This window comes from Bradyrhizobium sp. RD5-C2 (assembly GCF_019972155.1).
Lineage (GTDB): Bacteria > Pseudomonadota > Alphaproteobacteria > Rhizobiales > Xanthobacteraceae > Bradyrhizobium.
Genome location: NZ_BOVL01000020.1, coordinates 453,658 through 511,328 on the forward strand (window position 1 = coordinate 453,658; position 57,671 = coordinate 511,328).

Genomic DNA, 57,671 nt, shown 5'->3' on the forward strand with positions numbered 1-57,671 from the left:
GCGGAACGCCAAGGCAACCTTCTGGATCGGATTGCTGGCTGGAAGCTGCTCGGCCGCGGTCACCGGCCCGGTCGGGCAGATGATTCCGTTGGCCGTCTTGCCGGCCAGCCGCAGGAAATCGGCGCTGATGAGTCCGTGGTTGCCATAGAGCGGTCCCTTGTAGCCACGCTCCGACAAGGCGATCACCGGCAGCGCACCCGGCGTTCCCGTGCCGCCGAGCATGATCGCGTCGGGGTGCGCCGCCGACGCGCGCAGCACCTGGGCGGTCACCGATGAATCCGACCTAGCGTATCGTTCGTTGGCGATCACCTTGATGTCGGCCGCCTTGGCGCTTTGCGACAGCGAATCGTACATGAGGTCGCCGAAGGCATCGGAGAAGCCGATGAACGCGACGGTCTTCAACCCGCGCGTCTTCATGTGGTCGACGATGCCCTGAACCAGAAGCGGCGTCGGTTGCGGCGTCTGCACGACCCAGGGCCCGCCATCGCCCGGCGGCACCGGCGCGATCGGCGACACCGCGATCATTGGAATCTTCATTTCGATCGCGGCCGTCGCCATCGCCAGCGTCTGCGGCGCCCCCGAGGTGCCGATCAGAATGTCGACCTTCTCCTGCTCGACGAGCTTGCGCGCATTGCGCGCCGACGCCGTCGGATCGGAAGCGTCGTCGAGTTGGATGACGCGGAGCTTCTCACCGCCGACTTCGCCGATATAGGCCTCGCCGGCCGCCAATCCCTTTGCGTTCGGAATCCCGATCGACGACACCGGCCCGCTGAGGCCGGTGACAAATCCGACCAGGATCTCCGCCTGCCCGACCTGCGGAACGGCAACAAGCAGCGCGGCCGAAGCCAGCAGCGTCTTCATCGAGATCATGGCACCTGTCCTTGTTGATTTGCGTTTCTTCTGTCGGGCAAGCGCCATCCGCTCGTTTCAGTTCGCCGAAACCAACGCGATCACGCGCAGCGGGCTGCCGGAGCCGTTCTGGATCTTCAAGGGCGAAGCCACAATGACGGCGCCGGTGGCGGGAAGCTCATCGAGGTTGCAGAGACACTGAAGGCCATAGCGGCCGGCGCCATGCAGGAAGTGATGCGCCGGATAAGGCGGCTCGAAATGGCCGGCCTGCCCCGCGTCGGTGCCGATCGTCTCAGTGCCGAAGCCGATGATGCCGCGCTGCTCCACCAGCCATTTCATGACAGCCGCGTTCGGGCCCGGCGTGTGTGCGCCGTCGTCCCTGAGGTTGGCGTAGTCGCGCCAGCCCTTCTTCGACCAGTCGGTCCGCAGCAGAACCCAGTGCCGCTCGGGAATCCGCCCGTGCTTGGCCTCCCAGGCTTCGACCAGCGGAACGGTCAGCAGGAAATCCGGATCCTGCGCTGCGCCAGCCGAGCAGTCGATGACGCACGCCGGAGCGATCATGTCCTTGGCAGGCATGGTGTCGACGGAATTGTTCGGCAGATCCTTGCCGGTGAACCAGTGAATCGGCGCATCGAAATGCGTGCCGGTGTGCTCGCCGAAGGTCACGTTGTTCCAGTACCAGGCCGGACCGCGACCATCATAGCGCGAAATCTCCTGGATCCGGACCGGAGCTGCCTGGCCAAATTCCGGCGGCAGCACGATGACCGGAAAATCCGGACTGAGCGTGAAGGTCAGATCGACGACGCGCACCGCGCCGGACGAGACCGCACCTGCGAGCTCCAGGAGATTCTTGCTTTGCATCGTCACGTCCTCCCGCTTGGTTGAAATCCTGATCTTATTTGTCGAGCTCGCGCTCGACCGCTTTCGGATTGGCGGCAAGACGCTGCCTGATTTCCTCGGCGACGTCTCCGACATACATCTCCTCGAGCCCGCCCCTGAGCCCGGACATGATCGCCTGTGCAACAGCGCGCGGCGCGACCTTGGGCGGCGGCACGGTCTGGAACCACTCGTTGTCGACCGGCCCCGTGAACAGGTTCAGCACCTTGACGCCGCCGGGCCGCAGTTCCGCGCGCAGACAATGCGACAGCGACAGGCAGGCGGCCTGCGATGCCGAGTAGGCGCCAAATGCGGGCCAGTTCGCCAGCGCATGGACCGACAGGATATTGACCCAGGCGGCACTGCTGTTCACGCCGTCCGCACCTCGCATCCGCATCGCCGGACCGAAGGCCTGCGCGAGGTTGATGAAGCCGAGATAGGCTTGGTCGATCTCGTCCCGCGCGATGCTCGTGCCCCTGCGGTCGAGCAGGCCGCCGGGCCGCACATATTCCGTGGTGTTGACAAGGATATCGACCTTGCCGCCGATGTCCGCCGCAAGATCGGTCACAGATTTCTCGTCGGACGCGTCGAGCGTCACGAGTTCGATCCCCTGCTGTCCGCGCAGCAATTGCTCGCCGGCAAACGGCCGCCACGGTTCGGCAACGCCGACGAACACCGTCTTCGCACCGGCGGCCTTTAGCGCTGCAACGGCCTCCTGGCCGATCAGGCTACGGCCGTTGGTCACGAGCACACGCCGGAATTTCGGATCAGCCGTCATTTCCCGCCACTGCCTGTCGTCTGCCATGTTGGGAGTCTCCCCCTCGGGGCGGGCAAAGGCCACCGCCTGACCGCTCTTGTCGAGCTGAAACGACATCAGGACGGGCGCGCCCTCGACGCAGTCGGCATGCAGATGCGCCACCATCGTCGGACCGCAGTCCATCTTGACGAGACCAATGCGCCAGGGCGCCCGCTCGCGGAAATAGACGTCGCTCGGTACCCGCGCCGTCGTCTCGGCCAGCAGCGCGCCGCGGCGCGGCGCATCGACGAACGCGAGATCGACCGACAGGCAGGCGGGGCACGCCTCGCGTGCCGGATAGGCAAAGGCGCCACAGGCCTCGCAGCGCTGCAGCATGAAGCGTCCTTCGGCGGCGGCGCGCGTGAACCCGTGCGATGTCCTGCTGCGCGCCCGCGGCGGCGACGCCGGAAGTCGCGTCCGCAGCAGCGGGTTCTTGCGCCGGGGTGGCTCGATCGGATCGATCATCGCGCGGGCCCTGCAAAGATCACGGCGCCCGAGGCCAGGCCGCGGTCATAGTTGATCATACCGAAGCCCGAGGCCAAACCGAGCTTTGCATCCTTCACCTGTGTGGGACCGGCTTCTCCCAGAACCTGCCGTAGTCCTTCGACGAGCCCGAGATAGGCGCCGGCGGCGCCGGCCTGCCCTGCCGAGAGCTGGCCGCCCGAGGTGTTGTGCGGAAAGTCGCCATCGACCGTCAGATCGTGCTGACGAACGAAGGCCGCCCCCTCACCCTTGTTGCAGAAGCCGAGATCCTCGAACTGCATCATCGTGATGACCGGATAGTCATCGTAGGTCTGGACGATATCGAGATCATCAGGCTTCACACCGGCCATCGCGTAGAGTTCGCCGACATCCATTGCCCAGCCGCCGCGCACCTGCATCGGATCGTCGGCGAAGGCGTTGTGCCGCTCGATCGTCGACAGCAATCGCGCCGCCGGCAGGCCAAGCGAAGCCGCCGTCTCGTCCCGCATCACAAGGAAGGCCTCGGCACCGGCGCACGGCATGACGCAATCGAACAGGTGAATGGGGTCGGAAATGGGACGGGCCGCCAGATACTGCTCGATTGTCAGCGGCGTCTTCATCAGCGCATGCGGATTGCGTAGCGCGTTGGCACGCTGGGCGACCGCGATCCTGCCGACGTCCTCGCGCGTGACGCCATAGGTCCGCATGTAGTTGCGCGCGATCAGCGCGAAGCTCGCATTGGCGCCGCCTGCGCCATAAGGATAGACCGCGTCCTGGTTGAAGCGCGAGAAATTCTCGAGCGTCAGGCGGAAGGAATCGACGTGGTTGGTATCGCCGGCCACGCAAGCGACGATATCGGCATCGTGCGCCTGCACCGCGCGCGCCGCCTTGCGCAAGGCCGCGATGGCGCTGGCGCCGCCGAGCGGGATGGTGTCCAGCCATCTGACGCACAGCCCGAAATGCTGCGTCAGTCCGATCCCGCTGTCGGTCCCCATGGTGAAGCTGGAGACGCACAGACCGTCGATGTCGGAAGCCTTGATACCGGCCCGCGCGACCAGCGCGCTTAGCGCACGGCCGATCCACCATTGCGCGCTCTCGATCGAATAGCGCGCGTAAGGGATCGTGACGGGAGCCGCCATCACGATGCCTTCATACGGTGTGCGCAACGAATTCTTCACCAGCCGCCTGCCTTGCCTGCCCGTCTCAAGTCATTTCCAGCTTCACATCGATACTGCCACGAGTCGTATTCGAACAGGGGCACCTTCTCGGGTCTCGTCACGTCTGGCTCTCCAGAACTGGGCGGCTGTTCAGGCGCTAGCGCTTGTTGCGCGCGAGTATCGCCCGGAAATCGTCACGTGCCTGTGCACTGGCTCGCTTGAAGCTCGGCCCGCGGCTTGGCTCGGTGCCGTTGAGCTGCCTCAGTTGCACCCACATCTCGGCACTCTTCAACGCCACCGCAGCGCAGTTCACGACCGGCGCGTGCCCGACCTTCAGGCCATGCTCGCGCCCGATCAAGAGGCCCGGCAGCACACCGGCGGGGATCACGACGTCGGCGCCGCGCTCCACCAGCGGCAGGGCGCAGGCCATGAAATCCTCGATCATCCGCGCGTGCGCCGCCTGATCGCCCGCGAATGCGCTAGCGAAATCCTCCGGTTTGCAACCGAGGCCGGTCACGTGGACGACGCGATCACCGAGGCCGTAACGTTCGGCCTGCTCGTAGTGCCAGACCTCGAAGACCGGATCGAGCGTCACGAGCCCGAGGCGCCGGCCGAGTTGCGAGGCCGCAAGCAGCGTCGCCTCGCCGGTCCCGATCACCGGAATGTCGAGCGTCGCGCGGAGTTCGTAGAGACCGGGATCCTGGAAGTGGCCCATCACGAAGGCGTCGAAGCCGCTCTCCTCGGCCGCGATGCCGTTGTCGATCGCCTGAACCGCGCAGCGCAATTCTGCAAGCCGGCCGAACTCCCGATCCGGCGGCGAAATGCCCTCGACCTGAACCGTCGTGCCGGGCGCGGCGATCGTGTTGAGATACTCCGACAGCCGCGCCATATAGGGCGCGTTCACGCTCGCATCGACGAAACTCTGCCAGAAGATGCGTATCGCCCTTCTCCTCAAACGGTGACGGGAGCATCGGCCGTCGGCCTGCCGACGGAGATATTTCAACCATAAACTAATTGACCCGTCAAATGCGCGCGATGGAGCCCACGAAGGGGCCCTCGCCATCAGGACGAGAAGACCCATTTTTGGGGACGAAGAGATGATAGAATTGGCGTACTCTGACAGAATTGTATGCAGCAACATTTTTTCTGACAGCCCCGTGACATGTGTTGACGACGCCACGGAGAATACTTTAGGCTTTAAGTAATCGACCATCGGCCACTGCCGGTGGCCATGACGATGATGTTGCAGGGCACCGATTTTGAGAAGCTCAATCGCGTGGACTAGCGTCGGGCCGGAATGGCCGGCAGCAGCATCGCCGGTCGCGCATCGCGGCTGCGGCATTCGCCTTCCTTCGTTTCGACAGATGCACGCCGGTTGCCGCAGGCTCGCCTGCTCTTCGAGCGGCACACCTCGCCATGGCCGCTGACGCCCCGGCCAAGCGAACTTCCCTCTCGCCGCGCCCGGCGTCTGGCGCTGCAGCAACGCCTTCAACCGGTTCGTGCACAGCGCGGGCTCCTGCCCGGCTGCCCGACATTCGTACCCAGCATCAACGGAGGACAACGCAAATGCGGCAGAAGACCCTGGGCTTACTCGCACTTGTCGCCGGCGTCTTCGCGGCACCGGCTGCGCAAGCCGACATCACGATCGGCTTCGTCACCTCGCTGAGCGGCAACGGCGCGTCGATCGGCATCCCCTATGGGCGCGGCATCAATGCCGCCTATGAATACAAGAAGACGATCAACGGCGAGACCATCCGCCTGATCCAGCTCGACGACGGTTCCGATCCGTCGGCTGCGACGCGCAACGCACGCAAGCTCGTCGAGGAAGAGAAGGTCGATCTGCTGATCGGCACCGCGACGACCCCCTCGACCATCGCGATGGCCGCCGTCGCCAGCGAATTGAAGGTGCCGATGATCTCGATCTCACCGGTCGGCAAGCTTCCGGACTCGCCGGAGCAATGGGTCGTCGCAGTGCCGCAGCCGGCTTCGCTCCTCGTCAAGATCGTCGCCGACCGGATGATGCGCGACGGCATGAAGAACATCGGCTATATCGGCTTCTCCGATGCGTGGGGCGACCTCGTCTACAACGGCGCCAAGGCCGCCGAACCCACTGACGACATCAAGGTGCAGACCAACGAGCGCTATGCCCGCACCGATACCTCGGTGACCGCGCAGATCCTCAAGGTCATGGCCGCGCGTCCCGATGCGGTGCTGATCGGCGGCTCCGGTACGCAAGGTGCGTTGCCGCTCATCACACTGTCCGAACGCGGCTTCAAGGGCAATACCTACGGCACCGTGGCGCTGGTCAATCCGGACTTCGTTACGGTCGGTGGCAAGGCCGCCGAGGGCATTCAGGTCTCCGCCGGCCCGGTGATCGTGGCCGAACAGCTTCCGGACGACCACTTTGCCAAGAAGATCGCGCTCGATTTCCGCGCGGTCTATCAGAAGACCCACAACATTCCGACCACCGACGGATTCTCCGCTTACTCGTTCGATGCCTGGCTGATCTTTGCCAACGCCGCCGAGCGGGCGCTCAAGACCGCGAAGCCGGGCACGACGGAATTCCGCACCGCGCTGCGGGACGCCATCCTCAGCACCAAGGAACTGCCCGGCGTGCATGCCGTCTACAACTTCAAGCCCGGTGCGGTGACCGGCGTCGACGAGCGCTCGCTGGTGGTGGTCCGCCTGACCGGCGGTGTCTGGAAGTACGCGCCGTAAGCAGGAAGTTGGCCGGCGATCAGAACGGGGGAACGGCGTCTCAATGACGAGCGATATCGCGGCCATCCTTGGGATCGACGGGATCGCCACCGGCGCGGTCTACGCGCTGGTGGCGATCGGAACCGTGCTCATCTTCACGGTGACGCGGGTCATCTTCATTCCGTTTGGCGACATCGCCGCCTTTACCGCGCTGACGCTTGCGGCGCTCGATGCCAAGCGCTTTCCCGGAACCGGCGCGCTGGTCGTGGTGCTGGCGTGCCTTGCGACGCTGTTCGAGATCATCTCGCTCATTCGCAATGGCGACACTCGCCTGCTGCCACGTGCGCTTCTGTTCTATCTCGCCCTTCCACTCACAGTGGTCGGCATCGCCTGGCTCGCCCTGCGCATGGACCCGCCGCTCGCGGTCCGCCTCGTGCTCGCGCTGATGCTGATCACTCCGATCGCGCCTCTGCTTGACCGGATCGTCTTCCGCCCGATCGCCGATGGCACAGTGCTGCTGCTGCTGACGGTTTCCGTGGCGCTGCATTTCGCACTGGTCGGCCTTGGCCTGCTGTTCTTCGGCCCCGAAGGCGTCCGGACTGAACCACTGACGTCGTTCTCAACAGAGTTCGCCGGCGTCCTGATCTCGGGCCAGACCATGCTGATCGTGATCGCCGCGCTGGTCTTCAGCGGACTTCTCTATCTCTTCTTCGACTTCACACTGGTCGGCAAATCGCTCCGCGCCACCGCGGTGAACCGGACCGGCTCGCGGCTGATGGGGATCCGGCCGGCGCGGGCCGGCACCATCGCCTACCTCCTGGGCTCGCTGATGGCCGGCGTATCCGGCATCCTGATCGCACCGGTGAATACCGTGTTCTACGATTCCGGCTTTCTGATCGGGCTCAAGGCATTCGTCGGCGCCATCGTCGGCGGCATGACCAGCTATCCCGGTGCCGCGATCGGCGCGGTCGGGGTCGGCATCCTCGAAAGCTTCGCATCCTTCCAGAGCAGTGCCTTGAAGGACGTGATCGTGTTCTCGCTGCTGATCCCTGTCCTGATCTGGCGATCCCTCGCCTCGCTGCATTCCGAGGAGGAGATCGAGGAATGACGCGCCTGCATGTTCAGCTCGCAGCAGTAACAGCACTGGCGTGCCTCGCGCTCGCGCCCCTCGTGCTGAGCCCGTTCAGCGTGACGCTGATGAACTATATCGGCATCTATTCGCTGGTCGCCATCGGCCTTGCGCTTCTCACCGGCGTCGGCGGCATCGTGTCGTTCGGACAGGCCGCGTTCGTCGGCATCGCCGCCTATGCGACGGCGTGGGTCTCTGCCCTGAACGGGCAATCGCCCTGGCTCGGCCTGCTGTTCGGGGTGGCGCTGACCTGCGGCGTCGCAGCCATCCTCGGCGTCGTCACCTTGCGGCTGCAGGGCCATTTCCTTTCGCTCTCGACCGTCGCATGGGGCCTTGCGATCGGCTTCCTGTTCGGCAATGTCGAGGGGCTCGGCCGCTTCAACGGCATCTCGTCGATCCCGCCGATCAGCGTTGGCTCGTTTGCGCTCATCTCCAGCGCGCAGATCTATTATCTGATCTGGGGCATCGTCGCCCTGGTGCTCCTGCTCGGCTACAATCTACTGGACTCGCGGCTCGGCCGCGCCATGCGCGCGCTGCGCGGCGGCAATACGCTGGTCGAGAGCCTCGGCATCAACGCCTTCCGGATCAAGCTCGTGACCTTCGTGATCGCGGCGTTCCTGGCCTCGCTCTCCGGATGGCTTTACGCGCATATGAGCCGCTTCATCAGCCCGGGTCCGTTCGATGCCAGCATGGGCATCGAATATCTGATGATGACGATGGTCGGCGGCGCGGGCAGCCTGCTCGGCGGTGTCGTCGGCGCAGCCATCGTGACCCTGCTCAAGAACAGCGTGCAGGATTATCTGCCGCTGATCGCCAAGGGCGCATCCGGGCAGCTCGAGATCGTCGCCTTCTCCGCGCTGTTCATCCTGTTCCTGCAATGGGCACGGCAGGGCATCGTCCCCTCCATTGCCCGCTATCTGCCGAAGACCAGGCGCGAGCGGCCGCAGCCGGCGCCGCCACTGCCGCGCCGTCCGCAGCCGGCACCGGGCGAGCTTCTCCTGAAGGTCGACGGTGCCGAGCGCCGGTTCGGCGGCCTCATCGCGGTCAACAATGTCAGCTTCGAGGTGAGGTCCGGCGAGATACTTGCCGTGATCGGCCCGAACGGCGCCGGCAAGAGCACGATGTTCAACTGCCTGACCGGCGCGCTGCGGGTCAACAAGGGCGAGATCGTCTTTGCGGGCCGCCTGATCACGCGCGATCCGCAATCCCGCATCGCCAAGGCCGGCGTCGCCCGGACCTTCCAGCATGTGAAGCTGCGGCCGCGCATGAGCCTGCTTGAGAACGTCATGCTCGGCACCTACAGCCGAACCCGCACCGGTCTGTTCGCCGGCGCCTTTCGCCTCAATCAGCGCGAGGAAGCCAGCGCCCGGCACGAGGCGCTGATGCAGCTCGAGCGCGTCGGGCTCGGCGACAAGCCGTTCGAGCTCGCCGGCAATCTTCCGCTTGGCAACCAGCGCATCCTCGAGATCGCCCGCGCGCTCGCCGCGGATCCCGCCCTGCTGGTGCTCGACGAGCCGGCGGCGGGCCTGCGCCGCCAGGAGAAGCTGAGACTGGCGGAGCTGCTCCGCGCGCTGCGGGCAGATCACCTGACCATCCTGATCGTCGAGCACGATATGGAGTTCGTGATGTCGCTGGTCGACCGCATCGTGGTGCTCGATTTCGGCTCCAAGCTTTGCGAGGGCGTGCCGAGCGCGATCCGCAGCGATGAGCGGGTGCAAGAGGCCTATCTCGGGGGCGTCGCGTGAGCGAGATGTTCTCCATGACCGACGTGACCGTGTGCTACGACAACGTCGAGGCCGTGCGCAACGTCTCGCTGTCGGTCGATGAGGGCCAGATCGTCACCGTCATCGGCCCGAACGGCGCCGGCAAGACCACGCTGCTGATGGCCGCCATCGGCCTGCTCGGATCACGTGGCCGCATGGCGTTCCGCGGCAGCGATATCCGTAAGATGTCGGTCGAGGATCGCGTCGAGCGCAGGCTCTGCCTCGTTCCGGAGAAGCGCGAGCTGTTCTCCGACATGTCGGTCGCCGACAACCTTCTGCTCGGCTCCTACAGCCTGCGCGACCGCTCCGGTGTCCGAAAGACGCTGGATGAGGTCTATGATCGTTTCCCCCGGCTGAGGGAGCGACAACGCCAGGCCGCAGGCACGCTGTCCGGCGGCGAGCGCCAGATGCTCGCGCTGGGGCGTGCGCTGATGGCCAAGCCCGCGCTGCTGATGCTCGATGAGCCCAGCCTCGGTCTTGCGCCGCTGATCGTGCGCGAGATCTTTCGCACCATCGCGTCCTTGCGCGACCTCGGCGTGTCGATCCTGCTGGTCGAGCAGAACGCCCGTGCCGCGCTCGAGACCGCCGATTATGGCTACGTGCTGGAGACCGGCGAGATCGTGCAGTCCGGCCCTGCCAAGGATCTGATCCACGATCCCCGGCTGATCACGGCCTATCTCGGCGGGCACTGAGACCGGTTTGGATCGGTCCCGGCGAGCCGCACAACAAAAACATCGAAAACAACCCCATGCACAGTAGCCGGCAACAGCCATATCAATGGCTTGCCGGGCCGGTGCGATGTCTGCTGATTTTCCAAAAGTCGCTTGCGCCGTCGGGCAAATCACTGGCACGATATCATCATCGCAGCGGCATGGTCGCCAGGCCTTGTACCTATTAGCGCGGCGGCGTCATGTGGCTGATGACTGCGTCGGCTGTGCTCCTATAGCGACCATAGTTCGTGCGGCAGCGCAGTATGTCGCGATAGGCCAAATGCGGAAACGGGCCCGCTGAGCGTGGCCCCGAGCGGAAGGACCCGCACTGCGACAGCAGAAGCTTGCGAGTGATCCGATCGACGCGTGTCCAGCTCAGTCGTCGCGACCCGGCAGCATAAAACCATAACGACTGTCAAGTTGAGAGAATTAGAAATAGCCGTTGCCCTACTTGGGGTTGCGCGGGCATACGGTCATGTGTTTCGACGTATTGTGGTGGGTTGGAAAAATGAAATCGAAGCTCGTGGCGATCATCGCTATGTCTTTGGTGATCTCATGTGGCAGCAATGCCAGTCCAATCGTAGATCAGTCCTACAGCGGCCTGTTCAATGGTGAGTTTGTAGTGAGTAGCTCTGCGCAAACTTTTACCGTTGGTGTTGGTGGTCGACTAACCGGCGTCGCCGTTGATATTAACAGCTATCAGAACGGCGCTCAGGGGACGCTGACGGTCCAGCTGCTTAACACTGTTTCTGGTTTGCCAGGCTCTACTGTACTTGCGACCAGTTCAATCAACGCAAGTTCCGTTACTTACCAACCTCTCATCTATAATTCCAATAGCCGCGCCTTTGATCCCAACTCACTCAAAGCATACGCATTCGACTTCCGTCCCATCCATGTGACGGCCGGCGAGGTACTCGCCATCCGCTTGATTGCCGGACCAGGAACGAATTTTGGCATAGACGGGACGTTTGGAGTCCGCCCGAATCCTTATTCGGGTGGCCAGCTCTACTCTCCGCCGGTCACTTGTCCCGGCAATCCCTGCTATTCAGACTTGTTCTTTCAAACGTTCGTTTCTACGGAGTCCGTCCCCGATTCCACGCAATTCGCTCTGGATACGTTGGGACTGAACCGCAATCAGGGGAGCGTCGCGACTGCGCTAAATGCTTCTTTCAACAATGGTGGAGCGCAGTCGCCTGGATTCGGTACGCTGTTTGGTCTCACCGGCGGCAATCTAGCCTCCGCGCTGTCGCAGGTGTCGGGCGAGCCCGCGACCGGCTCGCAGCAATCAACCTTCAATGCCATGAACCAATTCATTGGCGTGATGACCGATCCGTTCATTGCCGAGCGCGGCGATGACGTGTCGGATGGCGGTGGCCCGGTGGGCTATGCCGACGAGCAGAGCCTAGCTTATGCGGCCAAGCGCAATCCGAGCGATGCCGCGATCTACCGCAAGGCGCCCGTTGCCGATCCGTTTGCGCAGCGCTGGAACGTGTGGGCCGCGGGTTATGGCGGTTCGCAAACCACCAGCGGCAATGCGGTGCTGGGTTCCAACAACACCAGTAGCAACCTCTATGGCACAGCCGTCGGCGCCGACTATCGGATATCGCCGAACACGCTGGCCGGCTTCGCACTCGCCGGTGGGGGCACCAATTTCAGCGTCGCAAACGGGCTCGGTTCGGGCCGCTCTGACCTGTTCCAGGCCGGCGCGTTCGTCCGTCACACCATGGGTGCAGCCTATCTCTCTGGCGCGCTGGCCTATGGCTGGCAGGATATCACGACCAACCGCACGGTGACCATTGCGGGTCTCGACCAGTTGCAAGCGAAGTTCAATGCCAACGTGTGGTCCGGCAGGGTCGAGGGCGGATATCGCCTCGTGTCGCTGGGCATCGGCCTGACGCCATACGCTGCCGGCCAATTCACCACTCTCGACCTACCTGCCTATGCGGAGCGGGTGATCGTGGGCGCCAACACATTTGCACTCGCTTATGCCGCCAAGACAGTGACGGCGACGCGCAGCGAACTCGGCCTGCGCACGGATAAATCGCTCGCGATGGAAGACGGCGTGCTCACCTTGCGCGGTCGCGCCGCCTGGGCGCATGACTACAACCCCGACCGAAGCGTCGACGCCACCTTCCAGACGTTGCCGGGCGCGTCGTTTGTCGTTAACGGCGCGCGGCAGGCGAGAGACGCTGCGCTCGTGACCGCTTCCGTCGGGAAGAAGTGGCTGAACGGTTGGTCAGCCGCGGGCAGCTTCGAGGGTGAGTTCTCCAACGTGACCACCAGCTGCGCCGGCAAGGGCGTGGTCCGGTATTCGTGGTGAGTTGCCAACTTCCGGATTTGGTACCTTTCGGCCGAGGCGCGATGTCCGACATATGTCCGTTGAGGGTCGTCTTCGACGGTTTCAGCGGTGATTGTCGGCGGCTGGCTGATGTCCGCTTCTACCCCGGAAGCGTCTCCCTGCGGGAAACTACCTTGCCTTCGTCCAACTCGCATCCATCCGGCCGTGGCTGGCCGCGGGTTATGGATCCACACCCGCGAACCTCTTTGGCCGCACGATCCTCGTCAGCATCGGAAAATGCTTGTTGCCGCCCGCGAACGGCGGAAACCGGACGAAATCCGCGCGCATGCGCGTGATCACGTCGGAGCTCAGCGCGCGCGCAAGGGCTTGCGGGCTGTCGAACATCAGCCTGTTGCGCTGCATGTACTCGACCCGCTGCGACGGTAGCCGGTCGACCCAATCGATGCGCGTGTAGATCTCGATCTGGCGGACCTCAGGGAAGGTCCGCATGATCGACGGATGATGCTCCAGATAGTGCAAATTCCAGGCATTCATGTCGTCAGCCGGCCCGGGGTAATGCACCAGGTAGCTGCACGGCGTGACCGTGCCTTTCGCATGCGCGGCGTCGTCGACCGGAAAGGCGCGCGTCACCATCGCCTGATGCGTCACGTCCAATCCGGCTAGGCTCGGCAGTCCGCGACCTGCCGCAAGACCCGCGAGCACACCACCGCGGTCCATCGCGGCCTCGCAGGCAAAGAGGTCCGGAAAACGCAGTTGCAGAGCAAATACCGGCCCAGACCCATCCGCCTTGTAGGGATGATCGACCGATTGCTCCAGCGGCGTAAACAGCAGTCCCTCGGCCATCCCCGGAGTAGACCCCACCATGCCCGCCGCAGCCGCAAGATCGCCCGCGTGCATTCGCCGCTCGCCTTTCGGATCGGAGAACGTCATGAACAGCGAGATCATGATGCAGCCCTCTCCTCGCCGGCTTGCAGGTGCGACATGAGAGCCGCACGGACGTCATCGGGCCATGGGACCGCGTGATGATCGACCAGCGACGTCGCGGCGAGGATCTGCCGCGCCCGCCAGCGCTCGCCATCTGCGCCCGTCACGACATGCGCGAGATGGAGCGACGCGCGGCCGATCTTGGCGATGCAGAGGCCAAACATCAGGCGTTCGCTGAACTTCGACGGCCGTGAAAAGTCGCAGGTCAGATGCACGGTCGGGGTCCCGATCCTGCGGACCGTGATCAGTTCCGGCCAGGGAAACCCGATCGTGGTCCAGAACTCCTCGACCACGCCGTTGAGGATATTCAGGTAGGACGGGAAATAGGCGATCCCCGATGGATCACAGTCCCCGAACCTCAACTCGCGATCGAACGAGAACGAGGTCATCAGATCGCGACAACGGGGTGCCGGATGACGCCGACGCCGTCGACACCGGCCTCGACCACATCGCCGGGCCACAGCCATTCCTGCGGACTCATGCCGGCGCCGACGCCTTCGGGCGTTCCGGTCGCGATGATATCGCCCGGCTCGAGCGTCATGCCGGACGAGATGTCGGCGATCAGGGCGGGGATATCGAAGACCATGTATTTGGTGTTGGAGTCCTGCTTCATGACGCCGTTCTTGGTCAGCCACAGCCTGAGATCATGCGGATCGGGAATCTCATCGGCGGTCACGATGCACGGGCCGAATGGCGCGTAGGTGTCCATGCCCTTGGAGAAGATCCACTGCCCGGCGCGGCGATTGTCGCGCGCGGAAATGTCGATCATCACGGAGTAGCCGAAGACGTGATCCATCGCGTTCTCGACCGGGATGCGCGTCGCGGTCTTGCCGATGATGACGGCAAGCTCGACCTCCCAGTCGAGCTGCCGGGTGATGCTGGCATTGTGCTGGATCGCGGCTCCCGGTCCGATCACGGCGGTCGGCGGCTTGGAGAACACGACCGGCTGCTTCGGCAGATCCTTGTCGGTGTCGAGGCTCTTGGCGGACTCCGCGACATGCGCGCGATAGTTCAGCCCGATCCCGAAGATGTTCTTCCGCGGACGCGGGATCGGCGCTTGCAGCCTGACGTCCTCGAGCGGAACGGCAGCGCCGACCGGCAGCGCCCCGTTGGCGCTGTCCAGACATTCCTTCAACGCCGGCAGCAAGGTGACGGCGTTATCGATCAACGAGAGCATATCGCCCGGCCAGACCAGACCGCGTGACGCACCGAGCCGCTCGACATCGACAACCAAACCGTTGACGACAACCCCAAGCCGGGCACCGCTGGAGCCCAAGGTGTAGGTGACAAGACGCATGAGAGCTTGATCCGATTATTCGGGTTGAATTCTGCGGGGAAACGTCAGGCCGCGACCGACTGGTGGCCGGCATTGTCGCCATAGGCCTCTTCCCGGTAGAGGCCGAGCCCCTCGATGACGGGCAGATCGTTGAAGCAGAACAGGCAGGCGTCCTCGCTCGCGGAGGCGTTGCCGTGCTCATGCCAGGCCCAGGAGGGAACGCAGAAGATATCGCGCTCCTGCCACTCGAAGCGCTTGCCGCCGATCACGGAGTAGCCGTTTCCTTTGGCGACCTGGTAGACGAAGCTTCCGGTGTGGCGGTGCGACCTGGTCTTCTCGCCTGGCCGCAGCAACTGCATGCTCGCGCCGATGGTCTGCATCACATGTCCGCCGGTGATCGGATTGACGTAGTTCATGAGGATGCCGTCATAGGGCGATCCGTCGGTGGCGGCGGCGTACTTCCGCAACGACTCGTAAGTCGGCTCCCACTCATATTTGAACATCGGCGAATAGCCGTTCGACCATCGCGAGCCCGCCGGCCGAAGGCCCGGATTGCCCCAGGTCTTGGTCATGTCGTCGACGGGATAACCCGACTCTTCCTGCTGGATCTTCGGGTGCACGACGAAGAAATTGGCTTCCAGCGCGTTGACGAGCGGAATGTCGAGCCCATCCTGCCAGATGCAGACCGAGCCGTTTTCCTCGACGCCATGCCCGTGCCAGGTGCCGTTCGGCGTCAGCACGAAATCCCGCGCGCCAAGTGTCATCTTGTGGCCATCGACGATGGTGTAGGCGCCCTCGCCTTCCATGATGAAGCGCAGGGCGGAGGCCGAATGCGCATGGGCCGACGCCACTTCGCCCGGATGCATCACCTGCAAGCCCGAATAGAGCCAACCGACCGCGGCCGACACGTCGCGGCGGCCGGGATTGTTGAGATAGATCACCCGCCGTCCCGCCTTCTCCGGCGAGACCAGCTCCACCGAGCGCAACACGTGCTCACGCAGATCGCTGTAGCGCCAGAGAACGGGAACGGACGCCGACTGCGGCTGCCACGGCTCGATCTTGTTGGCGACCGTCCACAACGCGGCCGCCTCGAACTTCTCGAGGTCCCTGTAGTAGGCCTTGAGTTCCGGGGTATCCTCGACATTGGCCCGGCCGATGACGTTCTCGCTCATCCTGTCCTCCAAGTCTTTTCTCATGACGTCCTGTCGCCACATCCATGACTATCGTCCCGGCGTTCGCCAGGACGACGGCGAGGAGGCGTCGTCGGATCGACACGTCCCATCATTCCGTCCTGCCTGGAATTGAGACGAAGTTCGCCTGCTCCGCGGCATCGGCCGCCAGACGTTCGCCTTCCGCGAGGCCGAGCGGTGTTTGCGGACGGCGATTGACCCGCAGATCGAAGATGTCGAACCGGTTATAGTGCCCGACGATGTCGTGCATCTGCTTCGGCTGGATGCAGCGCTCGAGGTCGATATCGGCATAGACGATGCCTTCATCGTCGATCAGCGGCTCGCCAACCAGGCGACCGTCCGGCCCGATCACGCCGGAGAATGCGCTCGACTTGCGCTGCAGCCGCGCCCGGGCATCGGGGACGACGGTCTCCATCGCCGCGATGATCTCCTCCGACACCGTCGAGCAGGAAACGATCGTAAAGATCTTGCCCTCAAAGGAATGGGCAATGGCGCGCAGCTTGATCGCCTCCGCCATGTCGTAGTCCGGCGGCGCGACGGGCAGCGAGATGTAGCTTGCGACGTGAACCAGCTCGCCCTGCCCTAGCAGCGCGAAGCGCGCGAGCGTGTTGGTGTTCTCGCCGCAGGCGAGCCCGCCGAGGCGCCCGATCTCGGTGTCATAGACGCGCAGGCTCGACCCGTCACCGCCGGTCCAGGTCAGCTTCTCTGCCCAGGTCGGCACCAGCTTGCGGTGCTTGCCGAGCAACGCTCCGTCCGGGCCGATGAAGACCAGCGTGTTGTAGATTGCGCCGAGCGACACCGGGCTGCGCTCGTTGACGCCGAGCACGACGTAGCACCCGGCATCGCGCGCCGCCTTGCGGACGACGTCGACCTCGGGACCCGGCACCAGCACCGACGCCTTGACGAGCTTCTCGAACCAGGCGCTTCCGGTGACGGGATCGGTGATCCAGTTCCAATAGGGATAGCCGGGTACGAACACTTCGGGGAATGCGACCAGCCGCGCGCCGTTCGCCGCCGCCTCACGCACCAGTGAGGCGACCTTGTCGGCGGTCGCGCTTGCGTCGAGATAGACAGGTGAAGCCTGGACGGCGGCGGCACGAAAGCGCGGCAGCTTCAGCATTGGCCCTACCCTGTCGCCGGCTCATAATCGGGGCGCAGCGTTTGACTTACTTTACATGTAAACGTATGCTATCGCATATTTCTGGAGGGTGCAATGGCTGAACGGTCTTTTGCTCGTGAGGTCGAGGATCTCCGGCTCGGCGACGGCGACACCTTCCGCGGCGAAGGCATCCTCGCCATCACCAAGGCACTCCTGCAATCCGGCGTTGCCTATGTCGGCGGCTATCAGGGCTCGCCGATCTCGCATTTGATGGACGTGCTGGCCGACGCCAAGGACGTGCTCGATGATCTCGGCGTCGTGTTTCAGAGCTCTGCGAATGAAGCGGCGGCAGCCGCAATGCTGTCGGCCTCCGTGATGTATCCGCTGCGCGGCGCGGTGGCGTGGAAGTCGACGGTCGGCACCAATGTCGCCTCCGACGCGCTGGCCAATCTCGCCTCCGGCGGCGTCACCGGCGGCACGATGATCATCGTCGGTGAGGATTACGGCGAAGGCTCCTCGATCATGCAGGAGCGCACCCATGCCTTTGCGATGAAATCGCAGATCTGGCTACTGGATCCCCGTCCTGACCATGAATGCATCGTCGATTTGATCGAGAAGGGTTTTGAGCTCTCGGAGGTCTCGAACACCCCTGTCATGCTGGAGGTGCGCGTCCGCGCCTGTCATATGCACGGCAGCTTTGCCTGCAAGGACAACGTCAAGCCCGCCCACACCATCAAGGACGCCCTGAACAATCCGAAGCGCGACGTCGGCCGCATCGTGCTGCCGCCGGCGGCCTACGAGCATGAGCAGGAGAAGATCAAGACACGGATGCCTGCGGCGATCAACTTCGTCCGCGACAACAGGCTGAACGAATGGATGGGGCCGAAGCAGGGCAAGGTCGGCATCATCATGCAGGGCGGGATGTACAACAACGTCATCCGCGCACTGCAATATCTCGGGCTGTCGGATGCCTACGGCAACACGCAGGTCCCGCTCTACGTCATGAACGTCACCTACCCCGTGATCGACACCGAGGTCGCCGAATTCTGCCTCGACAAGGACGCCGTCCTGATCGTCGAGGAAGGCCAGCCGGAATATCTGGAGCAGGCAATCAACACGGTGCTGCGCCGCAGGGATATCCAGGCGCGCATCCACGGCAAGGACGTGCTGCCGATGGGTGGCGACTACACCGCGCAGGTGCTGCTCGGTGGCATCAGAGAATTCATCGAGAAGACCGAGCCGCGGCTGCTCGGCAATCGACCGCCGGCGCCGGACGCGAGCCCCGTGCTCAACCACCCCGAAATCGAGAAGCTGAAGCAAATCGTGCCGGCGCGTCCGCCGGGGCTTTGCACCGGCTGCCCGGAGCGGCCGATCTTCGCCGCCATGAAGCTGGTCGAGAGCGAGCTCGGCGAGCACCACGTCTCCGCCGACATCGGCTGTCACCTGTTCTCGATCCTGCCGCCCTTCAACATCGGCACCACCACCATGGGTTTTGGCCTTGGCCCGGCCTCGACCTCGGCGTTCAACGTCAAGGCCGACAAGCGCTCGATCGCCGTGATGGGCGACGGCGGCTTCTGGCACAACGGGCTGACCAGCGGCATCGGCAACGCCGTCTTCAACAAGCATGACGGCGTGTTCATCATCGTCGACAATTACTACACCTCGGCGACCGGCGGTCAGGACATCCTGTCGTCGCGCGCGACGAGCAAGCGGCGAAACACCAACAACTCGATCGTGCAGGCCGTGAAGGGCATCGGCGGGCAATGGGTCCGGCAGATCGATCGCACCTACGATGTCGGGCGGATGCGCGACACGCTGAAGGAGGCGCTGACGACCAAGGAGCAGGGCCCGAAGGTCATCGTCGCCTCCTCCGAATGCATGCTGAACAAGCAGCGCCGCGTGAAGCCGCAGATCAGCAAGGCGATCAAGAACGGCGTTCGCACCGTGAAGGAACGCTTTGGCGTAGATGAGGACGTCTGCACCGGCGACCACGCCTGCATCCGCCTCTCCGGCTGCCCATCGCTCTCGGTCAAGCAGCTCGACGATCCCCTGCGCGATGATCCCGTCGCGGCGATCGACAATTCCTGCGTCGGGTGCGGCAATTGCGGCGAGGTCGCGGATGCCGCCGTGCTGTGTCCGTCGTTCTATCGCGCGGACGTCATTCACAATCCGACCGGCTGGGACAAGTTCAAGTCGAAGGTCGCCATGGCCGTGATCGGCTGGCTGCAGCGGCGACGCGATCGCCGGCGTCCGGCGCTCGGGGCGTTAGCGTGAGAGAGGCCTTGGCATGAGAGACGAGACGGTCCAGCTGGCGCTTCCTGCCGCAGGTGACGCGACCGAGCGGCCGATCTCGATCGCGATCGTCGCGATGGGTGGCCAGGGCGGCGGCGTCCTCACCGACTGGATCGTCCAGCTCGCCGAGAACCACGGCTGGGTCGCGCAATCGACGTCGGTGCCCGGCGTCGCCCAGCGCACCGGCGCCACGATCTACTATATCGAGGCGATGCCGCCGCTCGATGGCCGCAAGCCGATCCTGTCGCTGATGCCGACACCCGGCGACGTCGACGTGGTGATGGCGGCGGAATTCATGGAAGCCGGCCGCTCGATCCTGCGCGGCCTGGTGACGCCGGACCGCACCACGCTGATTGCATCCAATCACCGGACGTTCGCGATCGGCGAGAAGATCGCGCCGGGCAATGGCATCGCCGACGGAGGCGCGGTGACCGGCGCCATCGGGATCGCCGCCAAGACCGAGATCATCTTTGACATGAACGCGCTGGCGATCGCCAACGGCAGCGTGATCTCGGCCGCGATGTTCGGCGCGCTCGCCGGCGCCGGCGTGCTCAGCTTCAGCCGCGAGAGCTATCTCGACGTCATCCGCGCCGGCGATAAAGGCGCACAGGCCAGCGTCCGCGCGTTCGAGGCGGCGTTCGACCGGGTGCAGTCGAAATCTCCGGACCCGGCGCCGCCGGCGCAATCGGAGGTAGCCGACACTGCTTCCTCCCCGGCCGCGCTGGATCCCCGTCTTGCCGGCCTCGCCGCCCGACTGACGCAGGAGTTGCCCGATGCCGTGCAGGCCATGGGCCGCGCCGGGCTGAAGAAGGTCGTCGATTTCCAGGACGTCGCCTACGGCGGCGAATATCTCGACATCCTCGGCAAGCTCCACGCCGCCGATCGCAGCTCCGGAGGCGCAGAACGAAACTTCGCCTTCACCGAGGCCGCCGCAAAATATCTCGCCAACGCCATGAGCTATGATGACGTCATCCGCGTTGCCGACCTCAAGACCAGATCCAGCCGCCGTGCGCGGATCGAGGGTGAGCTCGCATTGTCCGAGGGCCAGGTGCTGCAGACCACCGAGTTCATGCATCCCCGCATGGAAGAGGTCATGGGCATGCTCCCGGCGGGCCTTGGCCGCTGGCTTGGCGCCAAGCCGCGCCTGCTCGGCTGGCTCGACCGTCGCGTCAACAAGGGACGCCGGGTGCGGACCTACTCGCTGCTGTCGTTCGTCGCGCTCTATGTCGTCGGCGGACTTCGCGGCATGCGCCGGCGCTCACTACGTCACGCGACCGAGACGGCCCACCGGGACCAATGGCTCAAGGCCGCGACGGAGGCCGTGCGAGCAAACTATCAGTTGGGCGTCGAGATCCTGCAATGCCGGCGCCTCGTCAAGGGCTATTCCGACACCCACAGCCGCGGCCTGTCGAAATTCGACAAGACGCTGGCCGCGATCAAGCTGGTCGCACCGCGCGACGATGCCGCCGACTGGGCGCGCCGACTGCGCGAAGCCGCGCTGAAGGACAGCGCGGGCAAGGAGCTCGACGGCGTGATCCAGACCATCAAGAGTTTTGCATGATGCCGGCAGCACTTAAGGAGAGCACAGCTGCCGTATTCGGGCTGATTGAAACCCGGCTGTGGCTGCAATTGCTGTCGCTGCATGGCGACCTGTTTGCATCGCTGAATTCCATGCTGAGCTCGGAGTTCGGCTTGTCGCTGGCCAAGTTCGACGTGCTGGCGCAGCTCGACCGTTACCGGGACGGAATGGCGCTCGGGCAATTGTCGCAGAACCTGAAAGTGTCCGGCGGCAACGTCTCGGGCCTGGTGCAGCGCCTGCTGGCCGACGACCTGATCAGCAAGGAAATGTCGAGCGAAGACCGCCGATCGTTCATCGTGCGCCTGACGCCAAAGGGCGAAGCACTGTTCAGGAAGGCGGCTGACGTGCACAAGCGGCATCTCAGCGAACGGCTCGAAAGTATTCCCGCCCCGGAGCTGGAGACCGCACTGTCGGTGCTGCGGTCGCTCTCCTCGAAACTTGGCAGCGAAAGCAAGAAGCAGGGTCGCAAGACATAATGGCCAAAGATTCCAGGAGCAGATGGAAATCCGGTCCACCGCGGACCCGGGACCAGCTGCAAAGCTACATCCCGTATCTCTTCAACCGGCTTGCCAATCGCTGGAACCTGGATCAGAACCGCGATCTCAGCGAGCACAACATCAACAACGTCGTGTTCCGGACGTTGTCGGTGCTGTTTATCTACAAGACCCTGACCGTCAACGAGATCGCCGTTCTGGCCGTCACCGAGCAGTCGACCGCGAGCCGCATGGTCGAGTCGATGGTGTCATCGGGCCTCGTCAAGCGCGAGATCGCCGAGGAAGACCAGCGCCGCCGGGTCGTCGGATTGACGGCGGACGGTGAGGCCCTGCTGCGCAAGATCTGGCCGATCATGGAGAACAACTACGACCGGCTGACCGTCGGGATCGATCCCGACGAGATCGAGGTGTGCGCCCGCGTGCTGGCCAAGATGGTCGAGAACATCCGCCAGAATCAGATCTGATCGCACAGGATCAGGGACTGAGCCCGGCAAGGCTGGTGCCGCCGCAGACATAGAGCACCTGTCCGGTCACGAAGTCCGAGCGCTCGTCAAGGAAGAAGCTGATCGCGTGCGCCACGTCCTCGCGTGAGCCGAGCCGCCCGACCGGAACGTTGCGCGCCATCCGCTCCTGCTGCTCGGAATCCTTCGGGACGACGCCCCAGAAATTGTCGGTCAGGATCGGACCCGGTGCGACCACGTTCACCGTGATCCCGCTCGACGCCAGCTCCAGCGCCCACGTCCGCGCCATGCCGTGCACGCCGGCCTTGGTCGCGGAATAGGCCGAGCGCGTGGCGGCGCCCATGGCGGCGCGCGAGCTCACGAACACGATCCGCCCGAACCGCCGCGACCGCATTCCCTCCATCGCCGCCTGGGTCAGCAGCATCGGTGCGGCGAGATGCAACTGCGCCAGCGTCAGGATGTCTTCCGGCTTCGCATCGGCGAGCAGGTTCGGCAGGATGACGCCGGCATTGTGCACGAGGCAGTCGACCGCATGATCCCGGCAGATCTCCTCGGCAATGGCCCTCGTCTCGGCCATGCTGGTCAAATCCGCGCGATAGGCGGTGAGCAGGTCGTGGGTCCAGTCCGGTTTCTCAAGCCCGACCGAGACGACGCGCTGTCCTTCGCCGACGAGCTTCTTCGCCAGCGCCTCGCCGATCCCGGAATTGCCGCCGGTGATGAGTGTCGTGCGGGTCTGGCTCATGATCACTCCTGCCGCCGCTTGAGGTCGCGAAGATCGAAGAACGCGCCGTCGCGCATCAGTCTCGCGACGAACTCCTTCAACCCGGCGCGCTGGATCTTCTCGGTCGCGGTCAGCGGCAGTTTTTCGACGAACGCGATCCAGCCCGGCGCCTTGTAATAGGCTATCTGCTCGAGGCTCCAGCGTACGATGTCCTCGGCCAGCGCGCGGTCTGCTCCCGGCCGCTCGGTGATGATGACGGCGGCGACCTCGTCGCCGCGCAGCTGATCGGGCGTCGCCGCGACCGCGGCCTGCCGGATCGCGGGATGGCGGTTGAGCACGGATTCGACCTCGACCGCGGCGATGTTCTCGCCGGAGCGGCGGATCACGTTCTTCTTGCGATCGACAAAATGCAGATCGCCGTCGGCATCGCGCGACACGATATCGCCGGTATGCAGCCATGCGTCCTTCCAGGCCTCGGCGGTGGCCTCCGGATTCTTCAGGTACTCCTTGAAAAAGCCGTAGCGGGGATCATCCCCCGCCCGCCGCACCAAGAGCTCGCCCGGCGCTCCCACCGGCGCGTCGTCGCCGCCGTCGCCAACGATCCGGACCTCGACCTCGGGCGCCGGACGACCGAAACAGTTCGTGCCGATCTTGCGCGGCTCGATATTGGCGGCGATCACGCCGCCGCTTCCGGTCTCGGTCATCGCCCAGGCCTCGAGCAACGGAAAGCCGAAGCGCTCCTCGAACGGCGCGTGCAGCAGCCTGTCGACGCCGGCGCCGAAGCCGAACCGCACGCTGTGCGCACGGTCTTCATCCGCAGGCGGCGCACTCATCAGCATCGAGGGCATGACGCCGAGATAATGCAGACAGGTCGCCCGGCTGTCGCGTACCGATTTCCACCAGCTCCGCGGATGGAAGCGATCGAGCATCGTCAGGCTGCCGCCGACCGTCAGCATCGCCATCAGCGACACCGCCATCGCGTTCATGTGAAACAGCGGCAGCGGCGTGATCATGCGCTCGCCATCGTTTTTGAGATCGATCAATCCGCCGACATCGCGATACCAGTCTCCCGAATACAGGAAATAGGTGTTGGTCAGCACGCAGCCCTTGGGCTGGCCCGTCGTCCCCGATGTATAGAGCAGCGCGCATTCGCTCGACCCGTCGCCGGCGTTCGCCGGCCGTGCGCCGCCGAACGGGGCTGGAATCTCGCCGTCGTCGGTCACAACCGGAATGGGCCGGCCGGCTTGGCGCGCCGCCATCTCGACCTCGTCGCGTCGTTTGGCGAGCACGAATGCGGCATTCATTTCGGAATGCGCGATGATGTATTCGAGCTCGCTGACCCGCAGATCCGGATTGATCGGCACCACGGACACACCGAGCGCGTTCAACGCGAACCACAGCTCGACGAACACCGGCCGGTTCTGCAGCAGAAGTCCGACACGATGGCCTCTGCCGTAGCCACGGCTCGCGAACGCCGCGCGCCAGCGCTCGACGCGTTCGAGCATGGCACGGTACGAAATCTCCCCGGCGGCGATGCCGTAGATCTCGGCCGTCTCGGGCAGCACGTTGAGAAAGCCCGCTTCACCCCGGTCGAGGGCGGTCTCGCGGAAGCGGGCGTAGACAGTAGTCGCTGTGGTCAAGGCGCACTCACATGAAAAGCTGGATATTGCCGAACGGCGCGTCGAAATTCACGAGATCGATGCGCTTGAGCCTGATCTTGAGGTCATCGCCGACCTGAACAAGATCGTGCGACGCCCAGCCCGAAAAGCGTTCCAGCGTGTCGCCGCGCGTCTCGGTGTAGATGTAGGACGTCTTTGCCTTGAATATGCCGGCGGCCGGATCGCACGCAAGGATCTGCGGCGCCTGAAGCAGATGATGGCAGCGGCTCTTCGGCTTCTGGCTGAAGGTGCGTTCGCCGGCCAGTCGCTCGATGCGCACCTTCATCAGCATCAGGTCCTCGTACATCAGCGACGGCTGCAGCACCGGGTCCTGCTGCTGCCATTCCAGCGGCATCCAGTAGCGCCCCTCGGGGTGGAACAGGTCAAGCCACGCCTGCCATTGCATGGTGTCGAGCAGGTCGGCTTCCCGATAGATGAAATCGGTGATGGTCTTTTCGCTGATCATTCGGCGGCCCCGACGCCCTGGTCCATGTCCATGGTCATGAATTTGGCCCAGGCATGAAACTGGTTCCGCATCTGGCGCTCCGAGGTGCCGTTGATGACGGCGGTGACGTCAGGCTCTTCGCTGCTCTCGTAGAGCCGGCGCAGATTGACCCATTGATTGCCGTTCGTCTTCAGCCCTTCCTGGGCCCGCTCGTACATTTCGAGATCGTCGTGCCCGACGATCGAGGTCGGCGCGTTGATGAAGCGATTGTACATCAGCGCACGCTCGTAGAGCTTGTCGGGTGCTCCGACCAGACGATAGACCCAGCTCTCCACCAGCGTCCTGTCCACCGCGATCGGGATGAAATTGCGCAGGATCTGCACCGCGCCCTTGACCATGATGTTCGGGAAATAAACGGTGTTGTGCCGGACCTCGCCCAGAATCTCGTGGGCCCGCGTCTCGCCATAGGCTGCGACCATCTGGTCGAGATAGCCCTCGACGTCCGAATAGTTCGAATGGATGGAATTGGCGACGCCGGTATGGCCATGCCCGTTGGGCCAGATCCGGATGCCGCTCTGCTCGTAGAACTCGTACGGGCTCATGAACGGGCCATAGAGCTGCACCGCCATCGGCTTTTCCGTGGAGTCGCCCTGTTCGCGCTGCCAGACCTTGATGGCGGTGCCGGCCGAGCTCTCATGCGCCACCATCGGATGGCAGGTGTCGGTCTGGTTCTCGACCAGCATCTTCCAATTGCAGGTGTGCATGTAGCGGATCGGCGCGGCCTCGACGGCGAGCTTCCCCAGCGGCGAGCGGTCGGCCATGTTGTCGATGGTCGAGAGGCTTTCACCGAAATAGTCTTCGAAGCCGACGCCGTTTTCGCTGAGGCGCGCGAAAATGAAATCGCGGTAGACGACGACATTCCTGATTCTCGACAGCCCGCCGCTCGCCTGAGTGTCGGCAAACCCGGTGCCCTCGTAGCCCTTTTTCAGCGGGATCGCGAGCAGCGAGCCGTCGGTCTTGAACGACCAGGCATGATAGGGACAGCGGAAGAACTTTCCGGTGTTGCCGCACGGCTCGGAGGCGATCTTGACGCCCTTGTGCGGACAGCGATTGTAGAACAGGTGGATCGAACCGTCGGTATGGCGGCTGGCCACCACCGGCTGCCGGCCGATATTGGCGGTGATGAAATCGCCGGCCTTCGACAACTGGCTGGCATGCCCGACATAGATCCAGCTGTTGGGAAACAGATGCTCCATCTCGAGCTCGAACACCTCGGGATCGATATAGACGTCGCGATGCACCTCGGCGTCGCGCACAAGCCCGCCGATCGCGCGGGCATTCTTTCCGTATTTCGCCATGGCGCCTCTTGCCTCCTCTCAGAGATCCAACACCAACCGGTCCGACTTCGCACGCGACACGCAGATCTGCATGACCTTGTTGGACGCCTTCTCGTCGTCGCTGAGAATGACGTCACGATGATCGGGCACGCCTGCGATCACGCCGCACTGGCAGATACCGCAATCGCCCCGCCGGCAATCATAGAGCACGTCGAGCCCTGCCGCCTCCAGCGCCTCGATGATGCTCTGATCGGTCGCGACGGTGATGACCTGCCCGGTCGACTTGAGCTCAACCTCGAACGGCTTGTTCGGGGAGCCGGACTGCTCCGCCTTGAACAGCTCGAAATGGATGCGGTTGGCCGCGATGCCCCTGGCGAGCGCCGTCGCCTTCACCGCGTCAATCATGCCGGCCGGTCCGCAGACATAGACGTGGGCATCTACGGGCGCCTCGCCAAGCGCTGCTGCGATGTCGAGGCGGGACGCATCGCTGTCGTAATGAACCGCTAGGCCCTCCGAACAGATTGCCTGCAACTGCGGCAGGAACGCCAGCAGCCCGGGCATGCGTCCGGCATAGTGCAGGCGAAACCAGGTCCCCTGCGCCTTCAGCACCGCCGCCATGGACAGGATCGGCGTGACCCCGATGCCGCCGGCAAACAGCAACGCCGGCGCGGCGCCCGCATGAAGACCGAAATTGTTGACCGGCGCGGTCGCGCTGACGACGTCGCCGACCTGAAGGGCATGCATGAATAGCGAGCCGCCGGTCGACGTCTCCTCGCGCAGCACCCCCAGCGCAACAGCGCCGTCAGGCAGGTCCGGCAATGCCATCAGGGAATACGGCCGGTCGCCTCCGCCCGGCAGCAACACGCGGACGTGCGCGCCCGCTTGCCACTCCGGCACGGCACCGCCCTCCACACCGAACACGACGCTGCGAATGACAGGCGTCTCCGCAACGATTGACTGCACCTTGAGCTTGAGCGGATGCGCGTCCATTCGGGCATCTCATATTATATGAATTTGCATATTTTTATACATGTAATAATTGCCTGTCAATCGTCAGGATGGCGGTCGCGGATCCGGCCATGCCGTCGCGTCGCGCGGGCTTGAGGGCGAGATGGACGCGCGAACCCTGGGAGGAACGCCGTTTCTGCTTTACCGATGAGGCGCTACGAAGGAATACTGAAACTGGCAAAGCCATCAGCGTGGAGGCCAGAAGCCGATCACACCTCTATCATCTTCCACCGGATGGACTGAAGACCCACTGCTCAGAAGAATTACTTAGAAAGACCCTAGGGACACTTTGAACGGAAGCCGTATTTTCCTCCGTCATCCGCGAACCCGGCCCCCGGCCCGCTTAGCTTGGCAAAGCTTCGTTTTCGCACCTGGACCCAATCTCGGAGGTCGCCACATGATGCAAGACCACGTCTGGTACGTCTCCTTCGTTGATCAACGCGATGCTCCACCCGACAGGCACGCGCGACGGACTGCGACCTTCAAATCCGAACAGGAAGCAAAGCAGTTCACCAGGACGCTGGCGCAGGACCAGAGAGTGAAGAGCCTTTCGGCCGGAACGATCAATCCGCACCAGCCAAAGCGGGTCGTCGGATCCAGAGAAATCGGCCGGTGGCTCGGCGACATCTAGGACCGCCATGCCGCGGACGCCGCCTCCGATGTCAGGCTGGGTGATCGGCCAGACGCTCTTCGGGTCTGAAGCCAATTGCGGTCAGTGCGAATGTTGCCGAGCGCTATCGCTTCAGCTTCCGCAGCAAGCTCACGACATTGATGCGACCACGTCCAGCATCACCTCCGTCGCGCCGCCGGCAATAGATAGGATGCGAGCGTCGCGCGATATGCGCTCAATCGGGCTCTCCCGCATGACGCCCATGGCTCCGTGGAACTGAACGCACGTATACACCACCTCGTTGACGAGTTCGCCGCAGATGGCCTTCAACATCGAGATCTCGCGCATGCAGTCATCGTCCGCCGCCATGCGCCAAGCGGTGGCATAGAGAAGCGCGCGGCTTGCCTCAACCTTCGCAGAAAGCATCGCAAGACGTTGCCGGATCGCCTGCATGTCCCAAAGGACGCCTCCGAACGCGGGGCGCGTTTTCACGTAAGTGAGGGTCATATCGATCGCCGCCTCGGCCATCCCTGTCGCCATGGCGGCGAGGACAAGGCGCTCGTTCTGGAGGTTGCGCATGATGGAGTAGAAGCCTTGTCCCTCCGCGCCGAGCACGTTCTCGGCAGGAATGCGGCAACCGTCGAAGACGAGCTCGGCCGTGTCGGAGGAGCGCCAGCCGAGCTTGTCCAGCTCGCGAGCCACGCTGAAGCCCGGCGTGCCCTTCTCGACGAGGAACATCGTGATCCCGTTGCTCCCTGCCGCGGAATCAGTCTTGGCCGCAACACAGTAGAGATCCGCGCAAACGCCGTTAGTGATGTATAGTTTCGTACCATCGAGCACGTAGGAGTCACCGTCTCGGCGCGCGCGCGTGCGGATGGCCTTCACGTCCGAGCCCGCATCCGGCTCCGTGATGGCGATCGCGGTGATCACCTCGCCGCTCACAATGCCCGGCATCCAGCGAGCCCGTTGGGATTTGGTTCCGTCGTGAAAGACATAGCTGGAAGCCATCTCGGCCTGGACCAGCATTGCGTCTGCGGCGCCGCCATAGGTGGAGCGCCCGAGTTCCTCCGCGAAGACCGTCGATGCGACTGCGTCCATCTCGGCACCACCGTACTCGGCCGGATAGCGGATGCCGAAGAAGCCGAGTTCGCCCATGCGACGCAGGACCGGACGCGGAATGCCCCCCTCCTCCTCCCAGCGATCTGCACAGGGCTTGATCTCCTCCTCGACAAAGCGGCGGACCTGGTCCCGCAAGAGCTCATATTCCGCAGCCGCCCAAGGCAGCCCCGGCTCTTGCTCCGGTACCCACGCTTTGTCCATCATGTTCGTCCGTTCTATGAGTCCAACACTCAGGGTCCAGACCGTATCGGCGCACTGAGAACCACCTGCGGCCCTGCCAATAGACTAGAGCACTTTCGGTTCTGATTGAATCAGAACCGAAGCTCCGGCTTCTTGTTTTGACGCGTTTTCTTCACGCGAACCGGTACCCACTTCGCTCGAAAACGCTCTACAGTTCGATTTCTTCTCGCGGACCGCCTGAGGGTGCAGCTTTGGAGTCGGCCACCCAGCGCATCCCGTCGATCACTTCCGCCAGTTCGGCCACCGTCGGACGCTCGAACAGGTTGCGAAGCTGCACGTCGACGCCGAAGATCTTTCGCATGCGCGCCACCGCTCTCACGACGAGGAGCGACTCCCCGCCAAGGTCGAAGAAGTTGTCGTGGCGTCCGATCGACTTGATCTTGAGAAGACTGCACCACAAGGCGGCCAAGGTCTTCTCGGTCTCCGTTGACGGGGCGGCGAACTCGTGTGCCGGCTGAATGCTGTCCGCCGTCGGCTCGGGAAGCGAGGCGCGGTCGATCTTGCCGTTGGACGTGAGCGGCATGCGTTCGAGGCAGACATAGTGCGTCGGAACCATGGACTCCAGGAGTTCTTCGGCAAGGTGGGCGCGCAGCTCCGCCACGGTCAGAGGTTTCGAGGCGACATAGTAGGCTACGAGTCGCGTGATTACGCCATCTTCCGTATTCCCCACCGGGGTGGGAACGGCAACGACAGCGCATTCCTGAACGTGGGGCTGCTTGAGAAGCCGCGCTTCGATCTCGCCCAGTTCGATACGCGTGCCGCCAACCTTCACCTGATGATCGACGCGGCCGAGAAATTCCAGGCGTCCTTCCGAGGACCAGCGGGCAAGATCGCCCGTCTTGTACAGCCGCAGCCTCGAAAAGCCATCTCGGGGATCTGTGGCCGTGTGGAAACGCTCTTCAGTCAGATCGGGGCGATTGAAATAGCCTCTCGCGAGACCATCGCCTGCGATGAACATCTCACCGATGACGTTGGGGCCGGTCGGCTGATATTCCTTGCTGAGAACGTAAATTCCCGCATTGGCGGCCGGAACGCCGATCGGCACCGACGCTGATTGATCCTGGTCTACGTCAAACCGATGAATCATGCAGCCCACTGTGGCTTCGGTTGGTCCGTACTCGTTGTAGATCTCAACAGGATGAGGGATGGCCTTCGTGATGTCGCGAGCCAGCTCGGTCTTGAAGTCCTCGCCGCCCACAATGAACTTGCGCAATCTCGTGGCCCCAAGATCGCGGTCGCGGATCATCGCGAGATGCGCCGGCGTCAGCTTGATGATATCGACGGCATTGTCGTCCACGACCTTGAGCACGACCATGTTGCTCAACCCGGGATCGCCAAGATAGACCAAGATTCGGCCACCGGTAATGAGTGGCGTGAAGAGCGTTGTGACGGTCAGGTCGAAGGCGAGAGATGAGAAAAGTGGCCATGCGAGAGGCTGGCCGGAACTGTACACCCGCGCGGCCCACCAGATGTAGTTCACAAGGCTGCGGTGCTCGATCTCGACGCCCTTGGGCGTGCCGGTCGAGCCTGAGGTGAAGATGATATAGGCGATGCCCTCCGACGTCGCGGCGGACGGTCGGGCCGAGCCCGGCTGATTCAAGATCGAAGCGAAATCGGCGTCGAGCACGAAAATGTCGGCAAGCTCCGGCGAGGTAACCGATTGCAGACGTGCCTGAGTGATGACCACCGGCGTTTGCTCACCGGTCCCGCTGGAAATGTCTTTCAGGATTGTGGCAATGCGCCCTTTCGGCGTCGCCGCATCAATTGGCACATAGGCTGCGCCTACTTTGAGGACGCCCAGGATCGCGACAACGACCTCGATGGAGTGTTCCATGAAGACAACGATGATCCGCCCCGGGCCCACGCCCTTTGAGCCCAGATGCGCGGCCATCTGGTTGGAGCGTTCGTCGAGCTGCCGGTATGTCAGCTTTGCATCGCCAAAGCGGATCGCTTCAGCATCAGGACTGAGCATCACTTGATCATGGAAAAGATCGATGATTGTCCTGTCCGACGGGTAGTGCGCCGACGTGGCGTTGTACTCGACGACCCGCGCCCGATAATCGGCATCTTGCAGCGGAGGAAACGCCACGCTCTCCGCTACGATAGGCAGGACTTCATTCATGAAATGCGCTCCCATCCGGCAAGCTAAAAAATCAGATCACGTCAATCGTTGAGCTTCTATGTTGCCCGGCGATAAAGCTCTGCGATGACAGGTGCGTCAGGCTCTACCAGCATGGAGACATCGTCGCAGCCGTCGGGGCCGAAATAGAATTCGGCATCCGGCGCCACGAGTCGCCATCGATGAGGTGCTGCGCCCGATCGCAGCCAGGCCCTGTTCGGAAGGAATATGCATACGCGGCCTGAGTACGGAGTGGGAATGTACCGCCGAAAGGCCGCCATCGCCGTGGATTTGAGCAGAGCTCTGCTGGCCAGCACCGGATCTGTCGTGACAGGCTCCTTGCGAACGAGGGGCATGAAGGCGCGCTCGCGAAGGCGACTGCCGAAATATCGGAGACGAGCGCCAAATGTCGGCAACTGCGCCATCGATCTCCGGACCGATCGGATCGTCCCCCAGACAGTGAAGTACAGCAGACGCAGCAGTTCCTGATGGGTAGTGGGGTGAAGAGGGCCAAAGAGAGCGACGCACGGAACGTCCGCTCCGCGCTTTGTGAGGATTTTGGCCAATTCGAAGGCTGTTGGACCGCCGGAGCAGTAACCAGCGATGATGTACGGACCGACCGGCTGATATTGAACGATCTGGCGAGCGAAGTACTCGGCGATATCTTCGACGCGGTCCATCGGCTTGCTCTGCCCGTCGAAGCCAGGCGGTTGAAGTGCGTAGAACGGCTGATCGCCGCCCAGGTGCTTCGACAAGTCCGAGAACGAGAAGGGTGCTCCGACATGCCCCGGTACAGCGTAAATGGGTGTGCGTGATCCGCGCGACTGCAAGGGAATGATTGCAGGCTGTTGCGTGGCCGTGGCGGTGGCCATGTTCAGAAAGGCGATGATCTCACCCTTCCGCCCCTGCAATTGATCGCGAAGCTCCGCCGTCATCGCGCCAGCCGGCGCGCTGCACCGCAACCGATCGCCCTCGACCCAGACCTTGATGTCCTTGACCGCGAGGTCTGCAAGCAGTTCCGAAAACTGCGTCACGCGCGCTTGCATAGGCTATTCCCGTGTTCTCGACTGCGACCGCGAGGTGTCTCAAACGAGCGCGGCTTGGAGTGAACTTGCGTGCCCTTCCAGCAACTTGGCCGGGCTCCCCGCTATCCTCAGTGAATGATTACATCGCGGAAGCTCCAGTCCGGACGACCATTCATTTCCGAACAACCACGCTCCCGAGATACCCCGTTTTGGGTATGAAACTTCGGACAACCCAATCCCTTTCGTCCGAGGAACTGGGGTATCCCAAGCCGCATCCCAGGCCCTTGGAAATAGCCTCCAGCCGGGTCCAACGCCGGAAGAAGCCTTCCAGCCGGTCGTCCGGACCGAGGGCAGCATAAGACTCGTAGTCGGAGGCGGAAAAGCACAGCGCAGCGATCTCGTCCGCTTCGGGCACGGGGAGAACTGCCTCGATGTCCACTCCGACCTCTCGCCCGGTCGAGAGGGCGACGACTGCCACGTCTCCGGATCGAGAGACGCTGAAGTGCAAATTGCGCGAAGGCATGCGGTGAGAGAGCTGGGGCTTACCCAGCGGTCCATATTCCAGCTCGACATCGGACGGCGAGATTCCCAACCTGGAAGCGAGGATCTGGCGCAGCTGACCACGGCAAGCAACAAAGCGGCGGCGATCCCGCTCCGACTTCAACCCTTCAGCGCGTCTGCTTTCCGCTTCGCTGAGGAAGGCGCCTATCCCACGCACGACCTCCTGCTTCACATCGAGCATGCATGCGAGAACCTCCAAGCCATCACCCTCGAGAACCGGCGCCATGATCCCGGCCCTCAGCCCAACTCCTTCATCAAGGAAGCTCGGAAAGGACGCTGCTGGCTCCACAAGTGTCTGACTGACGTCGCATTCGGCGGGCGGCAACAATCGAGGCCCCGAGCAGGCGAAGGCAACGTGAAAATTCTGGCTCAAAGCCAACGCCCCACGAGCCCCGCCCGCGCCGGAAAATCGGGTAAGGTCGAGCTCAGGCCAGTCAAGCGTCATACCTGGATTCCGATCGCAGGAGCGCTCGTGCGCACCGGAGCATTCCTTCTGGAGCGGCGGCTCCCGTTCACGCGGATTTCTTCGATTGAACAATCACGTAAGCGCGAAGACAAGGAGCCCTGATGGATATTTAGATGTATGGACGGCTACATCAAAAGACCTAGGCCCCCTGACGTTCATACGCTTTGGCTCCCTGCCTAATTGTCGCGCTGACGGAGTTCGCGTGCCGCCTCGATCAGTGTCTGTCTTGGGCTATGTCTGTCTTGGGCTAGTCACGCCGGAAAGACTCGATCGATCTCGACATGGCCCATTTGGGGCATGCCCTGGGACAAAGCGTGCGCGCGAGGGAGCAGTTGCGATGCGATGGACATTGAATGGCGCCATCGCCGGTCAAGCACAAACCAATGCGGTGAAGCTGCGCTTCCCGTCACCGGTCAGCCAACACACCGTGCGCCCGAGCGCCAGGTCGGTTGATATCGTCCTAAGTCAAAGAGGTTGCGTGCTAATCGGAAGACAAGCCGCTTTGCCCTGCGTATGAGACCGCGAGCGTAGCAAGAGCTGTCCTGTTGCCGATCTCGAGCTTGCGAAAGATGTGGTGGAGATGAACCTTGATGGTGCCGTCAGCTACCTTCAAACGACGGCCAATCTCCTTGTTTGACAATCCCTCCGATACCAGACGCATGATCTGACGCTCCCGGTCCGTCAGTACGGCAAGATGCTTCTCTAAAATCGCGGACTGCCGAGAAGAGATAGCGACCTCGCTCGAAGGCGCAGGCAGCATCCTGTGGCCGTCGGCGACCTGCCGCAATGTCTGCAAAAGAGTTTCGGGCTCCTCGTCATGCAGGATAACGCCAAAGGCGCCGACTTCCGCCAACATGGTGAGGTCGCGATCCTCAACGGAGGTTGCGAGGAACACGAGCCGGACAGCAGGAGTCCGGAAATTTGCGATAACGTGCAATGCCTGCCCAAAAATGTCAGGCATCGATATGTCCAGAATGGCGATGTCGGGCACGAGCGCGCGAATTGCATTGAAGCAACTCGCGCTATCGCTGCATCGAGCAGCAACCCTGAAATCACGTTCTGCTTCCAGCAGACAGTTCAGACCCAGTAAGACAACGGGATATCTGCTAGCAATGACCACACGACTGAAATGCATTTCCCGCCAATCCTCAGTCCCCCCAGTTCAAATCGGCACCCAATATCGCTCCAAGCTACTTCACTTTGAGGCATTCAAGTCAAATTTTCTCATCGCGGGTATGCCGAAATCCGGCAGTTTTACAATCTTAAATAGCATCATGGGATCGACGCAGCCTTAAACGAGCGCTGTTCGACAAGTCTGCGGAAGAAGCCCGTCGAAATACGGGGATAATATTACGGGCGACATTCCAAGGACTGTCTATAACCAACGGTATATAGGGATATTGGGGATTAGCATCTAATATTAGTAAATCTTTTGACGCATGCTCAGGGCTTTTTTCGCCCCAGATTTCAGTCCAAGCGACCGTAATCTGAAGAAGCAATTTCAATGCGTCGCGATGTTTTGGCTTGGCAAGCCATTCAAGAAACGAGTCGGATTAAACCGATGAGCCTGTTTCATATTTTGTAGCGTCCAGGAGAGTTCCATGAGACGACAATATTCTTTTTCTATTGTGCTTGGTGGCGAAAACAGTCTTCGGAAAGAGGGTCTCGCCAGAATTCTAAACTCCGAAAATTTTCAAGTCTTTGCTTCAATCTCCGATGTTGACGATTTGCCTGGCAAGGTCAATGTCGGAAGCGCTGCAACCTGTCCGCCACTGTTCCTGGTGGTTCACAGCGGCGATGATTTCGGACCCACAATCGAGCAGATCGAGTGTTTCAAGCGCCGTCACGCGGACGGACGCATTGCCGTCGTTGCAGATCACTACCGACTGAGCGAGTTGACTGCGGCGATCCGAGCCGGCGTCACCGGCTATTTCATCGACGTGATGAACTGCGATGCATTCATCAAGTCCATCGAGCTCGTCATGATGGGCGGAACGGTGTTTCCGACCGACTTCTTGACGTCCGCTCTTGATATCGAAAAGCGCGACGCGGACGGTGTTCCTCCACGCCTCGATGACAGTCATGCCGTGACGGGCGCGGACAACAGGCTCGCACAGCAGCTTTCGCCGCGAGAAATCTCCATTCTCCAGTGTCTGATCGAAGGCGATTCCAACAAGTGCATCGCGCGCAAGATCGACATCGCGGAAGCTACGGTGAAGGTTCACATCAAGGCGATCCTCCGCAAGATTCGTGTTCAGAACAGAACACAGGCGGCGATCTGGGGGCTGAACCATCGGCCTACAGCTCGGCCATCAAACGGGCCGACGACGTACCCGGCGGCTGACGCAACCGAACGCCTCCTCCCGCCAAGACGAGAACTTCCGAAAATCGCGAGGACAGGCCGGCCCGCGCCGATCGGTTCAATCGACCATGCGGTAAACTACTTCGAAGTGCCTCTTGCGAACGGCCACGCCCGCAAGGATATCGGTTCGAAGGCCGAAGGGGCGATCCGACTGCGGAAATAGCCGAAATCGGTTCGGCCACCCACCGCGAAGCTTTCGGCCGGACATCTCGAGCCGGAGTTCGTGCCGCATCGACGGATGCGGCACCCATCGATGTGGCGATCGGCACCGTTGGTGCCGGCCGCTTTGGTCTCAGCGCAAACGCTTGACGCGGACGTTGCCAGGACAACTGCCAATACCTGGTGATCGTGCGCGGGCAGACGCGGAATGGAAATGGAATCAGAATGATCCTGTTGACCGGAGGCGCCGGCTATATCGGGTCACACATCGCGGTCGCCCTACTCGACTCCGGGCTGGATGTCGTTGCGGTCGACAATCTCTGCAACAGCAATCGTGCATCGCTCGAACGGGTGCAGGCCATCTGCGGGCGATCGCTCGTATTCCGGCACATCGATATCTGCGACGAGGAGGCGGTTTACGAGATCCTGCGCACGCACGGCGTGACCGCGGTCGTTCACCTCGCCGGGCTCAAGGCGGTCGGTGAGTCCAGCGCTCAACCCATGACGTACTACCAAAACAACGTTGTTGGGACGATGCGGCTGGTGTCGGCGATGTCGCGTGCCGATGTGAAAACGCTGGTCTTCAGTTCCTCCGCAACGGTTTATGGCACGCCCGCATACCTGCCGCTGGACGAGAAGCATCCCGTAGGCCCAATAAATCCGTATGGCCGCACAAAGTATTTTGTCGAAGAGATTCTGAGGGATCTCCATGGGTCCGACAACGATTGGCGGATCGCCATCCTGCGCTATTTCAATCCGGTTGGCGCCCACGAAAGCGGGCTCATCGGAGAAGACCCGCTCGGCGTGCCCAACAATCTGTTGCCGCTTGTGGCGCAGGTCGCCATCGGGCGACGTGAGAAGCTGCACGTGTGGGGAGATGACTACGATACTCCGGATGGCACCGGCATCCGCGACTTTATCCATGTCGTCGATCTTGCGTCCGGACATCTGAGCGCCTTGAGCGAGCTGAGGCAACCCGGCGTTGTCACCATCAATCTCGGAACGGGAAGCGGCAGCAGCGTCCTGGAGGTGATCAAGACGTTCGAGACCGTGAGTGACCGGTCAGTTCCGTACGTGATCGACAAACGCAGGGGCGGCGATGTCGCCACCTGTTACGCGGATCCGACACTCGCCAAGAATCTGCTAGGCTGGACCTCACAGCGATCGCTCACACAGATGTGCACCGATCACTGGCGCTGGCAGAAGCAGAACCCGAATGGCTATCGCGGCAGCTAGACGGCAAGCGACGGTTCGGCCGGATGGTCGGACTGCCCTCACCTCCTCCAGGCGCGCGACAGCGGCCTGACGGAGGCGGCCAATGGCCACAAACAACATTTCCGGGGGAGTTTGTCTGCCGGCGACAAGAACGAGCCAGCGAGCGCCGCAGGCGCGACTACGCCATCTCGGAATTGAGCCGTAGCTTACCTCGTGATTTAGGCCAGACCTGTCCAGCCGCCGGCCCCTGCCCTGATCCGCAGCAGATCATGGGCGCGTCGAGGCCAAGATACCTCATTTTGAGTTTCGGCGTGTTTCGATGAGTTCGCAAACGACGCTGCACGACCACGCTGCGCCGGTGAAGCGGTTGATGACTATTGCAGTGCTGAGGCCTGAACTCGACACTGAATAGACGCCGCCGCTCAGAAGCCCTGCGATTACGATCGCGAGTGCGATGATAGCCAGTCGATCCACAATCCTCTCCAGGGATGCTCCAGGTCAACAGCGAGGTTTGACTGCTTTCGGGAAGTTTTGCTGACCTAATATGCGGTACTCATTTTGGTAATCGAAGATCACGTACTGAAAGGACGCCGAACAACGCGGTGGGACCGCTGGGAAAAGCGCTTCACTTGCTGCGTGTCGCCCGCCAATATTTTGCTTCGATATCGCCTTAGGCCCTTGCTGTTTCGCCTCGCGAAAAACTGAACAACGCTTCAAGGACCGCTCGTGCCGGCACGACCACCGGTTCAGGCGCAGCTACCTTTGTAAGCGGATCCCGGGAAGGCGCTCGCAGACCAATGGAGCCACTCTCGAACATTCGAGCCCGTCAGGACGGGCGGATCGACATCGAGGAGATCAACGGCCAATGCTTCACTAGAACGAAGTGACACAGGCCGAACCTCGGGCCGGCCTGGGGTACGCAAAAAGATCACGCGGCTCGAATGCCGCGAGAGCGCGGTCTCACATGCGAACCCGTTCGGCCAAGGACGACCGATTTGCCCGAGGTGTCACGTAGGAGAACGCGCCTCGCGCAGATGAACCCTGCGCGGACCGGCAGTCCTTTAGCTCTGAGGCTTGGTCAGGAACGAGTTCTGCGTCCAAGCCGAGCCGCTCATGGCTACGGCGATCATACCGCCATTGGCCCCACCCGAGCTACCCGCCAGATACTGGTTCAGCAGCGCATAGCTGTTGCCTGCCTGAGACGCGGCGGCCGAGCCTTGATCTCCCCACCAATTGGTCGTCTGCGGCGCGGCGGTTGCCAGCCCATCGGTGTCAAATCCGAAGCGCGAAAAATCCAGGCTTGGCGGGCTTGCTGCGCTTGCGCTGGCCGCCGGCGCCGACCAGCCGGACGCCGATGTCGGCGCCAGTCCCATCGCTCCCATGGCGCCCATCGCTCCCATGGCGCCTAGGACGCTGGGGTCGGCCGTCGTGACAGTCGCCGCCGGGCTCACGACCGCGGTCGCAGGCGAAGTGGTGGCCTGCGTCATAGCCGGCGTGACAATGGTGGTCGGGGTGGTGGTCGCAGTTGGGGTGGTGGTTGGGTCGGTCGTGGTGCCCGCGGTTGGCTGTGTCGGAGTTGATGGCGACGTGACGGTCGCTGACGATCCCGTCAACAGCGTCATGTTTCGGTAGTCAACGGCGACGGTCTCGGGCGCCGTCGACCGATAGATTCCGTATTCCCAATTGGTCGCCTGCCCATAGCCCAGGGGGCCGCTGTAGTTCACGACCTGTGTCCCGTTGATCGAGACCTTCAAATAGCCGCCACCGGTGTTCGAAACGTCGGCCTGAATTTGGATATTGTTGTACACGCCCGTCTGGATCGGATTGGGGTCAGTCCAGAGCGTGAGCATCTGCACATTGCCGGCCCCGTTGCTCGGGTTCTGACCCGGCTGGACATATCTCGCGACAACCTGCAGATGATTGCCGACAAGCTGGATCGCAAACGGCGGCGAGGTGCCCACGCCGCTCGCGTTATCATCATTGTGCATCTGTCCGACGATGAACCAGCCATCTGCCGTATTCGTAAATGACCCGTTGGCGCCATTTGCCTCCACCATGAACTGATAGTTCAGGCTGAGCGGAGTGCCGCCGGGGATGTTGCCCGCGCCCGAAACCTCGGAGCGGTCGACAGACGAGCTGTCGTACCAGGCATGATCGCCTTGCTGGACCTGGAAGCGCAGGGTTTGCGCGTCAGGACTGGTCAGGCTGTAGCTCGTGCTCGCATCCTGCACTCCGTAAACGTCGCCACCGATCGAAAACCTCGTCATCGGTGTGGAAGAAAATGATGTGATTGTCCCGGTCGTATCCAATTCAGACCTCCGTGGGTCGCAGAGATTGTTCTCTTTTGACGCTTACAAGGAAATTCCACTGCCACGCATCACGAAGGCGCGCGACATACCACGCGCTCACGACACCTTGTGCCGCGAGCAGATTTCCGATGCAGCCCGAGGACCGCCAACACGTTCCGTTGCAGTGGGATTGCCCCCCAACTGCTAAGCTCGATTTGGTTAATTAGGGAGTATGGCAAAAAAAATGAGCTAGCATGGCGACAATGAGAAGCGCGGCTGATGCCTGCCGTTAGGCTAAAATTCCGCGGATAACCGAGCGGCCCGAGCATTTCCCGCGGTGGCCGGAGCCAGCGCTGGAGCGAGCTCAAGAGCGGGATCCACACTCTGCCATGTCGGCGCTGTGATCGCCTTGGAATAACGTCGGCCGCGACATGTCGTGTCGCTGTGGTGTCCCCTCGCCGACGGTCGTACGCCTGCATCGCAGCGTCGTCCGGGTTAGCCGGGGCCGAAAATCATATACAGCAACATCGTGCCAACAACGGCTGTCCAGCCGATCGAAGCGGCAACGGCCCACACCTGTACGGGCATTGGACGGTCCTTTGCAATTCAATGAAGCAAAACGAAGAGGCCGCTGGCGCTGGACAGCGACCTCTTGGACCCGATTTCAAATGAACGTCTTGGAAATAAAATCGCCGCCGGAGGTCCGCCATGATTAGACGACGAATTGGCAGCGACGGGAAGCCCAAGCAGCCCCATACCCGGCGAAACTGTTGAGACGTTGCGAGATCGACACACTATCTGCAACGAACTCCATCGCTCGACGCATCGCGGACCAAGACAGGCGCAAGTAGCGCTCAAGTCGGCATGAAAACGACAACTCGCGCTCCGGAATGGCCCGCCGGGTCGTGGAGCACGCCCGAGCACCGCAGCCCGTCGGGGAGCGAATCTCGACGTCCTCCCTGGGCGTTCTGCAAAAGCTGTGCGTTGCCAGGCAATTCGCAATTTATCCCATTTGGCGCCCTTTTGGCGCCGTGTTGGCGTCTCAGAACAGCTTGCTCCGGGGGCATCTTTACGCGCGGTTAAGGCTTGGAATCGTAAGTTCCGGGTGGGGACCTTTCGAGGGAAAGCGCATGCGACAGTTACGCCAACGCGTGGTTCAGAGAGATACTCTCGAAGCACGGCTTGCAGAGCGAGCCAGAGAGCTTCGGAACGAGGCCGCAGCTCTGGCCCCGTGTGCAGCCAAGGAAGCGCTGATCAAGCTCGCCCGGTACGCAGAGACAAATGCCCATTTGAGCGGGAGACTGTCCTCGCCGGGACTAATGCCCAATTGAATATCGGAAACCAATTCTGGGACTGCTGAGTAAGGCCGCCTTTTTTGGCGGCCTTCTTCATTTGGTTTCGCCCAGTACTCTTTGAACTCGTGATCTCGACGATCATCTCGCCACCTTCCTTGATGCCTGCTTCTGCCAGGCATGGGCGACGAGCCAGATCGATTCCAGGTCGATCCCCTCCGGCCGCTGCTCCGCCGAAAAGAAACAGCCCCGATCTGGGCGATAGACCGGGGCCGTTACCGGGGTGCGAGGCTTGGGCCTGAACTCACCCCGTCGGAGTTACACGGGGTTTTGTTGTTGCAATGATGGTGCGCCAATGGCCCAATCCGCTCCTGCAAGTGGCCTTACTTGGACAGCACCGACCGGGGCTCTGTGCCTATTTCAGCAGCCGTACCGGAGTGGTTGAAAGCTGCTTTTGCGCGGGAATGTAAGGCCGCCTCACTCGGCGGCCGCTTCATTGTCGCGGCCCGGGCGACGACTGGATCTCCGCCGGCGTCGCCAAGGTCAGGGGGAGACGGGGCTTCGGAGGTTGTGGCGGCCAACCTCGACCACTGAATTTACGTCTCTCTTGAATTTCGTCACCAGTAGTCTGCGATTGTTGCAGCGCGCTAATACCTTTGCCCCAAGAGGCGACGTGCTGTTGGATCTCTTAAGTTAGGACTAGTTCAGAATGGCAATTTGCCGCAGGCATTTGCCGATTTATCGTGTTCCCAGTCGTGCGGATTGGCGGACACCCACACCCCGACCAGACATATCGTGCGATAAGGGATCGCCGCTCCAGCCTAGGGAGCGACGGTCCCGCCCAATTGCGGAGCGATCAGCTCACTCGAAAACAGGTGGAATTCGGAATAGCAACGCTCACTAGCGCGAAAGCAAAATTGAGGCCCGCGTTGACCAATCGAGACGGCACGCTTGAGCGACAAACCATCAAGGGTTTTCTCGGGATTGAGAGCTCCGATGACGGGCTGGCATTCAGAGTTGATGTTGACGCCGATCATGGCTCGGCAATTTGGACGATTCCCTACAAGCACGCGATCTGGCTGGCCCAGGCGATCCTGGAGATTTCGCCCGTCGCTGTTGGCAGGCAGACTGCCGGCGGCGCTGTGGAAGGGACCAATCTCGTCGGTGAGCGTCTCAACGTCGAGAGAACCCGCGTGCTTGTGAAGGTGCGCTCCGACCATGCTGCGATCTCCGCTCAGGGCGCTTGGTCGTCCGACAAAACACCGGGCACCACAATTCTGATGGTCGACCAGTCGATCGCCGCAGATCTGGTCGAGCAACTTGGAGCGTTCCTGGCCTCGGCTCAGGCTCTATCACGACCATCGTAGTCGTTCTCACAATTGCGGAAATAGCGCGCGCTCGAAGCACTGGCTGCCGGCCGGCACCAGCCGAAAGCTGGCCGGTCACAGCCCCTCGGCACAGTCGCGCCGAAGGCACAAGTCGCAGGAGTGGGTAACCAGAAAGGGTCCGCACGTAGGTCGATTTCCCGATATAGTACCGCCATCCGCCCGGCCGAGGCTACGGTCACAGACGCCCGACGGCGTGGCCGCCAGAAGGATACGTGTGTGACCAGGCCAGCCCGATCATGGGATCATGCGCGATCATTGCAGCAGGATCCTTGTTCTCTCATCAAAGCGCGCTCGCGGTCCTCTGGCGTTGAACAAGAATGAGCATGCCCGACGCCGTCACCGATGTAAGCCTGGAGGCATTGAAGAGCACTGCCTGGCTTGAAAGTGCGTGGCAGGAGCTCGAAGCTCGGGCCAATCACTCGTTCTTTCTGTCCTGGCTCTGGATCGGCACCTGGCTGCGGCATATTCCGGATGGCACGCAACCACACGTCCTCGTAGCACGGTCGTCAGGCAAGATCGTCGGGTTGGCGATTATCGGCCGGCGGAGAGCCTGGAGTCTTGGACCGCATGCGCGGGCACGTTGGCTGCTCAATGAATCGGGAGATACCCGTTTCGACCGGCTGTTCATCGAGTGCAATAGCATTCTTGCAGAGCAACCGGACACCATTATCCCAGCAGGTCTCGACGCGCTGACATCCCGCTTGCGCCGCTCGGATCAGCTGGTGCTTTCCGGAATTGATGCAGGCCTCGAGTTGGCCGCTTGCCGCGCGGCGAGCCAGGCTGGGCTCGTCAGCGAGGTGAAACAGGCTGATACGGCCCTGTGGGTTGATTTCACGAAAGTCCGTCAGCAAAAGAAGGATTATCGCGCCACACTGGGCCGCAGCACTCGCCAGGCCGTGAGCCGTGCCATGAGGTTGTACGCTGAACGAGGCCCCCTTGAATTCCGGATTATGGAAACGACGACGGAAGCCTTGGCCGCGTTCGATCTGCTGAGCGACTTTCATCGGTCGCGATGGGGACGCAAGGGCGCTTTCGCCAATCCGGGCTTCCGTCCGTTCCACGAGGATCTCATCGCGCGCGGAATACCCACGGGAGCTGTCCGCATCTCACGGACGTTGGTTGCCGGCCAGACGATTGGGGTCGTGTACAATTTCGTGCACGGCGGCCGTGTCCTGAACTACCAAAGCGGTTTTCTCTATGAGAGCGATGGCCGGCTCAAGCCCGGGCTCGTCAGCCATGTGCTGGCCATCGAGGACAGCATCTCGCGCGGGGAAAGCGGCTACGACTTCCTGGCTGGCGGCGCTGGGCACAAGGCCCATCTGTCAAACAGCGAGTATGCCATGAAGTGGATCACGATCGGCAGAGACGGTCCGGAACGCCACATCGAGGCGAGGCTGCGCGAGGCCAAACGGACGCTACGAACGATCGTCACGAACCTGCCAAAAAAGAAGCTGCGGCTCTTCGGGTCAGCAAATGCAAATTGAACTTCCTGGCCACCAAACTGCCTAAACGTTGTCAATGGCCTCGATATGCACGCCTTTCACCGCCCTTCCAGATGGATCATCCATGCTCGCAAATTGCTGCGACCAGAGAAACGCGGTCGGCGTCGAACACGCGATCGAGGGACCGACGGGGACGGTTAGGCAGGCTGTCGGATTCTTGAAAATGCTGTCGAAGATCGTCCGATAGAAATATCCCTCCTTCGAGGTCGGTGTCTGCTTCGGAAAGCGCTCACCCGCCTCTGCGAACATCTGATCCGAGACCTTGCCTTCGGCATGATTCCTCAAGGACTCGATCCAGCCGTACCCCACTCCGTCTGAAAACTGTTCTTTTTGACGCCACAAGATCTCCTGCGGCAGCAGGTCGGTGAAAGCTTCCCGCAATATGCCCTTTTCGATCTTCGCACCGGGGCACATTTTTTCGGCAGGATTGATCGACATCGCGTAATCCAGGAATTCCTTGTCCAGGAACGGTACGCGGGCTTCCACCCCCCAAGCAGCGGTTGCCTTGTTCGCGCGACAGCAATCGTACCTGCTCAGCGCAAAGAGCTTTCGAACGGTCTCCTCGTGGAATTCTTCTGCTGATGGGGCCATGTGGAAGTAGAGATAGCCGCCGAACACTTCGTCGGCGCCTTCTCCAGACAGCACCATCTTGATGCCCATCGCCTTGATCTTGCGCGCCATCAGATACATCGGCGTGCCGGCACGGATGGTGGTGACATCGAAGGTTTCCAGGTGCCGGATCACATCGGGCAATGCGTCCAACCCGTCCTGCACGGTGAATACAACTTCATGATGGACCGTGCCGATGTGAGCCGCCACCTTACGCGCATATTTCATGTCGGGTGAATTTTCCAAGCCCACGGAGAACGAGTGTAGCCTTGGCCACCAAGCCTCCTCGGTCTCCCCAGACTCGATCCGCTTGAAGCGGTGCCGTGCTGCGAGCGCTGCGATGAGCGAGGAATCGAGCCCGCCGGAAATAAGTACCCCGTAAGGTACGTCGCACATCATTTGCTGTATGACTGCGGTCTCGAGCGACGTCCGGAGCTCGTGCAGCGACGCCTTTTTGGTTGGAAAGGCATGCGCCCACTCTGGATCATACCACCTGACGAATTCGCGGGCTTTGCCGCTATAGTAATGTCCCGGCGGAAACTCCTGGATCGTCTCGCACACCGGATCGAGAGCTTTCATTTCGCTGGCGACATATGTTACGCCGTCCCCGCTCCATCCGATATAAAGCGGCACTATGCCGATATGGTCTCGGGCGACGAAGAACTCGCCGGTACGTTCGTCGAAGAGGGCAAACGCAAAAATGCCACTCAGCATGTTGCACAGCGCTGGTCCGTACTCATCGTAGAGATACAGGATAATCTCGCAGTCCGATTTCGTTTTCCAATCGTGCGGCCGCTTCAGTGCGTCGCGCAGAACGACATGGTTGTAGATCTCTCCGTTCACAGCCAACGCCCGCCCCGCGACAACGTCGAGAAGGGGCTGGGCGCCGTGCTCTACGTCGACGATGGAAAGGCGTTCGTGCGCGAGCATCGCGCGGTCGTTGGAATAAATGCCGCTCCAATCCGGCCCACGGTGCCTGACCGTCTTCGCCATTTCCAGCGCCCGGCTGCGAGCCGATTCAAACGATTCTGTGAATTGGAATATGCCGACGAAGCCGCACAAGGTGATTAACCCCTCCGATGCCGGCTGATCTATCCCGCCACAATCAGCGCTTGCATTGAACTGAAATGCCCAACAGTGGCATTGAATTCGCAAGCTGAACAGCACACCATCCGAAGTAACCAGAATGCGTTGAGAGGCTGCCTGGAGGTAAGCGCCGTGTCGCGCCGCGCCCTCAGAGCGGCAGCGAGATCGGCATACGGCGGAAAAGCTGTTGCCTCAGGGCCTTGCCACGTCTGAGCGGCGATGCGCAGGCCCGGATCGCGTCACCGTCGATCCGGACCTTTCCAACTTCTGCATTGGGCCTGCGTGGCGCCCGGCTTGGTCCGGCGGCACAAGGCCTCGCCCAAGCAAGACGGCTGCTTACCGTTCCCGCAACGCTTCCTGCTTGTACCTCGCCAGCGGCGAGAGCAGGTAGCTGATGATCCTGCGCGTACCGGTCTTGATCTCGACCGTCACCGCCATGCCCGGGCCGAGCTTGACGAGCTTGTCCTCCACCTGCATGTGCGTCCGGTCGAGCGACACGCGCGCGGCATATTCCAGCTCCTGACCTTTCGGCTCGCTGCTGCTCATCGTGGCGCCCGATGCACGGTCATTCGACCCCTGCGTCCTGTCGCGCGTGATGGCATCCGTCGACACGCTGAGCACGTCGCCGTGAAGCAGTCCGTAGCGCGTGAAGCTGAAGGTATCGATCTTGATCTCCGCCTCCTGCCCCGGATGGACGAATCCGATATCGCGGTTGGAGAGCATGGCCTCGATCTCGAGCTGGCTTTCGCTGGGGACCACCACTGCGAGCGCCTGAGCCGGGGTCACCACGCCGCCCACCGTATGAACGGCAAGCTGCTGCACGACCCCGTCGACTGGCGCGGTCAGACGCTGGAGCTTCGTGCGCCGGTCCGCCTTGACAACCTCCTGCGCCGCACTGGCCGCCTTCTGCTCGGCCTTCGCAAGTGCGTCATAGGTCGCGCGACGATACTCCGCGGCAGCCTTTTCCTTGGTTTCCTTCAGTAGCGCGATCGCCGCATCGGCTTCGCGCAGCCGGCTCTTCTGCAGCACAAGATCCTGCTGCATGGCGACCAGCTCCTGATACTCGGTTAGATAGACGACCTTGGAAGCCAGTGCCTTTTCGACGAGGCCCTTGCGGATATCGACCCTCTCCTGCAGCACGGGGATGGTTGCTTCCAGCTTGGCAACGCTCGCCGATGTCGTGTCCCGCTCCGCCTCCTTCTGCCCCTGCTGCCGCTCGATTTCGGAAAGCTTGGCATTCTGCTCGGCGCGCTCGCTGATCAGGAACTGGCGATGCATCTCGATCTCGGCGGCGCTCGCGTTCTGCGGAGCACGGAAAGCGGCGAGCGGATCGGCTGTAAGTGCCGCCCGCAATCGCGCTGCGTCGAGTTCGGCCGCTAGCAGATCGCTCTTCTGACGCTCCTGGTCGGCTTCCGTCATCGTTGGGTCGAGCTCGATCAGAACGTCGCCGGCCTTCACGCTCTGGCCGTCGCGGACCTTGATGGCGCGGACCACACCCGTCTCGAACGGCTGGATCAGCTTGGTGCGGCCGCCGGGCACGATCTTGCCGGTCGCCGTGGCGACGATATCAACGCTGCCGAGCGTCGCCCACAAGAGCGCGATGCAGAACATTGCGATGATGCTCGCACCGATCGCACGCCCGATCGGTGACGGCGGCGATTCGGCGATTTCGAGCGCCGCCGGCAGAAATGCAAGCTCGTGCTCCCGGCGCCGGAGTTCGCGCCTCGGAAACGGGACGATGTTGCGACTAGCGGACGTCATGGATACCGGCCTGCAGGTAATGGAGATTGGCGTAACGGCCATTGGTCTGGATCAGCTCATCATGGCTGCCGTCCTCGACGATGCGGCCATGCTCGAGCGTGATGATCCGGTCGGCATTACGTACAGTCGACAACCGGTGAGCGATAACGACCACGGTCCGGCCGGCGGAAATCCGCCTCATGTTCTGCTGGATCGCGCGCTCACTTTCGTAATCCAGCGCGCTGGTCGCCTCGTCGAAGATCAGGATGCGCGGGTCGGTGATCAGCGCGCGCGCGATTGCGATACGCTGGCGTTGTCCGCCAGACAGGCTGCTGCCGCGCTCGCCCACGACGGTGTCGTAACCCTCGGGCAGTTCCAGGATGAAGTCGTGCGCGCCGGCCAGTATTGCCGCTTCGATGACACGCTCCATCGACATGGTCGGATCGGTCAGTGCGATGTTGTCCCTGATCGTGCAGTTGAACAGCACGTTTTCCTGCAGCACGACGCCGATCTGGCGCCGTAGCCAGCTCAGGTCGACCATTGCGAGGTCGACGCCGTCGACCAGCACGCGTCCGCTCTCCGGAACATAGAGACGCTGGATCAGCTTGGTGACGGTGCTCTTGCCCGACCCCGACGAGCCGACGATACCGATGACCTGGCCCGGCTCGATGCTGAAGGACACGTCGTGCAACACCTCGGGGCCGTCGATGCGATAGCGGAAGGTCACGTGCTCGAACTTCACCTGGCCGCGGATCGGCGGCAAAGCCGCGCGGGACGGCGTGAAACTCGGCTCCGGAATGGTGTTGAGGATGTCGCCGAGACGATCGATCGACAGACGGGCCTGGTGGAAGTCCTGCCAGACCTGCGCAAGCCGCAGCACCGGCGTGCTGACGCGCGCAGCCAGCATGTTGAACGCAACGAGTTCGCCGACGGTCAACTCTCCGCCAATCACCAGCCGCGCGCCGAAGTAAAGCGTCGCGGCGATGACCAGCTTGTTGATCATCTGAACGGCCTGGCTCGCCGTATTGTTCAGGCTGAGCACGCGGAAGCTGGCGGCGACATAGCCGGCGAGCTGCTCTTCCCAGCGGCGTTGCATCTGCGGCTCAACCGCCATGGCCTTCAAGGTCTCGACGCCGGTGACGCTTTCGACCAGGAAGGCCTGATTCTCGGAGCCGCGATTGAACTTCTCATCGAGGCGCGCGCGGAAGAGCGGCGCGGCTCCCGCCGATATGCCGATGTAGAATGGGAAAGACGCGAGCACGATCCAGGTCAACGTCGTCGAGTAGTAGAACATCACCACAAGGAAGACGACCGTGAACAGAAGGTCGATCACCAGCGTGAGTGCCGAACTCGTCAGGAACTGGCGGATGTTCTCCAGCTCCCGGACGCGCGCCACCGAATCCCCGACGCGGCGCGTCTGGAAATAGGCGATCGGCAGCGCCATCAGGTGACGAAACAGCCTGGCACCGAGCTCGACGTCGATACGGTTTGTCGTATGCGCGAACAGATAGACGCGCAGCGTCTCGAGAATGGCTTCGAACACAGTCAGCACGACGAGGCCGATAACCAGAACGTCGAGCGTGCTCATGCTTCGATGCACCAGCACCTTGTCGATGACCACCTGGAAGAACAACGGCGAGACGACGGCGAAGATCTGAAGGAAGAACGACGCCGCCAGCACCTCGCTGAGCAGGCGGCGATACTTCTGCATGGCGCCGACGAACCAGCCGATATCGAAGCGTCGCGCGAGATCGGTCAGTCTGGCGCGCCGGGCCATCAGAATGAGGCCACCATCCCAGATCGCCTCGAGCTGGGCCTGGGTAAGTGTTTCGGGGCGCGGAGACAGTGGGCGCTGAACGAGAAGCTTGCCGTCGATCAGCTTACCGAGAATCAGGAAGCTGCCGTCGCGCAGCAGTGCAATTCCCGGCAGCGGCGTGACCGCAAGCCTGTCCCAACTGGTCCGCTGCACCCTTGCCTTGAGCCCGAACTCCTTGGCGCAGCGCAAGATTTCAGTAACGCCAACGCGCGCCGCGCCGACCCGGTGGTGGATTTGGGCGGGATCGGCAGCAATTCCGTGGCAACGCAGCAAGATCGCGAGCGCAATGAGCCCGGATTCGTCGACGTCGTCGGGATCGGCGCTCTCAGCCGGGGATCCGCTATCCGCGGCCTCGTTCGCAACGTCGCCGGAAGCGGTAAAACGCGCCCGCATGCCGGACGCATTCGTCAACAAGGTATCGCGGGCCTTGGCCAAGCCGTCGCGGACAAGCATCAGCAGGCCACCGGCGTGGCGCATCAGGCCGGCGCCCAGGCCAACTGCTCGGGCGCCGATGTCGGCAACCGCATGACGTGCGCCGTGTGTGAGGCTCTGTGAGCCGGGCGAGATCAAGCCGCCATCCCAGATCGCCTCAAATTCCGCACGCGTCATCCGCCGCGGATGCGACGAGGTCGGGTGCAGCACAAGCGCTACCTGGTCCTCGATTTTTCCTAGAAGCAGGAATCCGCCGTCATGCAGCGAAGCGATGCCAGGCAGCTGTATGCCCGCCAGCCGCGGCCAATCCATTGTTGTCGCACGGACTTTGACCCCGAATTCGCGCGCGCAACGAAGCATTCCGCGGATGCCTATCCCATTGTCTCCGCAGCGATCGCGGAGCTGATCGGGTTCAGTGTTCACGCCATGAAGGCGCAGGAACAGAGCCAGCGCTCGAAACCCTAGATCTGGAGTTGCGTGGGCATTTCCGTTCTGGATCGCCATTTCGTTACTCTACCCTTCGCGGCTACCGCCTGCGTTTGTGGTCCTTTGCATGCACATGGAATTCCAATGACGCCTATCCAAGGATACGCGACATACGCGTGCTTGCGGCCAAAACGGCGCAAGCAATCATCAGAGCGTTAGGGCCTCGAACCGCGAGGAGATTTCAGCGCGACGGGATATTGAAATTGCCCCCCCGACTGGCTGAGCAGGTTGGTTAACGAGCAAAAATGGCGAAAAAACTTTCGAATTGTGGATTTATACACATGCAAGTTGTGCCCGGAAACTAACCTAAACTCAGGCGTTTTACGCTCACAACGAAGTATCGAATCAGAATTCTTACGGCGATTGTCCGTCAATCGGCGGCAGCCGGCAACCCTCCGTTGCGGATTGGCTTTTCAACCTCCCCTTCGCGGCTGCTGACCGACCACTCTTGCCGCTCGGTGTCCAAAAAGCTGACGGTGCCGCACCCGGGCGCAAGGTGCCCGGGTGCGGCGGTACGTTAGTGGTGCGGCTTCGTCAGGAACGAGTTCTGCATCCAGGCGGCGCCATTCGAAATCGCTGCCGCGATCTGTCCCCCGTCGACCCGACCGGAGCTACCGGCCAGATACTGGTTCAGCAGCGCGAAGCTATGGCTCGTCTGGGACCCCTTGGCCGTATCGTAATTCGCCAAAGAGGTGGTCTGCGGCACGGTGGCTGCCAGCGTATTGCTGGCCGAGCTAAGGTGGTGGTGCAGTCCATGGCCCTGGCTTGTCGTGCTCCCTGAGCTTGTCGTGCTCCCTGAGGTTGCGGACGGCCGAGGATCCGTGACGGTGATGGTCTGCGGCGTCGCCGACGTCACAGCCCCCGTCACCGGGTCCTTCGCGCTCGCGGTCAAGGTGAGAGTCGCGACCGGATGAGCACTGCCCCTGTAGTAGGACGTCAGCGTCAATCCGCTGGCGACCTGCGCAGAGCTCAGAGTGATGTTGCCACCCCTGAACGTCGTGCCGTCGCCGGTCGTGATCGTCTCATATTTCGGCAGCCCCTTGATGTTCAGGCTGACCTTATCGTTGGGATCGGTCGTCGACAGCGTTGTCCCCAGGTCGATATGACCGCCTCTGCCGTTCACCGTGAGTGAGCTGTCCGCGACGGAGAGCACCGGCGTGGTCACCGTCGGCGTCGACGGGGTTGTCGGCGTCGTCGGTGTGGTTGGCGTCGTCGGTGTAGTTGGCTGCGTCGGCATGATGGGCGTGTTCGAGATCTGAAGACCGGAGAATGTCTTCACCGCGCCCGAGAGATTAGCGGCAAGCCCTCCGGAATCCTTGATGCTCACGCCGCTCGCGAGATTGACCCCGGTGATGGCGAGCGCCGAGGTGTTCGTATTGGTCGACGCGACCGTCGTCTGGAAGGTGAGCGTATTTGTCCCGGAGCCACCAACATAGGTGGCGCTGGCGCCATCATTGAGCGACAGCGTCGGCTTGCCTGTGACGGTCACGGTCTCGCTCAAGGTGAGGGTCAACGTGACGACATCGCCGACATGCTCGGTCCCGGTCCCCGGCGAAGCGGACGCCTGCGTCACCGTCGGCGCGACGTTCGGGGTGGTGGGCTGCGTCGGCGTGGTGGGCTGCGTCGGTGTCGTCGGCTGCGTCGGCGCCGACGTCGCCGCCGATCCCGTCAACAGCGTCATGTTTCGGTAATCGACGGCGACGGTCTCGGGCGCCGTCGACCGATAGATTCCGTATTCCCAATTGGTGGCCTGCCCATAGCCCAGGGGGCCGCTGTAGTTCACGACCTGTGTCCCGTTGATCGAGACCTTCAAATAGCCGCCACCGGTGTTCGAAACGTCGGCCTGAATTTGGATATTGTTGTACACGCCCGTCTGGATCGGATTGGGGTCGGTCCAGAGCGTGAGCATCTGCACATTGCCGGCCCCGTTGCTCGGGTTCTGACCCGGCTGGACATATCTGGCGACAACCTGCAGATGATCGCCGACAAGCTGGATCGCAAACGGCGGCGAGGTGCCCACGCCGCTCGAGTTATCATCATTGTGCATCTGCCCGACGATGAACCAGCCATCTGCCGTATTCGTAAATGACCCATTTGGGCCATTTGCCTCCACCATGAACTGATAGTTCAAGTTGATCGGAGTGCCGCCGGGAATGTTGCCCGCGCCCGAAACCTCGGAGCGGTCGACAGATGAGTCGTCGTACCAGGCATGATCACCCTGCTGGACTTGGAAGCGCAGAGTTTGCGCGTCAGGATTGGTCAGGCTGTAGCTCGTGCTCGCATCCTGCACGCCGTAGACGTCGCCCCCGATCGAAAACCTCGTCATCGGTGTGGAAGAAAATGATGTGATTGTCCCAGTCGTATCCAATTCAGGCCTCCATGGGTCAAGAGATGCTTCTCTTTGACGCTTACAAGGGAATTTCCGGCCGCAGCGCGAAGGCGCGCGACATACCACGCACTCGCAACGCCTACGCCACGAGCGGATTTTCGATGCATCGCAGCATCAACTGCGTGCACATTCCGATGCAGTGCGAATCGCCCATCCCCAACTGCTGGGTCGGTTGGTTAATGAGCGAGTATGGCGAAAAAATTATTTAACATGGCGATAGTTTGAAACTGCAAAACCGGCGGCGCCGGCGGCATGTGCTTGCCGTTGCAGCTAAATTCAGCGTGATCGTCACAGGAGAAATAAAAAAGTTCTCCACTTATATTAACAATGAGACGCTCGCCATCGTGAGCGATCCCTGATCCCGCCGAATGCAGCCCTTCTTGCATATAGCTTCTGGTGATCAAGCTTGCCGATGCAAAGTGTCAGCGTCCTGCGCAGCATGCGGGCGCTCTTCGGATGAGTAAGCTGTCAATTCCAAAGCTGGCGAAGGCCTCGACACGAGTCGCTCACATCAAGCAATTGACGACCGGGATTGGTGACCCAATCGGAATGGTCGGGCGCTCCACCGGCCCGCCGTCGTCAACCGCCTCTCGCATCGGCAACGCTGCGCATCGTCACGGGAAAGACAGCCGCGAAAGGAAGAAATGGCCAAGCAATCCGGACACGCAGGGCGCCCGGGCCGCCTCATCCGATTGCTGAATTTCAGCAGCCCGAATCTCCCTCGCAAGCAAGTCGAGAGGACATGATGACGCAATCTCCAAGGATTAACCCGCTTGCCCCATTGAGGGTCACCCGTAGCCACAGCAATGTCCTGACACAAGAAGCTGGCAGGGGTCATGTGCGGGATTTTTGGCTGGGCACTTCGGGGCAAGCACCGGCAAGATTACGACACTCTTGTCCGCCTCACCAATCTCATGAAGCACAGGGGCCCCGACGGCGCCGGCTACTGGCAAGGCGACACCGCCGGCGGGCACCATCAGGTCAGCTTGGGACATAGGCGTCTCTCGATCATCGATCTGGAGGGCGGAGCCCAGCCGATGTGGAGCGCTGATGGCTCGATCGGTCTCGTATTCAACGGAGAGATCTACAACTACGTTGAGCTGCGCGAGGAACTCGTCTCTCTTGGACATGCCTTTCGGACGTCCTCCGATACGGAAGTGCTGATTGAAGCCTACCGGGCCTGGGGACTGGACTCGATCAGGCGGTTCCGCGGCATGTTCGCGTTCGGGCTATGGGACGCGAGGACCCAACAACTTGTCCTGGCGCGCGACCCATTCGGCAAGAAGCCGCTGTTCATAGCCGAGCACGCAGGTCTTTTGTTTGCGTCGGAAATCGAGCCCCTGCTCAAGTTCCCGGGCATGAATACCCAGATCGACCCCCATGCCGTCGAGCACTATCTCCTCAATCGATATGTCCCCGGCCCCAGAACGTTCTTTCAAGCCGTGCGTAAGCTTCCTCCCGGCTGCCACCTGGTGTGGCGGGACGGACGCTCCGACATCACCCGGTATTTCACACCACCGTTGGCAACGGCAGAGCCCGACATCACGGACTTTGGCGAGGCAGTCCGGATGTTCAAGGCGACATTCGATGATGCCGTACGGATTCGCATGCGGAGTGACGTTGCGTTTGGAGCCTACCTGTCCGGCGGCCTCGATTCGTCTGCGGTTGTGGCCGCTATGGTCCGCCATAGCTCTGAGCGCGTGCGCACCTTCTCAGTTGGCTTTCGTGAAGCCAGCTACTCCGAGCTTGATCATGCCCGCACCATAGCTCGTCAATTCGACACCAATCACGAGGAGATCGTGCTGGAGCCGCACGACTTCTTGAAGAGCTGGCCGACCGCTGTGCTGCGTCGCGGCGCCCCCGCGGCCGAGCCGGCCGATATTCCAGTTATGATGCTGTCGCATATGGCGGCGAGCAAGGTGAAAATGGTCCTTACCGGAGAAGGAGCGGACGAACTTCTGGGCGGCTATCCCAAGCATCGAGCCGAGCTCTGGATCGAGCTCTACCAGCGGCTGGTTCCGCAGGCCATTCACGACCGCATCATATCACCCGCAATGCGTGCACTCCCGTACGATATGCGTCGCGCCAAGGTCCTGTCCAATGCAGCGGGCGAGCGCGATTGGCCGAGCCGGATGCAACTCTGGTTTGGCGGCGTTTCCCTTAACGAACGGGACCGCATTATCGGACGCCCCCTCGCCGTAACGCCGCCGGATTCCCATCCGTTCTCGATGGCCGTCGGGTCGAATGTCCGGCGCACGCTGTTCTTCGATCAGACGTCGTGGCTACCCGACAACCTCCTTGAACGTGCTGACCGAATGATGATGGCAGGCTCGATTGAGGGCAGGATGCCATTCATGGACACAAGTCTCGCCAACCTTGTGGCGCGGTTTCCGGACAGCTTCCTGGTCGGTCGGAGCGGCGGCAAGTCAGTATTGCGAGCAGCGATGCAGCACACTCTTCCTCCGGGGACTCTGACGCGCAAGAAGATCGGATTCCGCGTGCCAATCGAGGAGTGGTTTCGCGGTCCCTATCGCGAATTCATCTCGGATCTGCTGGTATGCGACGGTGCGCGTGTGGCATCCTTCTGCGACCGGGATGTCTTGAGGCAGTTGGTCAACGAGCATCTCGCCCGCCGTCAGAACCACGAAAAGGTGCTTTGGTCCCTGGCCAACCTGGAACTGTTCTTGCGAGCCTTCAAGCCGTCAAGTCTGGACTCTCTAGAGAAGCATTCCGTTCCGGAACCGATCTGAACGCCCGAGGCAAACACGGTCGATACGGCGATCGGAACCAAGCGCCACAGTAGACTGGGGCTTGGCCAGATGTTGTCAGGAATAAGAAACCACCAAACGATCAATCGACCATATCGCTCGTGGCCGCGCCATGCCACGTCGCGCGCGCTCTCTTGCGCGCCACTTTCCGATAAAGGGCCAGATATGCATCGCGCATCGCATCCAGTGAGAATGCCGTCTCAACGCGCCGGCGTCCTGCGGCACCAAAACGATCAGCGAGCTCAGCATTGTCGAGGAGCTCAAGCACGCGATCGGTCAAAGCGCCGGCGTCATGGCTCGGCACAAGAAATCCGGTCTGCCCCTCCAGAACCAACTCGGAAGTGCCTCCATCGTCGGTTGCCACAACCGGCTTACCCAATGCCATGCATTCGGTTATTGCGTTGGAAATGCCTTCCCCGTGCAAACGGCTATTGGTGGTGAGAACGCCGACTGTGAAGAGATTGACAATGCTCTCTATGTCGTTCCGCCGCCCCAGAAGCTTTATGCGATGCGAATGTTCAGTCGGGATGCTGTCGCGCACCTGCTCCAGCATATCACCGCTACCGATAGCCAAAAACGTTATATCCTCCCTAAGACGGCAAATGCGGCGTGCCATCTCAACGAAGGTCGCATAGTCCTTTCTGGGCGTGAAGTTAGCGACCATCCCGACAATGTGAGGCGTCGCAATTCCCAGAACGGTGCGAAGCTCCGTCTCATTCTTTAGGTTCGAGACCCTTTCAGGACTGAACCCGTTGTAGATGCATAGACCTTTGCGCTCGGGAATTCCGTAGGCAGCCAGACCTGCACGCGAGTTGGCAACAACAACGTCCGAAAACGGGATCGTCAGCTTGCCTCTCAAGTACCCCTCGGTCCACAGCGTCATATGCGAGGGCGCATCTCGCACGAACCCATTTACGAAAGCTGCCCCGCACACTTTCGCAACCGGCGCTGCATAGATGGAGCACATCGAGCCCCACGAGTGGATGATATCTATTCTCAGGTCGGTGACCAGTTCGCACAGACTCTTGAAAAGGCGCAAATCCTTTCTGCCTCTGCGATTGAGTTGAATGACTTGCGCGTGTTCGCGATCAATCTCGAGGCGAACCTCATCCTTGTCCATGACAGCGACGAATGACCTTACGTCACTGTGAGCGGCGAGCCCCTTCAGCAATTCGACGATTTGTCGCTCTTTCCCTCCCGGGCCAAGGCGTTCAATAAGGTGCAAGATGCGCATCTCAACGGCCTTCCCGAGTGAACCGATGCGGTCCACCTCGCAGTGAGTGGTTCAGCGCTACATTCACCGTTGGGACCCCAGTAGCATGTGGGCCGCCGACTGAATGCCACTGATGCGCGCCTCGAATCTGGCTGTCGTATCGAATGGCCCCCCAACGCCGAGGCGAGGAAGCGCAAAATGATCTGATTTGAGATCAGACAGGTGCCCATGCCGCGTTGTCACTGCGGTTGAAAAGCCGATCTCCTTCGCAAGGCCCGCTTCTCTCGGGCCGCATGCTTTGGAGTCACCGTAAGGATAAGCAAAGTGCTGAACCGGAACCTGCAGCAATTGCTCCAGATAGCGGCGGTTATCTGCCATTTCGGCCCGTGCAGACTCAGTATCAAGGCACGATAAGGCGGCATGGGACTCGGTGTGACCGCCGATTGACGCCAGAGGATGCCGCGCCAGGGCTTGAAGCTCGCGCTCATCCAGAAAGTAAGCGTCATTCAAGGCCGATACCGACAGATCTGCCTTTCTGAACGTTGGATCAAGCATTGCGATCCGGTGATAATCTTGGTGAATCCACTCAGTTACTTCGTTCAAACCCGCCATCTTGTCGCGCAGTCGGGGGCAATGGAATCGCCTGTCCATCGCATCGATCGTTACCGTGTCTTCTGACCGAAACATTTCGCGCAACCCCAGCCACCACGCCTGCAACGTCCGTTTTGGCGCGCCAGTGGGAACGTAGATCGTGAACGGAGCATTGTATCGCTCGAGGATCGGAAGCGCGGTCGCGACATTGTCCCGGTAGCCATCGTCAAAGGTAAGCGCCGCATAGCGGCCACCCTCCCCGGACTCCGACGCCAATCGCTCGACAGATGTCGCCAGGCTCACAATCTCCCAGCCTTCTTGCCGCAGCCAATTGAGCGAATATTCAAAAAGGCCGACTGAAGTCCCGGTCATCAATTCCGAGCGGCTATCCTGCTGGACCTCATGGAACATCAAGATAGCCGCACGACCGGCAAAGATCTTGCTGAGGGCTGGCATCAGGCCAGACCAACGGGCAATTTCGATTACGCTGTTCGTGAGAAGCTGCTTCACTCTAGCTCACCGTAAGAACACAAACCGCACGCCTCCGCCGGCCGACGCGACGATCCCGGCGACGACGTTTCTCAGAGAACCGCATTACTATCATCCACTCCGTAGCAAGCGCCTGCCTACCGTTCTTGCCCTGAAGTTCGACAGGACATCGGCATATACACCGACGATTCTCTCCACGGTGAGCGCCTGGTCATATCTCGCCACGGCCGCCCGCCCCTGAAACTCGCCGTTCAGCGACCAATCAAAGGCCTCTCGAAGGCTGCGCGCAATCGCGCCGGCGTCCGGCGGACATATCCACGTCCCCGCGATGCCATTTAACTGTTCACGGACGTCGCCGACGTCGGTCGAGACCACTGGAAGATTGCACGCGAGAGCTTCCTTGATTGAGGTCGGCGACCCCTCA

At 62.0% G+C, this 57,671-nt stretch carries 42 protein-coding genes and 1 pseudogene (2 of these 43 only partly in view); 15 read left to right on the top strand and 28 right to left on the bottom strand.

Going from position 1 to position 57,671, the window contains the following annotated elements:
* The 5 genes from BraRD5C2_RS27015 to BraRD5C2_RS27035 all read right to left on the bottom strand — a co-directional run.
* Nucleotides 1–870, bottom strand: partial view of an ABC transporter substrate-binding protein gene (locus BraRD5C2_RS27015; protein ID WP_223973748.1) — the 5' portion only. It extends 288 nt beyond the left edge of the window; 870 of the gene's 1,158 nt are visible here — the first part of the coding sequence; the start codon lies at nucleotides 868–870; the stop codon falls past the left edge of the window.
* A 57-nt stretch (nucleotides 871–927) separates the two neighbouring features.
* The gene (locus BraRD5C2_RS27020; RefSeq protein ID WP_223973757.1) at nucleotides 928–1,710 is read right to left on the bottom strand and encodes a cyclase family protein; all 783 of its coding nucleotides are present in this window, start codon (nucleotides 1,708–1,710) and stop codon (nucleotides 928–930) included.
* Between the two features lie 34 nt (nucleotides 1,711–1,744).
* Nucleotides 1,745–2,986, bottom strand: a complete 1,242-nt coding sequence (locus BraRD5C2_RS27025) for an SDR family NAD(P)-dependent oxidoreductase (RefSeq protein ID WP_223973766.1) — start codon at nucleotides 2,984–2,986, stop codon at nucleotides 1,745–1,747.
* Nucleotides 2,983–4,161: a thiolase family protein gene (locus BraRD5C2_RS27030; protein ID WP_097672583.1), complete on the bottom strand. Its 1,179-nt coding sequence runs from the start codon at nucleotides 4,159–4,161 to the stop codon at nucleotides 2,983–2,985. The genes BraRD5C2_RS27025 and BraRD5C2_RS27030 overlap by 4 nt, the downstream gene beginning before the upstream one ends.
* Before the next feature lie 136 nt (nucleotides 4,162–4,297).
* Entirely contained in the window at nucleotides 4,298–5,044 is a 747-nt protein-coding gene (locus tag BraRD5C2_RS27035; RefSeq protein ID WP_223973768.1) for an aspartate/glutamate racemase family protein, read from the bottom strand.
* Between the two features lie 662 nt (nucleotides 5,045–5,706).
* Here BraRD5C2_RS27035 and BraRD5C2_RS27040 point away from each other — a divergent pair.
* The 5 genes and pseudogenes from BraRD5C2_RS27040 to BraRD5C2_RS27060 form a co-directional block, all read left to right on the top strand.
* On the top strand, nucleotides 5,707–6,858 hold the full coding sequence (locus BraRD5C2_RS27040; RefSeq protein WP_223973770.1) for an ABC transporter substrate-binding protein: 1,152 nt from the start codon (nucleotides 5,707–5,709) through the stop codon (nucleotides 6,856–6,858).
* Nucleotides 6,859–6,901: 43 nt separating this feature from the next.
* Nucleotides 6,902–7,945, top strand: coding sequence for a branched-chain amino acid ABC transporter permease (locus BraRD5C2_RS27045; RefSeq protein WP_223973772.1), 1,044 nt, complete (start codon nucleotides 6,902–6,904; stop codon nucleotides 7,943–7,945).
* A complete protein-coding gene (locus tag BraRD5C2_RS27050) occupies nucleotides 7,942–9,711 on the top strand; it encodes a branched-chain amino acid ABC transporter ATP-binding protein/permease (RefSeq protein ID WP_223973774.1) in 1,770 nt (589 codons plus the stop codon). The genes BraRD5C2_RS27045 and BraRD5C2_RS27050 overlap by 4 nt, the downstream gene beginning before the upstream one ends.
* Entirely contained in the window at nucleotides 9,708–10,421 is a 714-nt protein-coding gene (locus BraRD5C2_RS27055) for an ABC transporter ATP-binding protein (protein ID WP_223973783.1), read from the top strand. The genes BraRD5C2_RS27050 and BraRD5C2_RS27055 overlap by 4 nt, the downstream gene beginning before the upstream one ends.
* Nucleotides 10,422–11,559: 1,138 nt before the next feature.
* Nucleotides 11,560–12,759, top strand: a pseudogene (locus tag BraRD5C2_RS27060) (autotransporter outer membrane beta-barrel domain-containing protein); the annotation flags it as partial.
* Nucleotides 12,760–12,957: 198 nt separating this feature from the next.
* Here the strand turns inward: BraRD5C2_RS27060 and BraRD5C2_RS27065 are convergent.
* From BraRD5C2_RS27065 to BraRD5C2_RS27085, 5 genes are all read right to left on the bottom strand, one after another.
* Nucleotides 12,958–13,683 carry a hypothetical protein gene (locus BraRD5C2_RS27065; protein ID WP_223973785.1) on the bottom strand — a complete coding sequence of 242 codons (726 nt, stop codon included), beginning with the start codon at nucleotides 13,681–13,683 and terminating at the stop codon, nucleotides 12,958–12,960.
* On the bottom strand, nucleotides 13,680–14,111 hold the full coding sequence (locus tag BraRD5C2_RS27070) for an acyl-CoA thioesterase (protein WP_223973787.1): 432 nt from the start codon (nucleotides 14,109–14,111) through the stop codon (nucleotides 13,680–13,682). The genes BraRD5C2_RS27065 and BraRD5C2_RS27070 overlap by 4 nt, the downstream gene beginning before the upstream one ends.
* Nucleotides 14,111–15,019 carry a fumarylacetoacetate hydrolase family protein gene (locus BraRD5C2_RS27075; RefSeq protein WP_223973789.1) on the bottom strand — a complete coding sequence of 303 codons (909 nt, stop codon included), beginning with the start codon at nucleotides 15,017–15,019 and terminating at the stop codon, nucleotides 14,111–14,113. Before BraRD5C2_RS27075 ends, BraRD5C2_RS27070 begins: the two co-directional genes overlap by 1 nt.
* Nucleotides 15,020–15,063: 44 nt before the next feature.
* The gene (locus BraRD5C2_RS27080; RefSeq protein WP_223973790.1) at nucleotides 15,064–16,170 is read right to left on the bottom strand and encodes a cupin domain-containing protein; all 1,107 of its coding nucleotides are present in this window, start codon (nucleotides 16,168–16,170) and stop codon (nucleotides 15,064–15,066) included.
* 109 nt (nucleotides 16,171–16,279) lie between these two features.
* Nucleotides 16,280–17,308, bottom strand: a complete 1,029-nt coding sequence (locus BraRD5C2_RS27085) for a carbon-nitrogen hydrolase family protein (protein ID WP_223973798.1) — start codon at nucleotides 17,306–17,308, stop codon at nucleotides 16,280–16,282.
* A 93-nt stretch (nucleotides 17,309–17,401) separates the two neighbouring features.
* Between BraRD5C2_RS27085 and BraRD5C2_RS27090 the strand changes: the two genes are divergently transcribed.
* From BraRD5C2_RS27090 to BraRD5C2_RS27105, 4 genes are read left to right on the top strand one after another with little or no spacing between them, the layout of a single operon-like run.
* The gene (locus BraRD5C2_RS27090; RefSeq protein WP_223973800.1) at nucleotides 17,402–19,561 is read left to right on the top strand and encodes a thiamine pyrophosphate-dependent enzyme; all 2,160 of its coding nucleotides are present in this window, start codon (nucleotides 17,402–17,404) and stop codon (nucleotides 19,559–19,561) included.
* Nucleotides 19,562–19,574: 13 nt separating this feature from the next.
* Nucleotides 19,575–21,140: an indolepyruvate oxidoreductase subunit beta family protein gene (locus BraRD5C2_RS27095; RefSeq protein ID WP_223973810.1), complete on the top strand. Its 1,566-nt coding sequence runs from the start codon at nucleotides 19,575–19,577 to the stop codon at nucleotides 21,138–21,140.
* Nucleotides 21,140–21,634 (top strand): MarR family winged helix-turn-helix transcriptional regulator, encoded by a 495-nt coding sequence (locus tag BraRD5C2_RS27100; RefSeq protein WP_223973812.1) that lies wholly within the window; start codon nucleotides 21,140–21,142, stop codon nucleotides 21,632–21,634. The genes BraRD5C2_RS27095 and BraRD5C2_RS27100 overlap by 1 nt, the downstream gene beginning before the upstream one ends.
* Complete coding sequence (locus tag BraRD5C2_RS27105) at nucleotides 21,634–22,116, top strand: MarR family winged helix-turn-helix transcriptional regulator (protein ID WP_092125511.1); 483 nt, start codon at nucleotides 21,634–21,636, stop codon at nucleotides 22,114–22,116. The genes BraRD5C2_RS27100 and BraRD5C2_RS27105 overlap by 1 nt, the downstream gene beginning before the upstream one ends.
* Before the next feature lie 10 nt (nucleotides 22,117–22,126).
* Here the strand turns inward: BraRD5C2_RS27105 and BraRD5C2_RS27110 are convergent, their stop codons facing one another.
* Genes BraRD5C2_RS27110 through BraRD5C2_RS27130 form a run of 5 tightly spaced genes read right to left on the bottom strand, consistent with a single transcriptional unit; the run spans nucleotide 22,127 to nucleotide 27,264 of the window.
* Nucleotides 22,127–22,855: an SDR family NAD(P)-dependent oxidoreductase gene (locus tag BraRD5C2_RS27110; protein WP_223973814.1), complete on the bottom strand. Its 729-nt coding sequence runs from the start codon at nucleotides 22,853–22,855 to the stop codon at nucleotides 22,127–22,129.
* Nucleotides 22,856–22,857: 2 nt separating this feature from the next.
* Nucleotides 22,858–24,474 (bottom strand): ATP-dependent acyl-CoA ligase, encoded by a 1,617-nt coding sequence (locus BraRD5C2_RS27115; RefSeq protein ID WP_223973816.1) that lies wholly within the window; start codon nucleotides 24,472–24,474, stop codon nucleotides 22,858–22,860.
* Between the two features lie 7 nt (nucleotides 24,475–24,481).
* Nucleotides 24,482–24,958: an aromatic-ring-hydroxylating dioxygenase subunit beta gene (locus BraRD5C2_RS27120; RefSeq protein ID WP_223973818.1), complete on the bottom strand. Its 477-nt coding sequence runs from the start codon at nucleotides 24,956–24,958 to the stop codon at nucleotides 24,482–24,484.
* Nucleotides 24,955–26,295 carry an aromatic ring-hydroxylating dioxygenase subunit alpha gene (locus BraRD5C2_RS27125; RefSeq protein ID WP_223973820.1) on the bottom strand — a complete coding sequence of 447 codons (1,341 nt, stop codon included), beginning with the start codon at nucleotides 26,293–26,295 and terminating at the stop codon, nucleotides 24,955–24,957. Before BraRD5C2_RS27125 ends, BraRD5C2_RS27120 begins: the two co-directional genes overlap by 4 nt.
* Nucleotides 26,296–26,313: 18 nt before the next feature.
* Nucleotides 26,314–27,264 carry a PDR/VanB family oxidoreductase gene (locus BraRD5C2_RS27130; RefSeq protein ID WP_223973822.1) on the bottom strand — a complete coding sequence of 317 codons (951 nt, stop codon included), beginning with the start codon at nucleotides 27,262–27,264 and terminating at the stop codon, nucleotides 26,314–26,316.
* Between the two features lie 415 nt (nucleotides 27,265–27,679).
* On the opposite strand from BraRD5C2_RS27130, the gene BraRD5C2_RS27135 reads away from it, so the two are divergent.
* Entirely contained in the window at nucleotides 27,680–27,913 is a 234-nt protein-coding gene (locus BraRD5C2_RS27135) for a hypothetical protein (protein ID WP_223973824.1), read from the top strand.
* Nucleotides 27,914–28,042: 129 nt separating this feature from the next.
* Here BraRD5C2_RS27135 and BraRD5C2_RS27140 read toward each other — a convergent pair whose 3' ends face one another.
* The 5 genes from BraRD5C2_RS27140 to BraRD5C2_RS27160 form a co-directional block, all read right to left on the bottom strand.
* Nucleotides 28,043–29,215 (bottom strand): acyl-CoA dehydrogenase family protein, encoded by a 1,173-nt coding sequence (locus tag BraRD5C2_RS27140; protein WP_223973826.1) that lies wholly within the window; start codon nucleotides 29,213–29,215, stop codon nucleotides 28,043–28,045.
* 184 nt (nucleotides 29,216–29,399) lie between these two features.
* Entirely contained in the window at nucleotides 29,400–31,373 is a 1,974-nt protein-coding gene (locus tag BraRD5C2_RS27145) for a non-ribosomal peptide synthetase (protein ID WP_223973828.1), read from the bottom strand.
* A gap of 56 nt (nucleotides 31,374–31,429) precedes the next feature.
* A complete protein-coding gene (locus BraRD5C2_RS27150) occupies nucleotides 31,430–32,416 on the bottom strand; it encodes a thioesterase domain-containing protein (protein WP_223973839.1) in 987 nt (328 codons plus the stop codon).
* A gap of 151 nt (nucleotides 32,417–32,567) precedes the next feature.
* Nucleotides 32,568–33,401 carry a 4'-phosphopantetheinyl transferase family protein gene (locus tag BraRD5C2_RS27155; protein ID WP_223973850.1) on the bottom strand — a complete coding sequence of 278 codons (834 nt, stop codon included), beginning with the start codon at nucleotides 33,399–33,401 and terminating at the stop codon, nucleotides 32,568–32,570.
* Between the two features lie 502 nt (nucleotides 33,402–33,903).
* Nucleotides 33,904–34,557, bottom strand: coding sequence for a LuxR C-terminal-related transcriptional regulator (locus tag BraRD5C2_RS27160; protein ID WP_223973853.1), 654 nt, complete (start codon nucleotides 34,555–34,557; stop codon nucleotides 33,904–33,906).
* Between the two features lie 466 nt (nucleotides 34,558–35,023).
* On the opposite strand from BraRD5C2_RS27160, the gene BraRD5C2_RS27165 reads away from it, so the two are divergent.
* Both BraRD5C2_RS27165 and galE read left to right on the top strand, forming a co-directional pair.
* Nucleotides 35,024–35,947, top strand: coding sequence for a LuxR C-terminal-related transcriptional regulator (locus tag BraRD5C2_RS27165; protein WP_223973855.1), 924 nt, complete (start codon nucleotides 35,024–35,026; stop codon nucleotides 35,945–35,947).
* A gap of 221 nt (nucleotides 35,948–36,168) precedes the next feature.
* Nucleotides 36,169–37,179 (top strand): UDP-glucose 4-epimerase GalE, encoded by a 1,011-nt coding sequence (gene galE / locus BraRD5C2_RS27170; protein ID WP_223973857.1) that lies wholly within the window; start codon nucleotides 36,169–36,171, stop codon nucleotides 37,177–37,179.
* Nucleotides 37,180–38,219: 1,040 nt separating this feature from the next.
* Here galE and BraRD5C2_RS27175 read toward each other — a convergent pair.
* Nucleotides 38,220–39,467 carry a heparin lyase I family protein gene (locus BraRD5C2_RS27175; RefSeq protein WP_223973859.1) on the bottom strand — a complete coding sequence of 416 codons (1,248 nt, stop codon included), beginning with the start codon at nucleotides 39,465–39,467 and terminating at the stop codon, nucleotides 38,220–38,222.
* 2,200 nt (nucleotides 39,468–41,667) lie between these two features.
* Between BraRD5C2_RS27175 and BraRD5C2_RS27180 the strand changes: the two genes are divergently transcribed.
* Both BraRD5C2_RS27180 and BraRD5C2_RS27185 read left to right on the top strand, forming a co-directional pair.
* Nucleotides 41,668–42,105 (top strand): hypothetical protein, encoded by a 438-nt coding sequence (locus tag BraRD5C2_RS27180; RefSeq protein WP_194455079.1) that lies wholly within the window; start codon nucleotides 41,668–41,670, stop codon nucleotides 42,103–42,105.
* Nucleotides 42,106–42,449: 344 nt separating this feature from the next.
* On the top strand, nucleotides 42,450–43,610 hold the full coding sequence (locus BraRD5C2_RS27185; protein WP_223973861.1) for a GNAT family N-acetyltransferase: 1,161 nt from the start codon (nucleotides 42,450–42,452) through the stop codon (nucleotides 43,608–43,610).
* 21 nt (nucleotides 43,611–43,631) lie between these two features.
* On the opposite strand, the gene asnB (BraRD5C2_RS27190) is transcribed toward BraRD5C2_RS27185, so the two are convergent.
* The 4 genes from asnB (BraRD5C2_RS27190) to BraRD5C2_RS27205 form a co-directional block, all read right to left on the bottom strand.
* Nucleotides 43,632–45,299: an asparagine synthase B gene (asnB, locus tag BraRD5C2_RS27190; RefSeq protein WP_223973862.1), complete on the bottom strand. Its 1,668-nt coding sequence runs from the start codon at nucleotides 45,297–45,299 to the stop codon at nucleotides 43,632–43,634.
* A 360-nt stretch (nucleotides 45,300–45,659) separates the two neighbouring features.
* A complete protein-coding gene (locus BraRD5C2_RS27195; RefSeq protein WP_223973864.1) occupies nucleotides 45,660–47,084 on the bottom strand; it encodes an HlyD family type I secretion periplasmic adaptor subunit in 1,425 nt (474 codons plus the stop codon).
* The gene (locus tag BraRD5C2_RS27200; RefSeq protein ID WP_223973866.1) at nucleotides 47,071–49,815 is read right to left on the bottom strand and encodes a type I secretion system permease/ATPase; all 2,745 of its coding nucleotides are present in this window, start codon (nucleotides 49,813–49,815) and stop codon (nucleotides 47,071–47,073) included. Before BraRD5C2_RS27200 ends, BraRD5C2_RS27195 begins: the two co-directional genes overlap by 14 nt.
* Before the next feature lie 499 nt (nucleotides 49,816–50,314).
* The gene (locus BraRD5C2_RS27205; RefSeq protein WP_223973868.1) at nucleotides 50,315–52,165 is read right to left on the bottom strand and encodes a heparin lyase I family protein; all 1,851 of its coding nucleotides are present in this window, start codon (nucleotides 52,163–52,165) and stop codon (nucleotides 50,315–50,317) included.
* Nucleotides 52,166–53,022: 857 nt separating this feature from the next.
* Between BraRD5C2_RS27205 and asnB (BraRD5C2_RS27210) the strand changes: the two genes are divergently transcribed.
* On the top strand, nucleotides 53,023–54,936 hold the full coding sequence (asnB, locus tag BraRD5C2_RS27210; RefSeq protein ID WP_223973870.1) for an asparagine synthase (glutamine-hydrolyzing): 1,914 nt from the start codon (nucleotides 53,023–53,025) through the stop codon (nucleotides 54,934–54,936).
* Nucleotides 54,937–55,036: 100 nt separating this feature from the next.
* Here the strand turns inward: asnB (BraRD5C2_RS27210) and BraRD5C2_RS27215 are convergent, their stop codons facing one another.
* From BraRD5C2_RS27215 to BraRD5C2_RS27225, 3 genes are all read right to left on the bottom strand, one after another.
* Nucleotides 55,037–56,188: a glycosyltransferase gene (locus BraRD5C2_RS27215; RefSeq protein WP_223973872.1), complete on the bottom strand. Its 1,152-nt coding sequence runs from the start codon at nucleotides 56,186–56,188 to the stop codon at nucleotides 55,037–55,039.
* A 63-nt stretch (nucleotides 56,189–56,251) separates the two neighbouring features.
* Entirely contained in the window at nucleotides 56,252–57,268 is a 1,017-nt protein-coding gene (locus BraRD5C2_RS27220; protein ID WP_223973883.1) for a polysaccharide deacetylase family protein, read from the bottom strand.
* 90 nt (nucleotides 57,269–57,358) lie between these two features.
* Nucleotides 57,359–57,671, bottom strand: partial view of a glycosyltransferase gene (locus BraRD5C2_RS27225; protein WP_249788364.1) — the 3' end only. Its footprint extends 641 nt past the window's final position; 313 of the gene's 954 nt are visible here — the last part of the coding sequence; its start codon lies beyond the right edge, outside the window; its stop codon occupies nucleotides 57,359–57,361.

Bases quoted from the DNA above. Each gene is read 5' to 3' on its own strand.
- BraRD5C2_RS27020 (WP_223973757.1), bottom strand. From the start codon at position 1,710: ATGCAAAGCAAGAATCTCCTGGAGCTCGCAGGTGCGGTCTCGTCCGGC.
- BraRD5C2_RS27025 (WP_223973766.1), bottom strand. From the start codon at position 2,986: ATGATCGATCCGATCGAGCCACCCCGGCGCAAGAACCCGCTGCTGCGG.
- BraRD5C2_RS27040 (WP_223973770.1), top strand. From the start codon at position 5,707: ATGCGGCAGAAGACCCTGGGCTTACTCGCACTTGTCGCCGGCGTCTTC.
- BraRD5C2_RS27045 (WP_223973772.1), top strand. From the start codon at position 6,902: ATGACGAGCGATATCGCGGCCATCCTTGGGATCGACGGGATCGCCACC.
- BraRD5C2_RS27050 (WP_223973774.1), top strand. From the start codon at position 7,942: ATGACGCGCCTGCATGTTCAGCTCGCAGCAGTAACAGCACTGGCGTGC.
- BraRD5C2_RS27065 (WP_223973785.1), bottom strand. From the start codon at position 13,683: ATGATCTCGCTGTTCATGACGTTCTCCGATCCGAAAGGCGAGCGGCGA.
- BraRD5C2_RS27070 (WP_223973787.1), bottom strand. From the start codon at position 14,111: ATGACCTCGTTCTCGTTCGATCGCGAGTTGAGGTTCGGGGACTGTGAT.
- BraRD5C2_RS27075 (WP_223973789.1), bottom strand. From the start codon at position 15,019: ATGCGTCTTGTCACCTACACCTTGGGCTCCAGCGGTGCCCGGCTTGGG.
- BraRD5C2_RS27080 (WP_223973790.1), bottom strand. From the start codon at position 16,170: ATGAGCGAGAACGTCATCGGCCGGGCCAATGTCGAGGATACCCCGGAA.
- BraRD5C2_RS27085 (WP_223973798.1), bottom strand. From the start codon at position 17,308: ATGCTGAAGCTGCCGCGCTTTCGTGCCGCCGCCGTCCAGGCTTCACCT.
- BraRD5C2_RS27090 (WP_223973800.1), top strand. From the start codon at position 17,402: ATGGCTGAACGGTCTTTTGCTCGTGAGGTCGAGGATCTCCGGCTCGGC.
- BraRD5C2_RS27095 (WP_223973810.1), top strand. From the start codon at position 19,575: ATGAGAGACGAGACGGTCCAGCTGGCGCTTCCTGCCGCAGGTGACGCG.
- BraRD5C2_RS27100 (WP_223973812.1), top strand. From the start codon at position 21,140: ATGCCGGCAGCACTTAAGGAGAGCACAGCTGCCGTATTCGGGCTGATT.
- BraRD5C2_RS27105 (WP_092125511.1), top strand. From the start codon at position 21,634: ATGGCCAAAGATTCCAGGAGCAGATGGAAATCCGGTCCACCGCGGACC.
- BraRD5C2_RS27110 (WP_223973814.1), bottom strand. From the start codon at position 22,855: ATGAGCCAGACCCGCACGACACTCATCACCGGCGGCAATTCCGGGATC.
- BraRD5C2_RS27120 (WP_223973818.1), bottom strand. From the start codon at position 24,958: ATGATCAGCGAAAAGACCATCACCGATTTCATCTATCGGGAAGCCGAC.
- BraRD5C2_RS27125 (WP_223973820.1), bottom strand. From the start codon at position 26,295: ATGGCGAAATACGGAAAGAATGCCCGCGCGATCGGCGGGCTTGTGCGC.
- BraRD5C2_RS27130 (WP_223973822.1), bottom strand. From the start codon at position 27,264: ATGGACGCGCATCCGCTCAAGCTCAAGGTGCAGTCAATCGTTGCGGAG.
- BraRD5C2_RS27135 (WP_223973824.1), top strand. From the start codon at position 27,680: ATGATGCAAGACCACGTCTGGTACGTCTCCTTCGTTGATCAACGCGAT.
- BraRD5C2_RS27140 (WP_223973826.1), bottom strand. From the start codon at position 29,215: ATGATGGACAAAGCGTGGGTACCGGAGCAAGAGCCGGGGCTGCCTTGG.
- BraRD5C2_RS27145 (WP_223973828.1), bottom strand. From the start codon at position 31,373: ATGAATGAAGTCCTGCCTATCGTAGCGGAGAGCGTGGCGTTTCCTCCG.
- BraRD5C2_RS27150 (WP_223973839.1), bottom strand. From the start codon at position 32,416: ATGCAAGCGCGCGTGACGCAGTTTTCGGAACTGCTTGCAGACCTCGCG.
- BraRD5C2_RS27155 (WP_223973850.1), bottom strand. From the start codon at position 33,401: ATGACGCTTGACTGGCCTGAGCTCGACCTTACCCGATTTTCCGGCGCG.
- BraRD5C2_RS27160 (WP_223973853.1), bottom strand. From the start codon at position 34,557: ATGCATTTCAGTCGTGTGGTCATTGCTAGCAGATATCCCGTTGTCTTA.
- BraRD5C2_RS27165 (WP_223973855.1), top strand. From the start codon at position 35,024: ATGAGACGACAATATTCTTTTTCTATTGTGCTTGGTGGCGAAAACAGT.
- galE (WP_223973857.1), top strand. From the start codon at position 36,169: ATGATCCTGTTGACCGGAGGCGCCGGCTATATCGGGTCACACATCGCG.
- BraRD5C2_RS27185 (WP_223973861.1), top strand. From the start codon at position 42,450: ATGCCCGACGCCGTCACCGATGTAAGCCTGGAGGCATTGAAGAGCACT.
- BraRD5C2_RS27195 (WP_223973864.1), bottom strand. From the start codon at position 47,084: ATGACGTCCGCTAGTCGCAACATCGTCCCGTTTCCGAGGCGCGAACTC.
- BraRD5C2_RS27200 (WP_223973866.1), bottom strand. From the start codon at position 49,815: ATGGCGATCCAGAACGGAAATGCCCACGCAACTCCAGATCTAGGGTTT.
- asnB (WP_223973870.1), top strand. From the start codon at position 53,023: ATGTGCGGGATTTTTGGCTGGGCACTTCGGGGCAAGCACCGGCAAGAT.
- BraRD5C2_RS27215 (WP_223973872.1), bottom strand. From the start codon at position 56,188: ATGCGCATCTTGCACCTTATTGAACGCCTTGGCCCGGGAGGGAAAGAG.